Source organism: Micromonospora sp. NPDC005298 (genome assembly GCF_040607375.1).
Classification (GTDB): domain Bacteria; phylum Actinomycetota; class Actinomycetes; order Mycobacteriales; family Micromonosporaceae; genus Micromonospora.
Genome location: NZ_JBEXGP010000003.1, coordinates 58565 through 115847, shown reverse-complemented (window position 1 = coordinate 115847; position 57283 = coordinate 58565). Strand labels below are relative to the sequence as shown.

General features: G+C 71.6%; 48 protein-coding genes and 1 pseudogene (1 of these 49 only partly in view). 27 read left to right on the top strand and 22 right to left on the bottom strand.

All coding sequences use genetic code 11. The features are described from left to right. Nucleotides 1–1004, bottom strand: the 5' portion of a protein-coding gene (locus ABZS77_RS09505) for a lytic murein transglycosylase (protein ID WP_354819868.1). Its footprint begins 316 nt before the window's first position; the window shows 1004 of its 1320 coding nt (coding positions 1–1004); it begins with the start codon at nt 1002–1004; the stop codon falls past the left edge of the window. Between the two features lie 54 nt (nt 1005–1058). Between ABZS77_RS09505 and ABZS77_RS09500 the strand changes: the two genes are divergently transcribed. Further along, nucleotides 1059–1280 (top strand): zinc ribbon domain-containing protein, encoded by a 222-nt coding sequence (locus ABZS77_RS09500; RefSeq protein ID WP_354819865.1) that lies wholly within the window; start codon nt 1059–1061, stop codon nt 1278–1280. Between the two features lie 152 nt (nt 1281–1432). Continuing rightward, nucleotides 1433–4273 carry an NB-ARC domain-containing protein gene (locus tag ABZS77_RS09495; RefSeq protein WP_354819862.1) on the top strand — a complete coding sequence of 947 codons (2841 nt, stop codon included), beginning with the start codon at nt 1433–1435 and terminating at the stop codon, nt 4271–4273. A gap of 115 nt (nt 4274–4388) precedes the next feature. Here the strand turns inward: ABZS77_RS09495 and ABZS77_RS09490 are convergent, their stop codons facing one another. Together ABZS77_RS09490 and ABZS77_RS09485 are read right to left on the bottom strand one after the other, a co-directional pair. Next, complete coding sequence (locus tag ABZS77_RS09490) at nt 4389–4925, bottom strand: phospholipase (protein ID WP_354819859.1); 537 nt, start codon at nt 4923–4925, stop codon at nt 4389–4391. 179 nt (nt 4926–5104) lie between these two features. Then, nucleotides 5105–6754, bottom strand: coding sequence for a family 10 glycosylhydrolase (locus ABZS77_RS09485; protein ID WP_354819856.1), 1650 nt, complete (start codon nt 6752–6754; stop codon nt 5105–5107). 205 nt (nt 6755–6959) lie between these two features. Between ABZS77_RS09485 and ABZS77_RS09480 the strand changes: the two genes are divergently transcribed. After that, a complete protein-coding gene (locus ABZS77_RS09480) occupies nt 6960–8462 on the top strand; it encodes an amino acid permease (protein WP_354819853.1) in 1503 nt (500 codons plus the stop codon). A 61-nt stretch (nt 8463–8523) separates the two neighbouring features. Here the strand turns inward: ABZS77_RS09480 and ABZS77_RS09475 are convergent, their stop codons facing one another. From ABZS77_RS09475 to ABZS77_RS09455, 5 genes are all read right to left on the bottom strand, one after another. After that, on the bottom strand, nt 8524–9552 hold the full coding sequence (locus ABZS77_RS09475) for a glycoside hydrolase family 43 protein (protein ID WP_354819850.1): 1029 nt from the start codon (nt 9550–9552) through the stop codon (nt 8524–8526). Then, nucleotides 9549–10406, bottom strand: coding sequence for a carbohydrate ABC transporter permease (locus ABZS77_RS09470; protein WP_354819847.1), 858 nt, complete (start codon nt 10404–10406; stop codon nt 9549–9551). Before ABZS77_RS09470 ends, ABZS77_RS09475 begins: the two co-directional genes overlap by 4 nt. Nucleotides 10407–10416: 10 nt before the next feature. Continuing rightward, complete coding sequence (locus tag ABZS77_RS09465; RefSeq protein ID WP_354819844.1) at nt 10417–11379, bottom strand: sugar ABC transporter permease; 963 nt, start codon at nt 11377–11379, stop codon at nt 10417–10419. A 6-nt stretch (nt 11380–11385) separates the two neighbouring features. Continuing rightward, the gene (locus tag ABZS77_RS09460; RefSeq protein ID WP_354819841.1) at nt 11386–12717 is read right to left on the bottom strand and encodes an ABC transporter substrate-binding protein; all 1332 of its coding nucleotides are present in this window, start codon (nt 12715–12717) and stop codon (nt 11386–11388) included. Between the two features lie 61 nt (nt 12718–12778). Continuing rightward, nucleotides 12779–14293 (bottom strand): alpha-N-arabinofuranosidase, encoded by a 1515-nt coding sequence (locus ABZS77_RS09455; RefSeq protein WP_354819838.1) that lies wholly within the window; start codon nt 14291–14293, stop codon nt 12779–12781. Between the two features lie 146 nt (nt 14294–14439). Here ABZS77_RS09455 and ABZS77_RS09450 point away from each other — a divergent pair, with 146 nt between their 5' ends. Next, complete coding sequence (locus tag ABZS77_RS09450; protein WP_354819835.1) at nt 14440–15447, top strand: LacI family DNA-binding transcriptional regulator; 1008 nt, start codon at nt 14440–14442, stop codon at nt 15445–15447. Here the strand turns inward: ABZS77_RS09450 and ABZS77_RS09445 are convergent. From ABZS77_RS09445 to ABZS77_RS09435, 3 genes are all read right to left on the bottom strand, one after another. Further along, on the bottom strand, nt 15444–16169 hold the full coding sequence (locus ABZS77_RS09445; protein ID WP_354819832.1) for a methyltransferase domain-containing protein: 726 nt from the start codon (nt 16167–16169) through the stop codon (nt 15444–15446). The genes ABZS77_RS09450 and ABZS77_RS09445 overlap by 4 nt on opposite strands. 218 nt (nt 16170–16387) lie before the next feature. Next, nucleotides 16388–16696, bottom strand: coding sequence for a hypothetical protein (locus ABZS77_RS09440; protein WP_354819830.1), 309 nt, complete (start codon nt 16694–16696; stop codon nt 16388–16390). A gap of 38 nt (nt 16697–16734) precedes the next feature. Continuing rightward, nucleotides 16735–18372: an ABC-F family ATP-binding cassette domain-containing protein gene (locus tag ABZS77_RS09435; protein ID WP_354819827.1), complete on the bottom strand. Its 1638-nt coding sequence runs from the start codon at nt 18370–18372 to the stop codon at nt 16735–16737. A 62-nt stretch (nt 18373–18434) separates the two neighbouring features. Here ABZS77_RS09435 and ABZS77_RS09430 point away from each other — a divergent pair, with 62 nt between their 5' ends. The 3 genes from ABZS77_RS09430 (at nt 18435) to ABZS77_RS09420 (ending at nt 20040) form a co-directional block, all read left to right on the top strand. Then, nucleotides 18435–19205: an ROK family protein gene (locus ABZS77_RS09430; RefSeq protein ID WP_354819824.1), complete on the top strand. Its 771-nt coding sequence runs from the start codon at nt 18435–18437 to the stop codon at nt 19203–19205. Between the two features lie 89 nt (nt 19206–19294). Next, the gene (locus ABZS77_RS09425; protein WP_139587882.1) at nt 19295–19663 is read left to right on the top strand and encodes a tetratricopeptide repeat protein; all 369 of its coding nucleotides are present in this window, start codon (nt 19295–19297) and stop codon (nt 19661–19663) included. A gap of 122 nt (nt 19664–19785) precedes the next feature. Then, entirely contained in the window at nt 19786–20040 is a 255-nt protein-coding gene (locus tag ABZS77_RS09420) for a Smr/MutS family protein (protein WP_088987488.1), read from the top strand. 353 nt (nt 20041–20393) lie between these two features. Here ABZS77_RS09420 and ABZS77_RS09415 read toward each other — a convergent pair whose 3' ends face one another. Together ABZS77_RS09415 and ABZS77_RS09410 are read right to left on the bottom strand one after the other, a co-directional pair. Beyond that, a complete protein-coding gene (locus ABZS77_RS09415) occupies nt 20394–21839 on the bottom strand; it encodes a hypothetical protein (protein ID WP_354819821.1) in 1446 nt (481 codons plus the stop codon). Between the two features lie 1298 nt (nt 21840–23137). Further along, nucleotides 23138–24307 carry a helix-turn-helix domain-containing protein gene (locus ABZS77_RS09410; protein WP_354819818.1) on the bottom strand — a complete coding sequence of 390 codons (1170 nt, stop codon included), beginning with the start codon at nt 24305–24307 and terminating at the stop codon, nt 23138–23140. A gap of 437 nt (nt 24308–24744) precedes the next feature. Here ABZS77_RS09410 and ABZS77_RS09405 point away from each other — a divergent pair, with 437 nt between their 5' ends. Continuing rightward, nucleotides 24745–24885 (top strand): hypothetical protein, encoded by a 141-nt coding sequence (locus ABZS77_RS09405; protein WP_354819815.1) that lies wholly within the window; start codon nt 24745–24747, stop codon nt 24883–24885. 195 nt (nt 24886–25080) lie between these two features. Here ABZS77_RS09405 and ABZS77_RS09400 read toward each other — a convergent pair whose 3' ends face one another. Then, nucleotides 25081–25440, bottom strand: coding sequence for a hypothetical protein (locus ABZS77_RS09400; protein WP_354819812.1), 360 nt, complete (start codon nt 25438–25440; stop codon nt 25081–25083). A gap of 175 nt (nt 25441–25615) precedes the next feature. Here ABZS77_RS09400 and ABZS77_RS09395 point away from each other — a divergent pair, with 175 nt between their 5' ends. Continuing rightward, a complete protein-coding gene (locus tag ABZS77_RS09395; protein ID WP_354820464.1) occupies nt 25616–26635 on the top strand; it encodes a hypothetical protein in 1020 nt (339 codons plus the stop codon). Between the two features lie 41 nt (nt 26636–26676). After that, nucleotides 26677–27618: a threonine/serine dehydratase gene (locus ABZS77_RS09390; protein WP_354819809.1), complete on the top strand. Its 942-nt coding sequence runs from the start codon at nt 26677–26679 to the stop codon at nt 27616–27618. A 45-nt stretch (nt 27619–27663) separates the two neighbouring features. On the opposite strand, the gene ABZS77_RS09385 is transcribed toward ABZS77_RS09390, so the two are convergent. Beyond that, on the bottom strand, nt 27664–30078 hold the full coding sequence (locus ABZS77_RS09385) for a M28 family peptidase (protein WP_354819806.1): 2415 nt from the start codon (nt 30076–30078) through the stop codon (nt 27664–27666). A 280-nt stretch (nt 30079–30358) separates the two neighbouring features. Here ABZS77_RS09385 and ABZS77_RS09380 point away from each other — a divergent pair, with 280 nt between their 5' ends. From ABZS77_RS09380 to ABZS77_RS09350, 7 genes are all read left to right on the top strand, one after another. Continuing rightward, on the top strand, nt 30359–31558 hold the full coding sequence (locus ABZS77_RS09380) for a fused response regulator/phosphatase (RefSeq protein WP_354819803.1): 1200 nt from the start codon (nt 30359–30361) through the stop codon (nt 31556–31558). After that, nucleotides 31555–33276, top strand: a complete 1722-nt coding sequence (locus ABZS77_RS09375) for an ATP-binding protein (protein ID WP_354819800.1) — start codon at nt 31555–31557, stop codon at nt 33274–33276. Before ABZS77_RS09380 ends, ABZS77_RS09375 begins: the two co-directional genes overlap by 4 nt. Further along, nucleotides 33273–33725 (top strand): response regulator, encoded by a 453-nt coding sequence (locus ABZS77_RS09370; RefSeq protein WP_354819797.1) that lies wholly within the window; start codon nt 33273–33275, stop codon nt 33723–33725. Before ABZS77_RS09375 ends, ABZS77_RS09370 begins: the two co-directional genes overlap by 4 nt. Beyond that, nucleotides 33718–34527 (top strand): inositol monophosphatase family protein, encoded by an 810-nt coding sequence (locus ABZS77_RS09365; protein ID WP_354819794.1) that lies wholly within the window; start codon nt 33718–33720, stop codon nt 34525–34527. Before ABZS77_RS09370 ends, ABZS77_RS09365 begins: the two co-directional genes overlap by 8 nt. A 194-nt stretch (nt 34528–34721) precedes the next feature. Then, the gene (locus tag ABZS77_RS09360; protein ID WP_354819791.1) at nt 34722–35738 is read left to right on the top strand and encodes a hypothetical protein; all 1017 of its coding nucleotides are present in this window, start codon (nt 34722–34724) and stop codon (nt 35736–35738) included. A gap of 36 nt (nt 35739–35774) precedes the next feature. Beyond that, the gene (locus ABZS77_RS09355) at nt 35775–37337 is read left to right on the top strand and encodes a fused MFS/spermidine synthase (RefSeq protein ID WP_354819788.1); all 1563 of its coding nucleotides are present in this window, start codon (nt 35775–35777) and stop codon (nt 37335–37337) included. A 71-nt stretch (nt 37338–37408) separates the two neighbouring features. Beyond that, the gene (locus ABZS77_RS09350; protein ID WP_354819785.1) at nt 37409–39025 is read left to right on the top strand and encodes a serine/threonine-protein kinase; all 1617 of its coding nucleotides are present in this window, start codon (nt 37409–37411) and stop codon (nt 39023–39025) included. Nucleotides 39026–39066: 41 nt separating this feature from the next. On the opposite strand, the gene ABZS77_RS09345 is transcribed toward ABZS77_RS09350, so the two are convergent. Together ABZS77_RS09345 and ABZS77_RS09340 are read right to left on the bottom strand one after the other, a co-directional pair. Next, nucleotides 39067–39735 (bottom strand): TrkA family potassium uptake protein, encoded by a 669-nt coding sequence (locus tag ABZS77_RS09345; protein ID WP_354819782.1) that lies wholly within the window; start codon nt 39733–39735, stop codon nt 39067–39069. 16 nt (nt 39736–39751) lie between these two features. After that, complete coding sequence (locus ABZS77_RS09340) at nt 39752–41086, bottom strand: potassium transporter TrkG (protein ID WP_354819779.1); 1335 nt, start codon at nt 41084–41086, stop codon at nt 39752–39754. Nucleotides 41087–41413: 327 nt separating this feature from the next. On the opposite strand from ABZS77_RS09340, the gene ABZS77_RS09335 reads away from it, so the two are divergent. The 8 genes from ABZS77_RS09335 (at nt 41414) to ABZS77_RS09300 (ending at nt 50223) form a co-directional block, all read left to right on the top strand. Beyond that, nucleotides 41414–42613, top strand: coding sequence for a substrate-binding domain-containing protein (locus tag ABZS77_RS09335; RefSeq protein ID WP_354819776.1), 1200 nt, complete (start codon nt 41414–41416; stop codon nt 42611–42613). 2 nt (nt 42614–42615) lie between these two features. Further along, on the top strand, nt 42616–43359 hold the full coding sequence (locus ABZS77_RS09330) for an ABC transporter ATP-binding protein (RefSeq protein WP_354819773.1): 744 nt from the start codon (nt 42616–42618) through the stop codon (nt 43357–43359). Beyond that, nucleotides 43359–44081, top strand: a complete 723-nt coding sequence (locus ABZS77_RS09325; protein ID WP_234582437.1) for an ABC transporter ATP-binding protein — start codon at nt 43359–43361, stop codon at nt 44079–44081. The genes ABZS77_RS09330 and ABZS77_RS09325 overlap by 1 nt, the downstream gene beginning before the upstream one ends. Continuing rightward, complete coding sequence (locus ABZS77_RS09320) at nt 44078–44968, top strand: branched-chain amino acid ABC transporter permease (protein WP_354819770.1); 891 nt, start codon at nt 44078–44080, stop codon at nt 44966–44968. Before ABZS77_RS09325 ends, ABZS77_RS09320 begins: the two co-directional genes overlap by 4 nt. Then, nucleotides 44965–46068, top strand: coding sequence for a branched-chain amino acid ABC transporter permease (locus ABZS77_RS09315; protein ID WP_354819767.1), 1104 nt, complete (start codon nt 44965–44967; stop codon nt 46066–46068). The genes ABZS77_RS09320 and ABZS77_RS09315 overlap by 4 nt, the downstream gene beginning before the upstream one ends. 98 nt (nt 46069–46166) lie before the next feature. Further along, nucleotides 46167–46913, top strand: coding sequence for an SDR family NAD(P)-dependent oxidoreductase (locus ABZS77_RS09310; RefSeq protein ID WP_354819764.1), 747 nt, complete (start codon nt 46167–46169; stop codon nt 46911–46913). Nucleotides 46914–46948: 35 nt separating this feature from the next. Next, nucleotides 46949–49144 carry a DEAD/DEAH box helicase gene (locus ABZS77_RS09305; protein WP_354819761.1) on the top strand — a complete coding sequence of 732 codons (2196 nt, stop codon included), beginning with the start codon at nt 46949–46951 and terminating at the stop codon, nt 49142–49144. 149 nt (nt 49145–49293) lie between these two features. Then, the gene (locus ABZS77_RS09300) at nt 49294–50223 is read left to right on the top strand and encodes a hypothetical protein (RefSeq protein WP_354819758.1); all 930 of its coding nucleotides are present in this window, start codon (nt 49294–49296) and stop codon (nt 50221–50223) included. Nucleotides 50224–50233: 10 nt separating this feature from the next. Here ABZS77_RS09300 and ABZS77_RS09295 read toward each other — a convergent pair whose 3' ends face one another. Continuing rightward, nucleotides 50234–50650 (bottom strand): helix-turn-helix domain-containing protein, encoded by a 417-nt coding sequence (locus tag ABZS77_RS09295; RefSeq protein WP_354819755.1) that lies wholly within the window; start codon nt 50648–50650, stop codon nt 50234–50236. 248 nt (nt 50651–50898) lie between these two features. On the opposite strand from ABZS77_RS09295, the gene ABZS77_RS09290 reads away from it, so the two are divergent. Next, nucleotides 50899–51333, top strand: a complete 435-nt coding sequence (locus tag ABZS77_RS09290) for a hypothetical protein (protein ID WP_354819752.1) — start codon at nt 50899–50901, stop codon at nt 51331–51333. Here ABZS77_RS09290 and ABZS77_RS09285 read toward each other — a convergent pair. From ABZS77_RS09285 to ABZS77_RS09270, 4 genes are all read right to left on the bottom strand, one after another. Then, entirely contained in the window at nt 51330–52487 is a 1158-nt protein-coding gene (locus ABZS77_RS09285; RefSeq protein WP_354819749.1) for an SAM-dependent methyltransferase, read from the bottom strand. The two genes, ABZS77_RS09290 and ABZS77_RS09285, sit on opposite strands and share 4 nt — an antisense overlap. An 87-nt stretch (nt 52488–52574) precedes the next feature. After that, nucleotides 52575–54272 carry a DEAD/DEAH box helicase gene (locus tag ABZS77_RS09280; protein WP_354819746.1) on the bottom strand — a complete coding sequence of 566 codons (1698 nt, stop codon included), beginning with the start codon at nt 54270–54272 and terminating at the stop codon, nt 52575–52577. A gap of 531 nt (nt 54273–54803) precedes the next feature. After that, nucleotides 54804–55031: a DUF3107 domain-containing protein gene (locus ABZS77_RS09275; protein WP_030329796.1), complete on the bottom strand. Its 228-nt coding sequence runs from the start codon at nt 55029–55031 to the stop codon at nt 54804–54806. Between the two features lie 64 nt (nt 55032–55095). Further along, nucleotides 55096–55734, bottom strand: coding sequence for a TetR/AcrR family transcriptional regulator (locus ABZS77_RS09270; RefSeq protein ID WP_354819743.1), 639 nt, complete (start codon nt 55732–55734; stop codon nt 55096–55098). Between the two features lie 149 nt (nt 55735–55883). Here ABZS77_RS09270 and ABZS77_RS09265 point away from each other — a divergent pair. Beyond that, nucleotides 55884–57283, top strand: a pseudogene (locus tag ABZS77_RS09265) (hypothetical protein); the annotation flags it as partial.

Genomic DNA, 57283 nt, shown 5'->3' with positions numbered 1-57283 from the left:
CCGCCGTTGCCGTCCAGCGGCTCACCGATGATCTCCGGCAGTGCCCTGCCGTCCTGTCCCAGCCGGGCGTCGTTTGCCGAGCCGTGCCCCGACTCGACCTGACCGATCGCGGCAAGCGTGGTCCAGCTCAACGCGCAACTGCGGTTGGTCTGGGCGAGCACCAGCTCGGCGTAGCCGTACGCCTGCATGGCGACCGGCGGGACACCGACCCTGGCGCCGACCTGCTGGGCCCAGCTGGCCAGAGCGTCCGAGGGGCGTCCGCCGACCACCGGCGGAACGACCGGGCCGGTCGGGAATCCGCCGGTGGGGAACCCACCCGTCGGCCCGCCGGTGGGTACGCCGCCACTGGGCAGGGCGGTGGGCAGCCCGCCGGAGGGCAGGCCGAGCGGCGGAGGGGCGGCGGTGGGCGTCTCGGACGAGTCGGCCGCGACCGGTCGGGGGGCGCGGACGGTGGCCGGCACGAGCAGCGCGCCCGCCGCGGCGGTCGCCGCCACCAGGGCCAGCAGGAACACGCCGGGCAGGGTGAGCCGGCCACTGGGCCGGCGGGCCCAGGCCCGGGTCGCCCGGGCGGCGGTCGTCGCGGCCTGGCGCGGCGGCGGCAGTCGTACGGCGTGCGCGAATGGCACCCGGCGACGCCGCCCGGGATCGGTGACCGCCGGGACGGGTGTGGTGTCCACAGTGGTCACCGTCAGGTCCGTCGCCGGGGCGGTTACCGCGGTCTCGCTCGTCGACGTCCCCGCCGCGGCGGCGTCGGGTCCGGTGGTCGCCCTCGTCGGCTCCGGCTCGCCGCTCGGCTTGACGGGCTCCGGCTCACCGCTCGGCGCGTCGGCCGTCGGGGAGGTGGAGGGGCTGGTGGTGGAGCCGCCGCTCAGCCAGGGACGGCGGGGGCGGGGCACCGCTCTCGGCGCCGGGTCGGGCGCGGCCCCCGAGCCTTCCAGCGGGCCGTCCAGCGGCGCGGACGGTCGCAGCGGTCGTACTCGCATTTTGTCCTCGCCGTCCACCACCCGTCGAGTATTACCCATGCCCCGCCAGGCGTCAGGTCCACGTACCCTGATGGCATGCCCCGGTACGAGTTCCGATGCCGCGCCTGCGGCGACACCTTCGAGGTCAACCGTCCAATGGCGGCAGCCGGCGAGCCGGCGACCTGCCCGCAGGGGCACGCCGACACGGTCAAGCTTCTCTCCGCGGTCGCGGTCACCGGCCGGGGCGCGGGCGGTTCGTCCGGTGGCGCCGCGGCCCCGGGCGGGGGCGGTTGTTGCGGCGGCTCCTGCGGTTGCTGATCCGGCCGATTCGCCGCCGTCTGGTGGGCTGCCCTTGCCGGGAACGGGTTCGAGTGGCACTTTGAGGCGGCACCGGGCCGGCCGTTCTCACGATGCGTGACCGCTCGGACTCAGGCAGCATGAACCCGACGTCACGGGCGGAGGTTCCACGCATGTCGCCACGGATCCAGCTCCCGAGCGGTTGGGTGACCTTCGTGTTCACCGACATCGAGGGCTCGACCCGGCTGGCCCAGCTGCTCGGCCCGGACTACCGCCCGGTGCTCGCCGAGCACCGCCGGCTGCTGCGCCGGACGCTCGCCTGCACCGGCGGCGCGGAGCTGCTGACCGAGGGCGACTCGTTCTTCCTGGCCTTCGACGACGCGACGGCGGCTCTGACCGCCTGCCTGACCGCGCAGCGGGCGTTGGCGAGCCACGACTGGCCCACACCGGACGCCGCGCCCCGGGTGCGGATGGGCCTGCACACCGGCTACGCGGAGCCGCGCGACGGGGAGTACGCGAGCCCCGAGGTGCACCGCGCGGCCCGGGTGGCCGCCGCGGCGCACGGCGGGCAGGTGCTGTGTTCGGCGTCGACCGCTCGCCGCGCCGACCCGCTGCCCGCCGGTGCCACCCTGCTCGACCTGGGCCTGCACCGGCTGCGCGGGTTCGACGACCGGGAGCGGCTGTTCCAGCTTGTCGCGCCGGGCCTGGAGCGGCAGTTCCCCCGACCTCGCACCGCCGACGCGGTGGCGCACAACCTGCCGACGCAGGTGACCTCCTTCGTGGGCCGGCAGGCCGAGCGCGTCGAGCTGGGCCTGCTTGTGGAGCGGCACCGCCTGGTCACCGTGCTGGGTGCCGGCGGCGCGGGCAAGACCCGGCTCGCGGTGGAGCTGGCCAGCGGTGTGGTCGAGGCGTACCCGGACGGGGTGTGGTTCGTCGACATCGCCTCGGTGACCGACCCGGGGTTGGTGGCTTTCGCCATCGCCGCCGTGCTCGGGCTGCGACCGGAGCCGGGCCGCCCGATGCTGGACACCCTCGTCGAGTACGCGGCCGGCCGCCGGATGCTTGTCGTGCTGGACACCTGCGACACGCAGCCGGCGGCGTGCGCGGAGGTCATCGCGCGGCTGCTCTCCGGTGGGGGAGGCGTACGGGTTCTGGCGACCAGCCGCGAGTCGTTCAGCCTGCCCGGCGAGGTGGTGTGGCGGATTCCGCCGCTCTCGGTGGACCCGCGCGCCGACGGCGCGGAGAGCGACGCGGTGGCGCTGCTGCTGGACCGTACGGCGGCGGCGCGGGGTGGTCGGCAGCCGGAAGCCGCCGAGTCGGCCGACCTGCGCCGGGTGGTGCAGCGGCTCGACGGGCTGCCTCTCGCCATCGAGTTGGCGGCGGCTCGGCTGCGGGTGCTGTCCGTCGGTCAGCTCGCCGAGCGGCTGGACGACGTGCTCGGCACGTTGGACGCCGGCCGGGAGGATCCGGACCCGCCGCCGGTCGAGCGGGGTTGGTCGGGCAACCAGCAGGACACCGTGGACCTGGTGGCGGCGGCGGCCGGGGCGTCACCGCCGACGCCGGCGAGCAGGGCGGTGCAGCGCTCGGCCACCGAACGGCACCTGACCATGCAGGCCACCGTCACCTGGTCGTACCGCACGTTGGGGCCTCGGGCGGCCCGGCTGCTGCGCTGGCTGGCGGTCTTCGCCGGCCCGGTGGACCTGGCGACCGTGGAGTGGCTGCTGGGCGACGACCCGTTGGATCCCCTGTCGGTGCTTGTGGACAAGTCGATGGTGTTGGCCGAGCCGCGGGCTGCCGGCAGTACGTACCGGATGCTCGACCCGATCCGGGCGTACGCGGCGCGGCGGCTGGCCGAGGCGGGCGAGGAGCAGGCCGCCCGGGACCGGCACGTGGCCTGGTCGGCGCACGCGTTGGAGCGGGCGCACCTCGGCCCGGACGGCCGCCCCGTGACGCTGTCGCTGTACACCCTGGACCCGCTGGCCGGGGAGTTGCGGGCGGCGTTGCGGTGGTCCGCCACCGGTGGCAGCGCCCGAGCGGGTCTCGGTCTGGCCGGTGGACTGGACCACTGGTGGCGTGAGCGGGGCCTGGCCCGGGAGGGTCGGTTGTGGCTGTTCCGGTTGTACGGGCGGATCGCGGAGACCGGTGAGCGGATTCCGGAGGCTGAGCTGGCGGCGGCGTACCACATGCACTCGCTGCACGCCGGCGCGGACGGCGAGTTCGCCGAGGAGTTGCGCTTCTCCCAGCGGGCGGAGGCGGCGGCCCGGCAGGCCGGCGACGCCGGGCTGCTGGCGCGGGTGCTCGCCGGTCGTGCGGCGCCGCTTGTCGACATGAGTCAGTTCGCCGAGGCGGAGCGGGTGTGCCGGGAGGTCATCGACTGGGCGCACGGGCAGGACGTGGTCGGCGAGGCGTTGTTCGCGGTGTTCAGCCTGGCCGAGCTGCTGTGGCGAAGGGGTGCGCTGGCGGAGGCCGCGGACCTGCTGGGGGCGGTGCGTCCGGTGGAGGCGGCCCGGCCGGTGGAGCGGGGTCGACGTTCGGTGGACATGCTGCTCGGGATGGTCGCGTTGGCCCGGGGCGACGTGATCGCCGCGCACGAGCATCTGCTTGTGGCCTTGCGGTCCCGGATGGGGCACGGCTATCACGGCGGTGCGTGCGACACGTTGAACGCGATCGCGGTGCGTTGCGCGGCCGGCGGGGACCGGCTGACCGCGGCCCGGCTGTTCGGGGCGGCGCAGGCCACCCGGGCGAGCATGCGGGCGACGCCGGGAATCTACGGCGGCTACTGGGCCGAGCAGCAGGCGGAGCTGCGCGCCGCGTTGGGCGACGCGGCGTTCGACGACGCGTACGGCGAGGGCGCCGAGTTGGGGTTGGACGAGGCGGCCGCGCTGGCGCTCGACGTGGAACATCCGGATCTGGCCGCGGATTCGACCCGCTTCAGTACCGGCCTGTCCCAGCCGACCCCCCGTCGTCCCGCCGACCCGGACCGCCATCCGGCAACCCGAACCGAACGCGCCTAACCCCTCCCTGCCCCGCCCCCGCCTCTGTTGATCAAGAGGTTTGCGTCAGGAAACGGGCTTCCGATGACGCAAACCTCTTGATCAACGGCGGGGTCAATGGGGGGAGGGGAGGGGGTCAGGCGCGGGCGGCTTTGGCTTCGGCTTCGGCCTTCATGCGGGCGGCGCGGTCGATGTCGGCCTGCTGCACTGCGGCTACCGAACCGAAGATGCTGACCGCCTGGTAGTAGGTCCAGGCCAGGCTGTAGCAGGCCGGCCGGACGACCGAGTTGTACGTGGTGCAGACCCGCTTCAGGTCCGCGTAGAAGGCGCTGTCGAGGCGTGACTTGTTGGCCGGGAACTGGCCGACGGCCTTGTAGTTGCGGTAGCCGAAGTCGTGCCGGTAGCAGCCCAGGTTGAAGGTGAACCCGAGCGGGTTGTCCGGGCTGGACGAGCAGTAGTCGGTGGACCAGTTGAAGTTGTACTCGGCCCACGGTGCCCGGTTGACCCGGGCGTTGTTCCAGGAGTTGTAGCTGGACGCGCTGGTCTGGGTCCAGCTGGACAGCACCGACAGCTTCTCGGCGGGGGTCACGGCGGCGGCGGGGGAGGCGATGGCGAGTGTGGCGAGCAGCGCGAGCGCGCCCGAGGTGAGCAGGGTGGCGAGACGTCGGGGCACGGGTTACCTCCGCGGGGTGAGCGGCTGGGACGGAAGTTACCGGCGGGTCACCGGGATGTCGATCAGTGTCGATCAACTGATCAACCAGGTGGTACGTGTCTCGCCAACTATTGGTGACATGGGTTGAAACAGACGAATGCCCCGGACGCGTGGGGCGCCCGGGGCATTCGGAGAGAGCGTCAGCGCAGGCTGAACGCCGGCGGGCTGGGGCGGCTCTCGTTGGCCGACCGGTCAAGCGCGGTCACCAGGTAGGTGTAGCGCTGGCCGGGCTGGGCCGAGGTGTCCACCCACGACTGTGCCGCGCCGGGCACGGCCCGGACGGTGTCGACCAGGTGCGTGGCGTCGGCGGTGGCGCACCGACCGGGGATCGAGGTGCCGTCGAACCGGTAGATCGCGTACGAGGTGGCCGTACCGAACGGTCCGACGCCGTCGGCGGGCTGACGCCAGGTGAGGCGTACCCCGTCGGCCTGCCGGGTGGCCTTGGTGACCACCGGGAAGAGCAGCGGCCGGGCCGGAAGGTGCGGCATGGCCGGCACCAGCGCGGGGCGCGAGTAGTGCTCGGCGGCGTAGATGTCGGTGGCGCCGAGCCGGTTGGCCCGCACCTGCACGGCGGAGAAGTGCACGTTGCCCTGCACCTCCGGGTACGACCGGTTGAGCGTCAGGTGGTCGGACAGCTCACGCGGGTTCTGCCAGAACGGCCCGTACGCCGGGTCGCCGCTCTTGTAGTCGGCCTGGCCGATGTAGAGCTGCACGCGGGTGCCGCGCACCGTCTCGGCCCACCACGGCACGAGCCGCGCGTAGTCGGCCGCCGGGTACTGGCCGATGTACCAGTAGAGCTGCGGCACCACGTAGTCGATCCACTCCTGCTTGACCCACTTGCGGGTGTCGGCGGAGATGATGTCGTACGACTGGCTGCCGGTGGTGTCCGAGCCGAGCGGGTCGGCGGTCTTGTTGCGCCAGATGCCGAACGGGCTGACGCCGAACTTCACCCACGGCTTCGCCGCCTTGATCTTGCCGTTCATCTCCTGGATCAGCAGGTTGATGTTGTCCCGCCGCCAGTCCGCCCGGTCGGTGAAGCCCCGGTTGTACGCGGCGAAGGTGGCGTCGTCGGGCACCTGGTAGGTGCCGCTCGGGTAGGGGTAGAAGTAGTCGTCGAAGTGCACGCCGTCGATGTCGTACCGCTTGACGGCGTCCATCATCGCGGTCTGCACGAACTCGCGTACCTCGGGAATGCCGGGGTTGTAGTAGAGCCGGCTGCCGGCGACGCCCGCCGGCGGGTAGGCGAAGGTCCAGTCCGGGTGCTGCCGGGCCGGGTGGTCGGGGGCGAGCTGGGTGAGGTCCGCTCCCGCGCCGCCGGGGGCCGGCATGGAGACGCGGTACGGGTTGAACCAGGCGTGGAACTCCAGGTTGCGCTTGTGCGACTCGGCGACCAGGAAGGCCAGCGGGTCCCAGCCGGGGTCCTGGCCCCGGACGCCGGTCAGGTACTCGGACCACGGCTCGTACGGCGACGGCCAGAGCGCGTCGGCGGTCGGCCGGACCTGCACCACGACGGCGTTGTGGTTCAGCCGCTCGGCGAGGTCGAGCAGTTCGCGGTACTCGGCCTGCTGGGCGGCGATCCGGTCGGGGCTGGTCTGGGACGCCTTGCTGGGCCAGTCGATGTTCACCACCGACGAGATCCACATGGCCCGGAACTGCCGCTTCGGCGTGGCCGGGTCGGTGACGCAGTTGGTGGTGGTGGTGGAAGGTGCGGCGCTCGCGGGGGCGGCGGCCGCGAGCGTGGCGAGCAGGGCTGTGGCCAGCCCGGCGGCCGCGAGGCGAGTTGCCTTCATGCGGTGTGTCCCTTCGTTGGGGCTCCCGTGTGATCAGCGCGGCACGTTCGGCAAGATTCGCCGACAGCTATCTACCGCTGGTAGGAAATTTTCACACTCGGCCGGTAACCGCAAGGGGTCGTGGTTGACCATTCCCGCCACTGGGTAGCAACGTCGGTCACCGGCCGCCACAGGGTGGTCGCACGGTGGTGGGAGGGGTGAGCGCATGTCCGTGCTGCGCACAAAACCGATCAAGGACGTGATAGCTCAGGGCGAGGCGGACGGCAGCGACGGCCAACTGGGACTGAAGCGACGGCTCGGTGCGGTAGACCTGACCGGCTTCGGCATCGGCATCGTGATCGGTACCGGCATCTTCACCCTCACCGGTATCGAGGCCCGCGACAGCGCCGGCCCGGGCGTCGTGATCTCCTTCGCCATCGCCGGCGTGGTCGCCCTGCTCGCCGCCCTCTGCTACGCCGAACTGGCGTCGAGCGTGCCGACCGCCGGCAGCGCCTACACCTACGCGTACGCGACGATGGGCGAGATCGTCGCCTGGATCATCGGCTGGGACCTGCTGCTGGAGTTCGCGCTCGGCGCCGCCGTGGTGGCCCGAGGCTGGTCCGGCTACCTCGCCGAACTGCTCGACCTGCCGACCCGCTGGTTCGGTGAGGAGGGCAGCACCGTCAACATCGGCGCCATCGCCATCGTGCTGATCCTCGGCATCGTCGCGATCGTCGGCATCCGTGAGTCCGCCCGGATCACCAACCTGCTGGTGCTGGTCAAGGTGGCCATCTGCGTGTTCGTGGTGGTCGCCGGCCTCTTCTTCGTCAAGGCCGCCAATCTCACCCCGTTCATCCCGCCCGCCGAGCCCGCCGGCAGCGGCGACGACGGCATCAAGCAGCCCGTCACCCAGGCGCTGTTCGGGCTGGAGCCGTCGGTCTTCGGCTTCGTCGGGGTGCTCAGCGCCGCAGCCGTGGTCTTCTTCGCGTACACCGGCTTCGAGGCCGTGGCCAACCTGGGCGAGGAGACCCGCAAGCCCAAGCGCGACCTCACCCTGGGCCTGCTCGGCACCCTGCTGATCTCCACAGTGCTCTACATCGGCGTCTCGCTCGTGGTGGTCGGCATGGTGCCGTACACCGAGATCGACCGGGGTGCCCCGATCGCGTCGGCCTTCGAGTCGGTCGGCGCGGGCTGGGCCGCCGTGCTGGTCTCCATCGCCGCGGTAGCCGGCCTGACCAGCGTCATCCTGGTCGACCTGGTGGCGATGGGCCGGATCGGGTTCGCCATCGCCCGAGACGGGCTGATCCCGCCCTCGATCGCGAAGGTGCACCCGCGCTGGGGCACCCCGTACCGGATCTCGGCGATCATGACGGTGGCGGTCGCGCTGCTGGCCGGCTTCCTGCCGCTCTCCGCCCTCGCCGACCTGGTCAGCATCGGCGCGCTCTGCGCGTTCGTGCTCGTCTCGATCGCGGTGCCGATCCTGCGTCGCAAGCGCCCCGACCTGGAGCGCCCGTTCCGGGTGCCGTTCTCCCCGGTGCTGCCGATCGTCTCCGCGCTTGCCTGCTTCTACCTGATGCTGAACCTGTCGGTGGAGACCTGGCTGCGGTTCCTGGCCTGGATGCTGCTCGGCGCGGTCATCTACTTCGGCTACGGCCACCGCCGCAACCGGCTGGCCCAGCACGAACCGGCGGTCGCCCCGCCGCCGCGCGAGCCGACCGCCGACAGCTGACGTGTAAGGAAGGGCCCCTTGCAATCGCGTAGCGATTGCAAGGGGCCCTTCCTTACACGCATCACGGACGCCGCTGAGATCCGGCGGTCGGACCCTTGACCACCGGCCTGCCGTCGACCCAGGTCACCTCGTCCAGCCACACCTGGCGGCCGGGGTCGGTGCTGCCCTCCTGGCCGGGAGGCCAGGCGTGGTACAGCAGCCAGGTGCGGCCGTCCTTGACCACCATCGACGCGTGGCCGGGGCCGGAGGCGGCCTCGTTGCTCCTCAGGATCGGGTTCTCGGTGGCCTTCACACACGGGCCGGTCGGGCCCTCGCAGACCGCGTAACCCTCGGCGTACTCCGCCCGGTCGTACGCGTTGGCGGCGAAGAAGAGCAGCAGCCGGCCGTCCTGACGGTGGAAGAACGGCCCCTCGATCAGGGTGCCCTCCCACGGCTCGGTCTGCTTCAGCAGCTTCGTCGGCTCGCCCACAAGGGTCAGGCCGTCGTCGGCGAGGCGCTGCGACCAGAGCCAGGTGTCCACCCCGATCGCGTTGCCGTCGTTCTTCCACAACAGCCACAGACTGCCGTCGGTGTCCCGGAAGGGGCTGGCGTCGATCGCCCCGCCCAGCTCGGCCTGGCAGATCAGCGGACCGTCCGCGTCGTCGGAGTACGGCCCCTGTGGCGCGCTCGCCACCGCCCGCCCGACGCACTGCCGCCCGGACTCCCGGCCGGCGACCGTGTAGTAGAGCAGGAACCTGTCCGGCGCGAGCTCGATGGCCTCGGGCGCCCAGGTCTTTCCGGCGTCCGCCCACGCCGGCAGCGTCGGCAGGGCATCCCCGGCCTCGGTCCAGTCGACCAGGTCGGTCGAGGTGAGCACCGGGACGTTGCGGCCCTGCGAGTTGGTGTGGAACAGGTACCAGGTGTCGCCCACCCGGATCGCCTGCGGATCCGGGGCGTCGGTGCGTACGACCGGGTTGGTGAACATGCTGGAGTCGCTCCCGCCGCTCGTGGTGGCTGTGGGTCGGGCGTCGTCGGCGCAGCCCGACGCGAGCAGCGCGGCGGCGATGATGATCGCCGCCGCGCCGCCGCGCCAGGTCCTCGTGCGGGTCACCCCTTCAGACCGCTGCGGGAGACGCCCTGGATGATGTGCCGCTGCGCCAGGACGAAGAGGATCAGCACCGGCAGGCTGGCCAGCACCGCACCCGCCATGATCACCGGATAGTCGGTGACGTACGAGCCCTGGAGCAGGCCCAGGCCGGGCGGCAGGGTGAGCTTCTCCGGGCTGAACAGCACGAAGATCGGCCAGAGGAAGTCGTTCCAGTTGGTGAGGAACGACAGCACGGCCAGGGTGGCGAGCGCCGGCTTGGACAGCGGCAGCACCACCTTGTAGAAGATCTGCCACTGGTTGGCGCCGTCGAGGGTGGCGGCCTCCTCCAGTTCGTTCGGCAGGGAGAGGAAGAACTGCCGCAGGAAGAACACCCCGAACGCACTGGCCGCGCCGGGCACCACGACCACGGCGAGGGTGTCGATCCAGTTGAGCTGGTCGACGATCAGGAAGTTCGGGATGATCAGCGACGTCGGCGGGATGAACAGCGTCCCGACGATCAAGGCGAAGGTCACCCCGCGCCCGCGGAACCGCAGCCGGGCCAGGGAGTACGCGGCCATCGAGGCGGTCACCAGCACCAGCAGCGAGTGCAGCGTGGCGGCCACCATGCTGTTGAGGAACCAGCGCAGCACCGGGTTCGCCGAGTTGTTCATGATCTGCTCGTAGCCGTAACCGGAGAGCGGGTTCGGCAGCCAGCTCGGCGGGATCTCCTGCGCTGCCGTGTAGGTCTTCAGCGAGGTGATGACCATCCACACCAGCGGGGTCAGGAAGACCAGGGTCAGCGCGACCAGGATCGCGTAGAACACGACCCGGCGCGCCCCCCGGGCGGAGCCGTCGGTGGTCGGCGTGGGCGTCGTCATGGCGGTCCCCTCAGTCTTCCCGGTAGCGGAAGAGGCGGAAGTTGGCGATGCTCACGACCGCCAGGAGCAGGGCGAACACGATGCTCATCGCGGCGGCGCGACCCGCGTCGTTGTCCCGCAGACCCTCCTCGACGATGAACCACACCACCGTGCGGGTCTCCGTGCCGGGCGCACCCTGGGTGATCAGGAACGACTGGCCGAACATGTTCGCCGAGGCGAGCACGGTCGTGGTGATCACGAAGAGCAGGACCGGGCGCAGACCGGGCAGGGTGACGTTGCGGAACCGCTGCCACGCGCTGGCCCCGTCCATCCGGGCCGCCTCGTACAGCTCCGGGGAGATGTCCTGGAGGCCGGCCAGGTAGATCACCGCGTTGAACCCGGAGGTCCACCAGACGGTCACCCCGACCAGGGAGATCCACGCCCACGGCATGTTCGTCACCCACGGGGTGTCCGCCGGCAGCCCGACCACCCCGAGGAGCCGGTTGACCAGGCCCAGGTTGGCGTCGAGCAGGAACCGCCAGAGCAGGCCGATCACGGCCACACCCAGCACGTACGGCGCGAAGTAGATCGCCCGGAAGAACGTCCGCCCCGGGAACGAGCGGTTCAGCAGCAGCGCCAACCCCAGCGGTACGACCACCAGCAGCGGCACCGACAGCACCGTGAAGATCGCGGTGGCCCGTACGCTCCGCCACCAGTCGCCGTAGATGGCGGAGTCGCTGGAGAACAGCTCCTTGTAGTTGTCCAGCCCGACGAACGGCCGGTTGGGTAGCTGGAAGTCCCACTGGTGCACGCTCAGCCAGAGGCCGAGAACGATCGGCAGCAGCCCGAAGACCCCGAACAGGACCAGGTACGGGGCGAGGAACAGGTATGGCGTCGCCCGTCCGGTCCGGCCCGCCGAGGCCCGGCGGGCTGCGTTGGCCGCCGGGGGCGGCGCGTCAGCGCGCGCCGCCCCGACCTCGATCACGTCCGCCACGGGTTATCAGCTCCCGTACTTCTTGCGGTTGTCCTCGAGCTGCTTGTTGGCCTTGGCGACACCGTCGTCGAGGGCCTGCTTGGGCGACTTCTTGCCGAGCGCGGCCTCGTTGAACGAGTCGTAGAAGGTCGTGATGACCTCGCCCAGCCCGGGTGCCGCCGGCGGGAAGGCCGCGTACTCCAGCTCGGGGGCGAGCGACGAGATCTCCGGCAGCGCCTTGAACTCGGCGCCCTCGCGGACGTCCTTGCGGGCCGGGATCTGACCGCCCTTGGCCCAGTCCAGCGAGTGCTGGCTCAGCCAGTTGATGAAGACCTTCGCGCCGGAGACCTTGTTGGCGTTGTTGGCCCGCTGCTTCACGATCGTGAAGTTGTGCGAGTTGGCCCAGGCCGCCGGCTTGCTGCCGATCTGCGGCAGGGGAGCGACGCCCCACTGCACCTCGGGGCTCTTCTTCAGGTCGTTGATCTGCCAGATGCCGTTCCAGGTGAACGCGTTCTTGCCGCTCTTGAACGACAGGTAGTCGGCGTCCTGGCCGACGTTCGCCGGCGAGTGACCCTGCTTGATCATGTCGACCAGCCAGGTGCACGCCTCGACCGCCGGGTCGGAGTTGAACGTCGCCTTGGCCACCTCGGCGTCGAACAGGGTGCCACCCCACTGGTTGAGCAGGGAGTAGAAGGTCATGCCGCCGGTGAACTGGAACGGGCTGACCCAGAAGCCCTGCACGCCCGACTTCTTCAGCTCGACCAGGGCCGCCATGTAGTCGTCCCGGGTGGCCGGCGGCTTGTTCGGGTCGAGGCCGGCCTTCTGCATGACGGCCTTGTTGTAGTAGAAGCCGAGCGGGTGCATGTCCAGCGGGATGCCGTACCGCTTGTTGTTGTAGAGGCCGCCCTTCCACACGGTGGGGGCGAAGTCCGACTCGGAGAGCTCCAGGTTCTTGGCCACGTCGTCCAGCTCGGTGATCACGCCACGGGCGGCGAAGGTCGCGAGCTGGTCCATGTGCATGACCGCGATGTCCGGGCCGTTGCCGCTGGAGGCCGCGCCGGGGAGCTTGGCGTAGTAGTCCTCCCACTGGTACGTGGCCACCGACACGGCGATGTTCTGGTGTTCGGTGTTGAACTGGTTCACCAGCGTCTTGAAGATGTCGCCGTCGCCGCCGGTGAAGCCGTTCCACAGCTTCAGGTCGACCTTGGGACCGGTGTACTCCTTGCCACCGTTGCCGGCGGCCGGCCCGGAGGCGTCGTCGTCGCCTCCGCCGCAGCCGGCGAGGGTCAGGGTGGCCGCGGCACCAAGTCCGAGACCGAGGCCGAGCAGGCGCCGCCGGCTCATGTCGTTCTGGATCATGCTGGTATCTCTCCTTGGAGGGGGACGGAATGAATTGTGCCTGCTCAAGCCCGGTACGACCTCAGGCGCTGGTCGGGCCGAACCGCAGCACGCTCCAGGACACGGCGGGCAGGCGCACGGTGCACCGGCCGCCGTCGGGGGTGGGGGTGGGCAGTTCCCGGGGCGTCACCCGGTCGGGCTCGGCCTCGGTGTTGGTCGCCGCCGGGTCGGACCCGGCGGCGATGCTCTGGAAGGAGTAACCGGATAGTCCTGGCAGGCCGCGCAGGTCGATGTCCAATGCGAGGTCCGTCTGGTCCCGGTTGACCGCGAAGACCGTCAGCTCGCCGGTCTCCTCGTCGTGCACGGCTACGGTGTCGAGCACCGGCACGTCCCCGTACTTCTTCGTCTCGTAGCGCGGCGACACCGGCTCGGTGCGCAGCACGGTGCCGCGGGCGTACCTGGCGGTCAGCGCGAACGGGTGGAAGATGCTCTGCCGCCAGGCCGGGCCGCCGTTGCGGGTGCGGATCGGCGCGATCACGTTGGCCAGCTGGGCCTGGGCGGCGACCCCGACCCGGTCGGCGTGCCGCAGCAGGGTGATCAGCAGGTCGCCGACGACCACCGCGTCGACAGCCGTGAAGTCGTCCTCGATGAGGGCCGGTGCCTCGACCCAGCCGCGCCGGTCCAGGTCGGCCTGGAGGCGGGACTCGTACCAGACGTTCCACTCGTCGAAGGAGATCTTCAGCTTGCGCTTCTGCCGCTGCCGGGCGGCCACGTGGTCGGCTGTCGCGACGACCTCGGTGATGAAGTTGTCCATGTCGACGGCGGAGGCCAGGATGCTTGCCTGGTCACCGTCGGACGGGTCGTAGTAGGTGTGCGCCGAGATGTAGTCGACGTGCTCGTAGGTGTGCTCCAGCACGGTCGCCTCCCATGCGGCGAACGTGGGCATCCGTCGGTTGGAGCTGCCGCAGGCGACCAGGCTGATCGACGGGTCGATCATCTTCATCGCGCGGGCGGCCTCGGCGGCGAGCCGGCCGTACTCGTCGGCGGTCTTGTGGCCGACCTGCCACGGCCCGTCCATCTCGTTGCCCAGGCACCACAGCCGCACCCCGTACGGGTCCTCGGCGCCGTGCTTGCGCCGGAGGTCGGACAGCTCGCTGCCGCCCGGGTGGTTGGCGTACTCCAGCAGGTCCAGGGCCTCCTGCACGCCGCGGGTGCCGAGGTTGACCGCCATCATGGGTTCCACGCCGGCCGCGGCGGCCCAGGTCATGAACTCGTCCAGCCCGAACGCGTTCGTCTCGATCGTCTTCCAGGCCAGGTCGAGTCGGCGCGGCCGGTCGCCGACCGGGCCGACCCCGTCCTCCCAGCGGTAGCCGGAGACGAAGTTGCCGCCCGGGTAGCGGACCACTGAGACGCCCAGCTCGCGGGTCAGCTCCAGCACGTCGCGGCGCAGGCCGCGGGAGTCGGCGTCGGGGTGGCCGGGCTCGTAGATGCCGCCGTAGACGCATCGACCCATGTGCTCGACGAAGGAGCCGAAGAGGCGTCGGTCGGCCGGCCCGATCGAGAAGGCCGGGTCGATCGTCAGTTGCGCGGTCCGCAAGGGGTGCCACCTTTCCTCAGTGCCGGTGCCTGGTGACCGCAGTCACCGCCCACCTGGTGTCCACCGTTTGTACAACGTTGTAGGCAACGTTGTAAAGAGCTGTTCACGAGGTATGGTGCGCTGGGTTACATCGGGGAGGGTGCGACGTGCGGCACAGGCTCAAGGACGTGGCCGAACGGGCCGGCGTGTCGGTCAAGACCGTTTCGAACGTGGTGAACGGCTATGTCCACGTCCGGCCGGACACCCGCGCCCGGGTCGAGGAGGCCATCGCCGAACTCAACTACCGGCCCAACCTCTCCGCCCGGCACCTGCGCAAGGGGCGCACCGGCGTGATCGCCCTGGCCGTACCGGAACTGGACATCCCGTACTTCGCCGAACTCGCCCGCCACGTGGTGACCGCCGCCGCCGACTACGGCTGGACCGTGCTGATCGACCAGACCGGCGGCGGGCGGGAGCAGGAACGGGTGGTCGCCTCCGGCATCACCGACCACCTGATCGACGGGCTGATCTTCAGCCCGCTCGCCCTCACCGCGGAGGACCTGGCCAGCCTGGACGGCACACCCATGGTGCTGCTCGGCGAGCGGGTCGACCACGGCCCCGCCGACCGCGTGGTGATCGACAACGTCGGCGCGGCCCGGGAGATCACCAGCCACCTCGTCAGCCTCGGTCGCCGTCGGATCGCGGCCGTCGGCTCCCAGCGCACCGACGAGGGCGCCAGCGCCCGACTGCGGCTGGCCGGCTACGCAGACGCGCTGCGCGCCGCCGGGCTGGATTACGACGAAACCCTCGTGGCGCCCGCGCCGGCCTGGCACCGCGCCGACGGCGCGGCCGCGATGCGCGGCCTGCTCGCCTCCGGGGTACGCCCCGACGCCGTCTTCTGCTTCAACGACACCCTCGCCCTCGGTGCCCTGCGGGCGCTGCACGAAGCCGGCCTGCGGGTGCCCGAGGACGTGGCGGTGGTCGGCTTCGACGACATCGAGGACGGCCGCTTCTCGATCCCGACCCTGAGCACCGTCGCCCCGGACAAGGCGCAGATCGCCCGGTTGGCAGTCGAGCTGCTGGCCAACCGCCTGGACGGCGACCGCACCGCCCCGGCGAGAGAACTCTCCGCCCCCTACCGCCTGGAGTTCCGGGAATCCACCCGGACCCCCTAGTCGAAGAAGCGGGCCAGGTGGGAGTTCGGAGCCGGGTCGGCGTCGGCGGGCAGCGGAGTCAGGTCCGCGAAGATCGAGGCGCCGTCGCAGCCGGCGTGCAGCGGATACCAGCGCGGGGTGCCCGGCGGCCGGAGCTGACAGATCCCCTTGAACGTCTGCACGTCCATCAGCCGGACGTGGGTCGGGTCCGCGACCGCGTTCACGTGCCCCCACCACGGGCTCATCACGTGCAGCACGCCACCCGGGCGCAGCACCCGGTGGCACTCGTCGACCAGCGGCAGGAAGTCGATCAGGTGCTCCAGGATGTGCACCGCGAACAGGACGTCCACCGAGTTGTCGGCAAGCGGCAGTGAGCCGGACAGGTCCGCCACCGCGTTCACCCCCGGCGCCGGGTAGATGTCCAGCCCCAGGTTGCTCGACCACTGCTTGGTCGGCCCGCAACCCAGGTCCACCACCACCGGCTCCCGGCCGCCGACGCCGACCCGGCACCAGACGCCGTAGACCCCGGCCAGCCGCCCCACCAGGTCGCGGACCAGCCGCAGGTCGGCCGGCTCGGCCACCTCGCCGCTGAGATGGGCGACGCCCCGGTCGAACCGTACGTCCACGGTCAGATCGCGCAGCCTGTCGTCGTGCCGGACCTGGTCCGCCCACGCCTGCGCGAGGAACTCGTCGATCGCCCGCAGCCGGTCGGCCGAGGGCGGAGTCTGTGCCAAAGCGACCATTCGGGCCACCTCCCGCCGCGCGTTACCCGCATTCGCGCCCGGTATGCCCAGCTCGTCCACCCGGCGGGGTCGGCGCGTCGCCGGCTGACGCACCCGAACCCCGCGCGGGGCGGTTTCCTCGACGAGCCGTATACCTGTGCGTCATAGATATGACTCCCAGGTATACGCACCTACGGCACCACTGGCCCCGCGGACGGCCCTGTCGGCCCCGCGCCGGCTCAGCCGGACAGGGTGCGACGGCTGCCGCGCATCCGCTGGCGCGGTTGCGGGGCTGCGGACTTCGGCCGCTTCAGGTGGTAGCGGTGCAACTCGTTGTTGCCGGGCAGGGACGGGTCCTCGCTCATCGCGACCAACTCCCAGCCCTGGTCACCGGCCCGGTTCAGGTGGGCCAGTGAGGTGTCGCCGTACGGCGTCACGTCGACCATCGAGCCGTCCGGGCCGTACCAGACGAAGACGACCTCCCAGCCGAGGTCGTTGGTCGCGGCCTGGCGCCGGCGGACCAGCAGGGCGTACTCCCACTTGAGCATGGCGTCATTCTCACCCCGCGCCGGCCCGCCGGCACGGATCAATCCTCGGCGATCCGCCCGCCGTCGACCCGCAGCCGCCGGTTCGTCTCGATGGCGGCCAGCATCCGCCGGTCGTGCGTGACCAGCAGCAGCGTGCCGGGGTAGCTGGCCAGCGCCGACTCGAGCTGCTCGATGGCCGGCAGGTCCAGGTGGTTGGTGGGCTCGTCGAGCACCAGCAGGTTGACGCCGCGCCCCTGGAGCAGGGCCAACGCCGCCCGGGTCCGCTCACCGGGGGAGAGGGTCGCCGCAGGTCGGGGCACGTGCGCCGCCCGCAGCCCGAACTTGGCCAGCAGGGTCCGCGCGTCCGCCGGCGACAGGTGGGGTACGGCCGCCTGGAACGCGTCGATCAGCGGGGCGTCGCCGAGGAACAACCCCCGGGCCTGGTCCACCTCGCCCACCACCACGCCCGGCCCGAGCGAGGCGGTGCCCTCGTCCAACGGCAGCCGTCCCAGCAGCGCGGCCAGCAGCGTGGACTTGCCCGAGCCGTTCGCCCCGGTCACCGCCACCCGGTCCGCCCAGTCGATCTGGAGGTCCACCGGGCCGAGAGTGAACCCGCCACGGCGTACCACCGCACCTCGAAGCGTGGCCACGACGGCGCCGGCGCGGGGTGCGGCGGCGATCTCCATCCGCAGCTCCCACTCCTTGCGGGGCTCCTCGACCGTGTCCAGCCGTTCGATCAGCCGTTCGGTCTGCTTGGCCTTGGCGGCCTGCTTCTCGCTCGCCTCGCTCCGGAACTTGCGGCCGATCTTGTCGTTGTCGGTGGCCTTGCGGCGGGCGTTCCTCACGCCCTTCTCCATCCAGCCCCGCTGGGTGCGCGCCCGCGCCTCCAGGCCGGCCTTCGTGTCGGCGTACTCCTCGAAGTCCGCGCGGGCGTGCCGCCGCGCCACCTCGCGCTCCTCCAGGTACGCCGCGTAGCCGCCGCCGTAGTGGTTGACCTGCTGCTGCGGCAGGTCCAGCTCCACCACCCGGGTCACCGTGCGGGTCAGGAACTCCCGGTCGTGACTGACCAGCACCGTGCCGGCCCGCAGCCCCGTCACGAACTCCTCCAGGCGCTCCAACCCGGCCAGGTCCAGGTCGTTCGTCGGCTCGTCGAGCAGGAACACGTCGTACCGGCTGAGCAGCAACGACGCCAACCCCGCCCGCGCCGCCTGACCACCGGAGAGCCCGGTCGTCGGGTGGTCCAGGTCCACCGCGAGCCCCAGGTCGGCGCTCACCTGCTCGGCGCGTTCGTCCAGGTCCGCCCCGCCGAGGGCCAGCCAGCGCTCGAGCGCGTCCGCGTACGCGTCGTCCGCGCCCGCCGCCCCGGCGGTCAGCGCCTCGGTCGCCGCGTCCAGGGCCGCCTGCGCGGCGCTCACCCCGGTCCGGCGGGCCAGGAAGTCGCGTACCGTCTCGCCCGGCCGCCGCTCCGGCTCCTGCGGCAGGTGCCCCACGGTCGCCGTGGGCGGGCTGAGTCGCACGGTGCCGGCCTCGACCGGCAGCAGACCGGCGAGAGTACGCAGCAGCGTCGACTTGCCGGCCCCGTTCGGCCCGACCAGGCCGACCACGTCGCCGGGGGCGACCACCAGGTCCAGCCCGGCGAAGAGTGAACGGTCGCCGTGCCCGGCGGCCAGGTCCTTGACGATCATCGTGGCGCTCATCAGGACGGCAGCCTATCCGGCTGCCCGCATACGAACCGACGGCAGCGGGCAGACTCAACGACGTGGTGACCACACTGGCGATCGACTGCGGTGGCGGGGGCATCAAGGCGTCCGTGCTCGACGAGGCCGGCACGATGCGCGCCCGCCCGCTGCGGGTGCCGACGCCGTACCCGCTGCCGCCTGAGCTCTTCGTCCGGACCCTGCTCGATCTGGGCGGACGCCTGCCAACGGCGGACCGGCTGACCGTCGGCGTACCCGGGATGATCCGACACGGCGTGGTGGTCGCCACCCCGCACTACGTGACCCGCAGCGGCCCCCGCAGCCGGGTCGACCCGGACCTGCTCGCCGAGTGGTCCGGCTGGGACGCGCGCGGCGCCCTCGCCGACGCGTTCGGGGTGCCGGCGCTGGTGCTCAACGACGCCGAGGTGCACGGGGCGGGTGTGGTCGCCGGCACCGGCTGCGAGCTGGTGCTGACCCTGGGGACCGGGCTGGGCAGCGCCCTCTTCGACGGTGGGATCCTCGCGCCACACCTGGAGCTGTCGCACGCGCCGGTGCGCTGGGGCACCACCTACGACACGTACGTCGGGGAACCCGAGCGCCGCCGGCTCGGCGACGCATTCTGGTCACGCCGCATCCGGCAGGTGGTCGACGGGCTCCGCCCGGTGTTCCGCTGGGACCGGCTCTACCTGGGCGGGGGCAACTCGCGGCTGATCCGGCCCGAGCAACTCGCCCGGATGGGCGACGACGTGGTGGTGGTGCCCAACACGGCGGGGATCGTCGGTGGCGTCCGCGCCTGGGAGCTGGCCGCCGGCCGCCGGGAGGCCCGAACCTGACGCGATCTCGACCCCGGGAACAGTCGCCAAACGCCAGGTGTTGTGCCAGCGTCGGAACAGGTGACGGTACGACCCGAGGAGGTGGGCAGATGGATCTTCTGGCGGACTACCGGCGGGCGACCATGTTCTTCGAGACCGGTGACCCGAGCGGGGCGGCCCGCCTGCTGGAGCCGATCGTCGACGCCGAACCCGGCAACGCGGCGGTCCGGCAGCTGCTGGCCCGGGCGTACTTCCAGTCGGCCCAGCTCAACCGGGCCGAGGAGCACCTGCGGGAACTCGTCGACCGGGACCCGAGCGACCACTACGCGCACCACGTGCTCGGTCGGACGCTGGAGCGGCTGAACCGGCCCACCGACGCGCTGCGGCACCTGCGGATCGCCGCCGCCATGTACGCGGCGAACGACGACTACCGGGTGGCGCTGGAGCGGGTCGAGGCCCGCGTCGGCGGCACCCGCTGAACGCGAAACCGGTGACGGACGAGGGGCGGTCCTGCGGGGCCGCCCCTTCGTCGTCCGGCGGGCGACCCGACGGGGGTGCCTAGGATGGCGGGCATGGGACCTGACCGGCCGGGGGCTGCGGCATGAAGCTCAAGCTGGACCTGCACGACATCTTCAACAAGGGCCAGGACATCGACCGCGCGCTGCGCGGGATCATGGACGAGGCGGTGGCGAAGAAGGCCACCCTCGTGGAGATCATCCCCGGTAAGGGGTCGGGTCAGCTCAAGAAGCGGGTGCTGCGGTTCCTCGACCAGAAGGACGTCAAGCAGCTCTACCACCGGGTGGAGAAGGACTCGAAGAACTTCGGCCGCCTCTTCGTCCACTTCCGCTGGAAGTAGCGACGGCAGGGCATCTGACCTGCGCAGCAGACCCCTTCTAGGGCCGCTGATTCATGATCATGATGTGCCAGGCTGTCAAGGCGGCCCGCTTCGCAAGCCGCTCGCGCCGTCGAACCAGGGCCGGGCCGTTGGCCCGCCGCCGCGCCTCTGGCCTTCGGCCGCTAGCGCGCCGGTGTGAGCCCGCCGGCGGCGCGATATACGACAAAGCCCCGGGCCGTCGCTGATGGCAGCTTCGGGGCTGTTCGATGAATAGGCTGGTGATGGTCAGTACCGACGCGTCCGGCAGGGCCTTGGCCCCGTTTTCTGGAGGAGCTAGCCACCCATTGCCTGCCCTACAGGGGGACGTGCGGTGGCTAAATGTAGTAATTAAGGTCTCCGGTGTGGCGGACTAAACCACTCGGCAGGGAGCTGCTAGGCACCCACTCCGCAATTACGCCGTCGAGTGCGAATCCAACCATCATGCTCGGCATGACGAGCGCTTGCACAGCTCGCTGATATGAGGCTAGCTCCAAATGCTTCCGGATTTCTTTTTCGACGTTCTCCAAACCTTCGATCATTGTCGGCGGTTTCGTGCGCGTGCGGCCGGATGAGTCGCCTGCCAAATCACCGAACACTCGCTTTGCATCAGCTGACACCTTGTCAGTTGTGATGACGAATGCCTCATCGGCTCCGTACCTAACCCTTCGATAGTTGAAGGGGTGAGCGTCGCCTGGGCCGAACTCGCGATCCTTAAGCTCGAAAATCCACAGCTTGCTCATCAATTCAATGATGATGTCTACTTCTTCACTCGACTCCTCTAGGTTCCAAACAATGGAAGTGAGCGGTATGCCGAGGTTCACAAGACGCTTGGTCACCCAGACAGTCATCCAGTGGGATCCCTGCGCTAGCGAGCGCCCCAGCTTGGAGACGCTGTAGCCTTCGCTTAATAGCTCCTGAGAATAAGTTCGGGTACATTTGCCGCACCTTACAGCCGCGATCGGTCCGGTCTGGGTTTCTTCAGCTGTAGGGAAACGCGCCAAGGGCGCGGACGTAGCCCTGCACGCGAGCAGGAATTCGGCGTGGGTCAAGCCGGCAGCAGCAAGGTCGGCGAGAGCCGCCTGGACCTCTTCTCTCTTTTCACCTCGCCGAGACAGGATATCCGCCTCTCGGCCAAAACCGGCTTCGCTCAACTCCCTCAGCAACTCTCGGTTGGGTTGCACGCTGAGAACGTCCGCGCCTTCCACCGTCTCGTCGCTCAAGTCTGGATTGGAAAATCGGGTTGCGGCACCTTCCGGGGTCAACTTCTCGAGGAGCTTAACCAGCCGAGGCGACTCGAGCCCGATCGGCTCCCACTTGAGGGGAGTCTCGCTCTTGGTGTGCGTCGCTACCTGCTCTTCGAACGCCTCCAGGAAGTCATTCAGTATCTCTTCTGCATCTACGTCTTCTTTTGATACTATGCCAATCAAAATGCTCTGCCGAAGCGTTGCAAGCCGAGCCGCCGGCGAATACTCCATGATTTCGTAGCTGTAACGGTCTTCAGGGCGCTTTGGCTCACGAACGTTAGTTATCGAAACTATCACGCCGGATCGAAAGAATACATCACCGGCGCCTCTCGCCGGCATCCCAATCGTTCCGCGATAGCGTCTGGACGAAAATTGAAGAGGTTTCTCGCTTGGCAGTCCTGCCATTTGGGCAAAGGAGCGCTCTGCGGTAAGTGCGGCAGGCCGCCATTTGTCGTGTTCAAGCATCCCCTCTAAATACAGGCGGAACTTTTCCTGAGTGACGTCATGGTGCGCGTGCACATAACGTACGTTAAGCATTGGCCCTCCTGTGGTGCGGGACTCACCACTATAATTTGCGCTCGATCTGGCCGCAATGAGCGGACTGGGTCGACCTAGCCGACTTCCAGCTCTACTGCTGTTCGGGAGACTTTGTGGCAACGGTTTTGTCTGACACCCGACAGGTTGGCAGTCGGTCCTGGCGCGGCTGGTCATCCTTTGGTGGTCAGGTGGGCTCGCCGGTGTGCTGGTTGCCCTCCTGGCGGTCGCTCAGGCCGACGCGAAAAGGAAGCAGATCCGCTCCGAGAGAACGCGCCCCGGCGGGGCCTCGGGCACTCCGGATGGCTAGAGGGCATGGCCGAGGAGAGGCGAGCCCAAGATCATTGGGTGCAGATCCGGCACAAGTGCGACCGGCAAGCTGCGTCAAACGTCGGAAGGGCTTGGCGGCCGTCGCGCAGGTCGCGCCGCAGAAGTGCCTGCCTCGTGTTGATCTCTTCCTCCAGGCGGTGTAAGGGGGTCAGATCCCCGACAGGATCTCTTCCTTGGATCGTCATCCGCGCCGCCGCTAGCGTCGGCTCTGTGATGCGGGAGATCGAGCCGAAGGTGCAGCGCCTGCGGGACCAAGCGCTGACGAGCGTTGGTCGGTCCTCTGGTCGAACGCCAATCCGGTCCGCGCTCTACCACCTGACGCGAGGTCGGGTGGACAGGCGCCCGCGCTATACCCTCGGCCAGCTTCCGACACTGGGAACACCTTGGCAGGACACCGTCTCTGGTCGGTACTTTGGTTGGCGCTGTAGGGAGGCGAACTTGAACGGCCAGTTCGCCTTCGCGGTTGAGTACATCGTGTGCCAGTACTGCCGAGCGGCATGGGTTGACAAGCCGTATACCGCTGAGGAGTACCAGCGGCAGGGAATTGCCTCAGCCGCCTTGAGGGCTCTTCGGGAGGAGAACCCGGGGATGAGCTGGTTCACGGGTAGCGGACACATGAGAGACGCGCGCGCCTTTTGGATGGCTGTCGGCGCGGGTGTTCCTGGTGGATACAAGCAACGCGAGTTGTGCGAGCACATCGACAGGCACGGGGGATTAAAGCCGCGCTGGCTGCTCCGACGGCAGCGGCGACAACGCGCGTGATCGCCGGCCGCGTGACTGATCAGCCGAACCTCTGGGTGGTCTGGTAGCAGGGATTGCTGCACCAAGATCATGCCGTTACCAGGCCGTTGAAGGTGGACCAGTAGCGACAGAGGCTGACCAACGTTGACTGTCTTCGTCCCAGGTCGGGAGGCGTAAAGCCTGCTTTGATCGTCCCCGCCGACCATCGAGATCAATACCGCTGGAAGTAGCTACCGAACCGCGTTCAGCGCGTCGCGGAAGTCGGCGGTGGCTTGCTCGTGGGGGTAGCGACGGTGGAGTTCAACGTCCACCTCGCCGGCGACGAGCAGCAGCGAGGGCAGCGATCGGCGAGTTGCGGCGAAGGCTGCCACGCCCTGCTCCACGGCTCGGTCCAGTTCGCCAGCGCGCAGGGCTGTGGCGGCGAGAGTAAGTCTGGCTTCGGCCATCCGCATGGGTGACCGTTCGACGCCGTCCGCACCAGTGCCGAGACGTAGGACCTCGTTGGCGTAGTGCTCGGCGAGAGCGTCGTGTTCGGCGAGTCGGTAGGCGTCCATCGCGTAGAACAGCCATTTGCCAGGATCGACTTCGAAGTGATTATCGGGCCGTTCGGGTGCGCCCAGGTCCTCGAGGAGTCGCGCACCTCGGTCGAGCGCCGTCCGCGCATCCTGGAGGTCGCCGAGCCGTGCGAGTGCCTTGGCTTCCTGTGCGACCAGTTGCACGGCCACCCTCTGCCGCCCAGCGACCTCCTGCCCAGCGCGGGCCGCGGTCAGTGCCGCCTCGTGCCGGGACTGGGTGAGCGCGAACCAGGCAGTCATCTCCCATGCCCAGCCGGTGATGCCGGCATGGCCGGCTTCGTCGCCGAGTTGGCGGGCGGCAGTGCGGGTGGCCTCGGCGCTGGCGCGCATGCCGAGGTCGTATTCAATGCAACCGATCAGCAATGCCAGCCAGCCCGCGCACACCAGCAATTCGCGATGCTGTCGTAGGCCGGTCGGTCGCTGTAGTAGCCGGGCGACTTCAAGCAGCCAACCCTGGCCTTCGGCGCGGAGTTCCCGGGCGTTGCGCCAGCCGTATTGGCAGCACAACTCAGTCACTGTCGCCTGCAACGTCTCGATGGTGGCGGGGGCGGTGTCGCTGGCCTGCATGCGATGTAGCAACTCGACGGTCTCGGATGGCCTGGTGTCGGTAGCGGCGGCGACATCCAGGGCGGCGCAGGCGATCAACTCGCCGCGAGCGGCGAGGACGTCGTCGATCCGACGGGCCAGATCCTCGCCAGGTCGGCGACGGCCGTTCTCAAGCCGGGACAGGTATCCCTTGTCGGCGGGCAACAACTCGGCGAGAGCGGCCAGGCTGAGCCCGCGTGCTTCCCGCGCCGTCCGCATTCGAGCGCCGAATGTTGGCATGTCTCGCGCCTCCCGCCTGGGTTGCCGGGTTGCCGGTGCGGGTTGGCAACGCGCAACCCGTCGACCGCCGTGAGCGTACCGCCGCAGGGTGTACCGGACGAGCACGCGCTGTGATCAGTGGGAGGTGTGGTGGCATTTTGGGAGCGGTTCAGGCGCTGGTGGCGCGGGCGGAGCCCGATCCACTTGGACGAGACCGGAGCAGCTACCTGCTACCCACAGCGGTCCGGCGCGCATCGGATCGCGATGCGGGACAACCGCGACGGCGGGGAAGCGGCTCGGTGATGGCCGAAGTGCGGGAGACGGCACGAACTGGTCAGGCTGACCGGTCGTTGTCAGCGCTGGCCAGCAGGATGGACGGGGAACATCTGCCGCGCCGGCCGCAGTGGCACTGTCAGATGTGTGCGGCTGACACACCCTGGCCGTGCCATCCCGCGCGGGTGCGCCTGGCCGAGGCGTACGGGCGTGACCGCGTCGGCCTCTCCATGTATGTCAGCTCCCTGCTGTTCATCGCCGTCGCAGAGTTGTCCGACGTGGCACCGGCCGAGCTGTACGAGCGGTTCGTGGCATGGACGCGTTGATGGGCAGCATCCATCGGGGCGATGAGGGCATGCACTACTCCGACTGGTCGCACCGATGGTGCGGCGGGCCGATCGACGAGGCCGGGAGTAAGGCCTGGCAGGCAGCGTTACGGAAGCACTTGGAGGCGCATCGGCGAGGGGAGGACATGAGGCGCCGAGCACATCGCTCGCCGACCGGGGTTGAACCTCCAGGGGTCAGAGGCTCGCGGTGAGAAGGGCGCAGACGGCGAGCGGCACCACCGCGCACAGCGTCCCCACGAGCGCCGCCGAACGGATCCGGGTACGCGAGACGAGCGCCGCGAGTGTCGCCAGGCTAACCAGCAGCGCGAGGAACATCGCCGGCAGGGCCACGTAGAGCCCGAAGAGCAGCATCCGGGACCGTTCCGAGTCGCACCCCTCGTCGCAGCCCGCCGGGACCGACCCGGAGAGCGTGCCGAGAAACAGGCCGAACGCCACCATGACTGCCGCGTACCAGCCGATCAGCACCAGGAAGGAGACGCGGGGGTCGGCCCTGCTCGTCCCGACGAGGGCAGGGCGTGTCGCCGACAGCGTCATGGACGAAGTATCCGGCATCGGGCGAGCGGCGTCAGCCCGTGGCGTACCACTGGACGGGCTTGCGTCGCCGGGTCGACCGGACCACGTCCGCGCGGAGTGGGTGGCTACTAGGTTTCGGAACATGTCATCTGGACCTTCGCGCTACCGTCCCGGAATTGGTTGGCTGGTCCGCCGGCTGCCGACCCGGGCGGTCCAGGCGGCGTCCCACCTCCAGGCGTTCGTGCTCTCCGGCGTGGTCACCGTGCTGGCCCTGCGGGCGTACCTGGAGGCCACCGACTATCCGCAGATCGGCGGCGGCGGGCTGCACATCGCGCATGTGCTCTGGGGCGGCCTGCTGCTCGCGGTCGGCCTGGGGATCCCGCTGATCTTCCTGGGCGAGGGGGCACGCACCGCCGGGGCGATCGTCGGCGGCGTCGGCTTCGGCCTGTTCATCGACGAGGTGGGCAAGTTCGTCACCACCGGCACCGACTACTTCTACGCCCCGGCCGCCGCCATCATCTACGTCGCGTTCGCCCTGCTCGTCCTGCTCACCCAGGCGGTACGTGGGCGTACCGGTCGATCACAGTTGACAGCGGCCGAGCGTACGGCCAACGCGCTGGACGTGGTGCTCAGCGCTCAGCCCGCCGGGCTGACGGACCGGCGCCGGGCGGACGTTCGGCGTCTCGTACGGGGTGCCGGGCCTGCCACCGCGGCTGCCATGGAGCAGTTGCTGGACACGTTGCCCCGACGTGAGCCGCCGCCGGTCCGGTTCTGGCAGCGGGCGGCCGACCGGGCCCGGCGTCTCGCCACCTGGGCGACCCGGCAGCGCTGGCTGGTCTGGCTGGTGGTGGTCTACCTGGTGGTGGAGCCGGTGCTGGTCGTGGTGGCGGTGCTGCTGGACGGTGTGACCGGAGAACTGGACCAGGAGCGCGAGTGGGGCGCGGTGGTCGGTGTCACCGCCACCGCGCTGGTCACGGCGGTGCTCAGTCTGCGGGCGGCGTGGCTGCTGCGCTCGAACCGGCTCGAGGCGTTCCGGTTCTTCAAGCTCGCGCTGCTGGTGAACCTGCTGTTCGGGCAGATCTTCAACTTCACGGTCAACCAGTTCAACGCGGTAGCCGTGGTCGCGATCGACCTGGCCCTGCTGGGGGTGGTGACCGCCGAGCACCGCCGGTTGCGGCGCGCAGCCGACAGGGGTGACCCCGTCGACGCTCCATAGGATGGCTCACCGACCACGGTCCCAGTGAGAGGGCGTTTCCCATGGTGAACAGAAGCGACGTCGAGGCCGCTGCCGCGCTGGTCTCCGGGCGGGTCCGGGAAACTCCGGTCATCGCTGTCGACGGCGCTGACCTGGGCGTGCCCGGCCAGCTCAGTCTCAAGCTGGAGCTGCACCAGCACACCGGCTCGTTCAAGCCGCGCGGCGCGTTCAACCGGATGCTCCAGGGGCCGCTGCCGCCGGCGGGAGTTATCGCCGCCTCCGGTGGCAACCACGGTCTGGCGGTGGCGTACGCGGCCCGGTCGCTGGGAGTGACTGCGGAGGTGTTCGTGCCGGTGACCTCCTCACCGGTGAAGGTGCAGCGGCTGGCCGGGCTGGGTGCCCAGGTGCGGCAGGTGGGTCAGCACTACGCCGAGGCCCTGGCGGCGAGCACCGAGCGGGCGCGGGAGACCGGCGCCCTTGTCGTGCACGCGTACGACCAGCCGGAGGTGGTGGCCGGTCAGGGCACCGTGGGCCGGGAGTTGGAGGCGCAGCTCGACGGGATCGACACGGTGCTGGTGGCGGTCGGCGGTGGTGGGCTGGTGTCCGGCGTCGCGAGTTGGTTCGACGGGTCGGTACGGGTCGTGGCAGTCGAGCCCGAGCAGATCCCCACCCTGCACTCCGCGCTCAAGGCGGGCGGGCCTGTCGACATCGAGGTGGGCGGCATCGCCACGGACTCGCTGGGCGCCCGCCGGATCGGCGAGATCGCGTACGACACCGCCCGCCGGACGGGTGTGGTCTCCGTGCTGGTCAGCGACGACGATCTGGTGCGGGCGCGCCGGCTGCTCTGGTCGGAGCTGCGGGTGGCCGCCGAGTTCGGCGGTGCCACCGCGCTTGCCGCTCTGGTCGGCGGGGCGTACGTGCCGCAGGCGGGGGAGCGGGTGGCGGTGATCGTCTGCGGCGGCAACACCGACCCGAGCGACCTGGGCCCGGCCGCGCCGCACTGACCCGGCCCGGCGGGGGCGAACCCCCGCCGGACCATGACCCGTCCGTCAGAGGGGATAGGTGCGCGCGACCGCCAGCATCTCGGAGCTGTGCGACCCGACGACTCCGACGTCCGGCGGCCGGGGGCGGAAACCGGGCAGCGCGTCGAGGCCGTCACTGGCGTCCATCGCCCGCAGCGACACCTGCGCGGCGGTGGGCCGCAGCGTCAACGTCACGTCGATCCCCTCGGCCGGAGGGGCGTGGAAGACCAGCCCGAATCCCCACTTCCCCTCGCGGGCCTCCACCGGCACCGGCCGGCCGGCGACCTCGGCGCGCAGCACCGTGGCCGTCGACGCGTCGACGTGCAGCGTGGCGAGCCGTACCGTCCGCTGCGGGGTGAGCCGCAGCCGCAGCGTGCGTTCGTCGCCGGAGGTGCTGTCGGCCACCACGTCGACCTTCGGCGCCGGCAGGTTCGCCGCCTGCGCCGGGCCGGCGCGCAGCTCAGCGTCGCCGAGCCCGGGGAAGTCGTCGCCGACATCGGTCACCCCGTCCACGTAGCCGTCCGTCCACGGCTGCGGGTCGGTTTCGCGGCTCAGCCAGCGGGCCTGGCCGGTGCCGGCGTCCAGGGCGTACATCAGGTGGGTGGGCGCGGGATGGTCGGCGTCGAAGCGGTCGACGGCCAGCCCGACCCCGGCGAGCACCACCGCCGCGACGGCGGCGGCACCGGCCGGCAGCACCGCGAGCCGCCGGGCCCGCAGCGCGACCAGCCCGCGCTGCCCGCCGGCCTGCGGGTGCAGCAGGTCGACCACCGGCAGGGCGGTCAGGCCGAGCAGCACCGCGACCAGCGCGGCCACCCCACCCATTCCCATCCCCAGCGCGGGGAAGAGCAGCACCACCGTGGGCAGCAGGATGGCCACCCCGACCGCGGCGGCGGCGGTCACCGCCACCACCGGCCACGGCCCGGTCTGCCGGGTCCGCAGCGCGACGAGCCCACCAAGAGCACCGGCCAGGGCCGGCAGGGTCGTGAGGTACGCCCCGCCGGGCACCGCCACGGCGAGCAGCACACCGAGCAGCGCCAGCCAGGCCAGCCCGCCCACGGCCAGCGCGGCCGGGCCGATCCGGCGGCGCAGCAGCGCGTACCAGGTGAACACGATCGCGGCGGCGAGCGCCAGCACGGCCAGCCGGTACCAGATCGGGCGGTACGGGTCGAGGAGCTCCACGTACCCCGGGCGGATCGCGGTGATCGCCAGCCAGAGCAGTTGGGCGGCGACCGGCGCGACCACGATCGGCACCAGGGCCAGCCCGAAGCCGGCGGCCAACCGGCCGGCGCCGGCGCGTCCGCTGCGCAGGGTCAGCCAGGCCAACGCGGCCACGGCGGCCACGGCGAGCAGGGCGAGCGGCAGGATGAGCCAGCCGGGGTAGCGGACCAGCCCGCCGGGGACGGGGAAGTAGGTGGCGTCGTGCCCGGACCGCAGGTCGGTCAGGTCGGTGCGACCGAACTCCCGGGCCAGGCCCAGCGCGTTGTCCCCATGCTGCTGGAGGCTGCCCCGGTCCATCGCCGCAGGGGTGTCCAGCGGTGTGTGGTAGATGGCGCCGCCGTCGATGTACGCCGAGTTCAGCCCGACGAACTTCTGGTCCAGGAACGCGGTGAAGTCGGTGTCGTTGGGCAGCGCCCGGTAGATCTCCACCGCGAACGAGGTGCCGACCGGATGCGGGGCGGCCCGGCCGAAGACGTCCACCAGCCGGGAGTTGTTCTTCGACGTCTCGAACATGATCACCGGCCCGGTGGAGCCACGCGCCTCCAGGTTGAGCACCACCCCGCCGTCGGCGGCCAACGGGTGGCTGGCCGCGAACGCGGACGCGCCGCACAGGCACGCCTCCTCCGCGTCGGTCAGCACGAAGACGATGTCGTTGCGGGGCTTCGGGCCGACCGTCAGCGCCCGCGCCACCTCCAGGATCGCCGAGGTACCCGCCGCGTCGTCGTTGCCGCCCGGCCCGGTCTGCACCGAGTCGTAGTGGGCGACCAGGAACACCCGGCCGGTCGGATCGGTGCCGGGAAGCCGGGCCACCACGTTGCGGACCCGGGCCAGGGTCGACCCGCCCGCCGCCCCGCTGAGCTGACCGGCCTCCGTGGCCACGGTGTCCTGCACCTCGGTCTCCAGGCCCAGCCCGCGCAGCCGCTGCTCGATGTGCGCGCGTACCTGGTCGTTGGCCGGGCTGCCGGCGACGTGCGGCCGGGCGGCGATGACCTTGACGTCCGCGTACGCCCGGCCGGCGCTGAACTCGTCGGCCGGCGCGCTCGCCGGCGTCGGCGTCGGCGTACGCAGATCGAGCAGGCTGGCGGTGCCCACGGCGGCCAGCGCCGCAAGGGCTGCCGCGGCGGCCAGGAGTCGCCGGCGCGGTCGGGCCAGCGCACGGTCGGCGGGGGGTACGCCGGGGCGGGCCGGACGGCCCGTCGCGGCCTGGGTGGGGGGTGCGCCCACGGGGACTCCTCGAAGGTGGTGGGGCCTGGGGTGGCACTATCCTGCCGTCCAGCGGCTGCGAGCGGGACGGCCGGTCGGCCACCGATCCGCCCGGACGGCCATCGGGGGCAGTGACGCGGCCCATCCCCGCCCGCGCCGCGGCCGCCGTGTTGTGTGCGACCGTTGTCTAATACAGGATCAGCAGGGCACTCGGAAGGAGCCCGACATCACCAGCGAACTCCCGCGTCTCGCGGCGGTGACCCGGCCGCACCGGGGACCCGGCCTGGCCGGTTCCCCAGTCGTGCCGTACCCGCACGGTGGCCTGGCGCGGCACGCCAACCTGCCGCCGGGCGAGCGGTTGCGGGTGCTGCTGGTGGAGGACGACGAGGGCGACGCGTTCCTCGTCGGTGAGCTGCTCGCCGAGACCAACTCGATGATCGAGCTGCTGGTCGCCACCAGCCTCAGCGAGGCGCGGCAGCGGATCACCGGCGTCGACTGCGTCCTGCTCGACCTGGGCCTGCCCGACGCGCAGGGGCTGGACGGGCTGCGTCAGGTGCTGGAGATGTCGAGCGGCGCGGCGGTGTGCGTGCTGACCGGCCGCTCGGACGAGCACCTGGGCATCGTGGCGGTCGCCGAGGGCGCACAGGACTACCTGGTCAAGGGCCAGGTGGACGGGGTGCTGCTGACCCGGGCGCTGCGCTACGCGGTGGAGCGCAAGCGGGCCGACGAGAACGCCCGCCGGCTGCGCGAGGTCGAGCTGCGTCAGGCCGAGTCGGCCCGCCTCGAACGCGGCCTGCTGCCCCAGCCACTGATGACGACGGACCAGGTGGCGGTGCACACCTTCTACCGGCCCGGCCGGCACGCGGCGCTGATCGGCGGGGACTTCTTCGACGTGGTGCAGACCCGTCCGGACCGTCTCTACCTGATCGTCGGGGACGTCTGCGGCCACGGCGTGGACGAGGCCGCTCTCGGCGTCGAGCTGCGGGTGGCCTGGCGGGCGCTGGTGCTCGCCGGGGTGCCCGACGACGAGGTGCTGCCCGCGCTGGAGCAGGTGCTGATGAGTGAGCGCCGACTCCAGGAGATCTTCGCGACGGTGGCGACCACCCGACTTGACCTGGACGCCAACCGGGCCACCGTCCGCCTCGCCGGACATCCGCCGCCGCTGCTGCTCTCCGGCGGCCGGGTCGTCCCGGTGCCCGCGCCCGGCGGCCTGCTGCTGGGCGTACGACCCCGCCGGCCGATCGCCTACGACCTGGAGTTCGACACCGATGACTGGTCCCTGCTGATGTACACCGACGGCCTCATCGAGGGGCGGGTGGGCGCGGGCAACGAACGCCTCGACGTGCCCGGTCTGAGCGGGCTGCTCGACGAGCCGGCCAACCGTGAGGTGTCCCTGCCCGAGCTGCCGGCCTGGCTGGTCGGCCGGGCCGAGCAGATCAACGGTGGCCCGCTCGCCGACGACGTGGCCATGCTGCTGGTCAGCCGCGGTGGTGGCCGGTGAAGCCGGTGAGCGGCGGGTGGAGTCTGCGCCGCCGGGTCATCAGCCTGCTCACCGTCGTGGGTGTGCTGCTGATCGGCCTGGCTGTCGCGGAGGCGGCGATGGCCGCCCGCAACCGCACACAGATCGACGCCGTCCTGAACCAGACCGGCCCGCTGCGGGTGCAGTCGCAGGAGCTGCTCAACGCGCTGCTCGACCAGGAGACGGCGGTCCGCGGGTACGCGGTCAGCGGCAAGCCGGCCGACCTGGCTCCGTACCGGGAGGGTCTGGAGCAGGAGAAGGCCGTCATGGCCTCGATGCGGACACTGATCGGGGACTATCCGCAGATCGGCCGGGAACTCCAGATCGTCCAGGAGCGCGTCGAGCAGTGGCGGCGGTCCGTTGCGGAGCCGGTGATCACCACGACCGAGCGCAGTGGCACCCGCGCCGGCCAGGCGTTGGTCACCGACCGGGCGCGCCAGCAGTTCGACGAGGTCCGCACGTCGGTGTCCAGCCTCCAGGACGAGATCCTGGACGCCCGCCAGCAGTCCGCCGCAGCCGTCCGCAGCAGCAGCAACGTGCTGGTCGTCCTGTTGATCGTGGCGGCGCTGGTGGTGGTCGTGGCCGGCACGGTCCTGCTGCTCTCGCTGGACCGGATGGTGATCCGGCCCCTGACCGGGCTGGCGACCCAGGTCCGCGAGGTCGCCGAGGGCGACTACCAGCACCGCATCGCCACCGTCGGCCCGCCGGAGTTCATCCGGCTCGGCGACGACGTGGACGCGATGCGCCAGAAGATCGCCTCCGACCTGGCCGAGGTGCGCCAGGCCCGCGAACGCATCGAGTGGGTCAACAGCCAGCTCCAGAAGCAGGCCGAGGAGTTGACCCGATCCAACCGTGACCTGGAGCAGTTCGCGTACGTGGCCTCGCACGACCTCCAGGAGCCGCTGCGTAAGGTGGCCAGCTTCTGCCAGCTGCTCCAGCGCCGCTACGCCGGGCAGCTCGACGAGCGGGCCGACCAGTACATCGCGTTCGCGGTCGACGGCGCGCAGCGGATGCAGCGCCTGATCAACGACCTGCTGGCGTTCTCCCGCATCGGCCGGCTCACCACCGGCTTCACCGAGGTCGATCTGAACAAGGTGCTCGGTGAGGTGGCCGGTCAGACCGAGGCCGCCCGGCAGTACGCGGACGCGGAGCTGACCTGGACCGACATGCCGGTGATCCGTGGCGAGGAGCCCCTGCTCACCAACCTGCTGGCCAACCTGGTCAGCAACTCGATCAAGTTCCGCCGTGCGGACGTGCCGCCGACGGTGCACGTGTCGGCCCGGCTGGTCGGCGCCGAGTGGGAGATCACCTGCCAGGACAACGGCATCGGGATCGAGCCGGAGTTCGCCGACAAGATCTTCGTGATCTTCCAGCGGCTGCACTCGAAGGACGCGTACCCGGGCACCGGCATCGGGTTGGCCATCGTCAAGAAGATCGTGGAATACCACGGTGGCCGGGTCTGGGTGGACACCGACGTGCCGGAGGGCACCGCGATCCGGTTCACCCTGCCGGCGCTCCCCGAGGACGTCGAGGCCGCCGCCACCGCCGACTCGCCGGAGCAGTCGCAGCCCTCCGGGCCGGACGACGCGACGACCCCGGCCGAGGCGCCGGAGCAGTCCGCCGACCCGGACCGGCCGGACCGGGCCGACGCAGCTCCGGAAAGCGGTAGAACGGGTGACATGAGGGAGACGGTGGGATGACCGCGCCAGCGGACGGCAAGAGCCCGATCGAGGTCCTGCTCGTCGAGGACGATCCGGGTGACGTGTTGATGACCCAGGAGGCGTTCGAGGAGCACAAGCTCCGCAACCGGCTGACCGTCGTGTCCGACGGCACGGAGGCGCTCGCGTACCTGCGGCAGGAGGGCCAGTACGCCGACGTGGTGACGCCCGACCTGATCCTGCTCGACCTCAACCTGCCCCGCCGGGACGGCCGGGAGGTGCTGGAAGAGATCAAGAAGGACGAGCAGCTGCGTCGCATCCCCGTGGTGGTGCTCACCACCTCGCAGGCCGACGAGGACATCCTGCGCAGCTACCAGCTGCACGCCAACGCCTACGTGACCAAGCCGGTGGACTTCGAACGCTTCATCTCGGTGGTCCGCCAGATCGACGAGTTCTTCGTCAGCGTGGTCAAGTTGCCGCCGCGTGGCTGACACCCTGCTCGACGACGTCGGCGACCTGCTCCGCGAGGCCGCCGACCAGGTCGTGCTGCCGCTGTTCCGCAAACTCGACGACGCCGACGTGTCGGAGAAGGCGCCGGGGGAGGTCGTCACCGTCGCCGACCGCCGGGCCGAGGAGCTGATCTCGGCGCGACTGCGGGACCTGCGTCCCGGGTCGATCGTGGTGGGCGAGGAGGGTGTCGCCGACGATCCGGGGCTGCTGCGGCACCTGCGTGACGGCGGGGACGTGTGGCTCGTCGACCCGGTCGACGGCACCGCCAACTTCGCCGCCGGTCGCCGGCCGTTCGCCCTGATGGTGGCGCTGCTGACCGACGGGCGGCCGACCGCCGGCTGGATCCTCGACCCGTTGGCCGAGACGCTGGCCTCGGGCTGGGCCGACGACGGCGCCCTGCTCAACGGCCAGCCGGTGGACAACGAGGGTCAGGTGCCGTCGCTGGGTGAGCTGCGCGGGGCCGCGATGACCCGGTTCCTGCCGCCGGAGGCCCGGGACCGTGTGCGCGCGGGCGGCCGGCGACTCGGCGAGCTGCTGCCCGGGCAGCACTGCGCGGGCCGGGAGTACCTGGACATCCTCACCGGTGAGCAGCAGTTCACCCTCTTCTGGCGCACCCTGCCCTGGGACCACGCCCCGGGGGCGCTGCTCGTGCGTGCCGCCGGTGGGGTCGCCCGCCGGTTCGACGGGGTCGACTACCACCCCGCCGACGAGGGTCGCGGTCTGCTCGTCGCGGCGAACGAGCAGGTCTGGGCCGAGGTGCACGAGGCCCTCCTCAGCGCCTGATCCGCGCACTGCGCGACGGGTTCGGGACACTCCGTCGACATCGGGCCGTCCGAGGGTCGGGGGGATGGTCACCGGCTGGCGTTCCGGTATCGTGACCGGCGGTCTCCGCCAGCAGGCCGCCGACCGGCGCCGGCGGAGACGCCGCCGCACAGTGGTTTCACCCGGGGGCCGGCGGTCGACGGAAGGACGCTTTCGTGCCCAGGACCAGGCTCAGCCAGCGGCGCGTTCGCCGCGCTCTGCTCGCCGCGCTCGCCGCCGTCACGCTGGTGCTCGTCGGCGGCGCCGTTCCCGCGTACGCGGAACCCGACGAGGGCGGCACCAAGAAGCTGCGGGACGCGTTGGAGTTGACCGCCAGGGGCCACATCGAGGCCAAGAACAAACTGGACAACTCCAAGCGTCGGCAGACGGCGCTGACCGGCGAGCTGAAGTCCGTCGAGGGTCGGCTTGTCGGGCTCACCGCCCAGGTCGGTGAGGTGGCCGCGCAGTCGTACCGGGCCGGTCGGCTCACCCCGGCGTCGATGCTGCTGAACACCGCCACGCCGCAGGCCTTCCTGCAACGGGCCGCCGACCTCGACCTGATGGCACAGCGGGACAGCAAGCGGCTGCGCAATCTCGTCGACGCCCAGGCGGAGGCCCAGCAGGCCAAGCTCGCCATCGACGCCGAGGTACGCGAGCAGCAGAAGCAACTGGCCGTGATGGCGAAGAAGAAGAAGGAAGCCGAGGCGGCCCTCGCCGAGGTCAGCTCGGGCACCAGCGGCGGTTTCAGCGGCGGCAGTTCCGCCTCCGCGAAGCCGGCGCCGCGTAACTCCGACGGGTCGTGGCCGTCCGAGTCCTGCTCGGTGAAGGACCCGACCACCTCCGGCTGCATCACCCCGCGCACCCTCAACGCCCTCAAGCAGACCCAGGCGGCCGGCTACAAGCGGCACGTCTCCTGCAAGCGTGAGGGCGGCGGCGGCGAACACCCGAAGGGGCGGGCCTGCGACTTCTCCGCCGCCACCAACGGCTTCGAGGACCGCAACGCGACAGGCGGTGACAAGGCGTACGGCGACAGCCTGGCCGCCTGGCACGTCCGCAACGCCGACCGGCTCGGTGTGCTCTACGTGATCTGGTACCGGCAGATCTGGCACCCGGGCACGGGTTGGCGCGCGTACAGCGGCAGCGGCAGTCCCGCCGCCAGCCACACGAACCATGTTCATCTCTCGATGTACTGACCCGAAGCACCAGCTTCGCTGCGTACCATCGCGACGATGAGCTCCCCACCGTCCGACGTCGCGGCTCCGCAGGCCTCCCCGGCGGCGCCCGCCCCGGTCACCGGTCGTGCGCTGCCCAACGGCCTGGCCGCGTTCCTGGTCTTCTTCTCCAGCGGCGCGGTGCTGGTGTTGGAGACCGTCGCGCTGCGCCTGGTCGGCCCGTACGTCGGGGTGACACTCCAGGTGACCAGTTCGGTGATCGGCATCGCGTTGGCGGCCATCGCGTACGGCGCGTGGTCCGGCGGCTGGCTGGCCGACCGGCGGGACCCGCGCGGCCTGCTGGCGCCGGCGCTGGTGCTGGCCGGCATCGCCACCGCGATCACCCTGCCCGTCGTCAGGTACGCCGGTGAGGTGCTGCGCGGCGGAGCGGCAAGCGCCATCCTGCTGCTCGTCGCGTTGGCCGTGTTCGTGCCTGCCGCGCTGCTCGCCGCCGTCACCCCGCTTGTCGTGAAACTCCAGCTCGCCGACCTGCGCCGCACCGGCCAGGTCGTCGGCCGGCTGTCCGGCATCGGCACCCTGGGCGGCATCACCGCCACCCTGCTCACCGGCTTCGTGCTGGTCGCCGCGCTGCGCAGCACGGTCATCCTGCTGGCGTTGGCGGTCTCGCTCGGCCTGGTCGGTATCGGTCTCGGCTGGTACCTGCGCCGGCAGGCGCCCACCGACCTGCCCGGGCCGGCCCGCACCCGCGCCGCGCTGGCCGTGCTCGGCCTGGTCGGTGCGGGACTGAGCACCGTCGCCCCGAACCCGTGCGACATCGAGACGGCGTACCACTGTGCCAGCGTGACGACCGACCCCGCCCGGTCCAGCGGCCGGACGCTGCTGCTCAACTCCGCCCAGCACTCGTACGTGGACCTGAACGACCCCAGCCACCTGGAGTACGCGTACACGAAGTGGATCGGCGCGGTCGCCGACGTGGTCGCGCCGGCCGGGCAGCGGTTGGACGCCCTGCACCTGGGCGGCGGCGGTTTCACCGTGCCGCGGTACCTGACCGCGACCCGACCGGGCACCGACAACGTCGTCTTCGAGATCGACGGCGGGCTGATCGAGTTGGGCGAGCGCGAACTGGGCGTACGCCCCGGCCCGGACCTGCGGGCGGTGGTGGGCGACGCCAGGATGCTCGTCGCCGGCGAGTCCACGGACAGCCGTGACCTGGTGGTCGGTGACGCGTTCGGGCACCTGGTGGTGCCGTGGCACCTGTCCACCCGGGAGATGGCCGCCGAGATCCGCCGGGTGACCCGCCCGGGCGGGGTGTACGCGCAGAACGTCATCGACTATCCGCCGCTGCGGTTCATCCGCGCCGAGCTGGCGACGGTGGCCGCCGAGTTCACGCACGTCGCGTTGATCGCCCCACCGGAGGCGCTCGCCGAGGAGCAGGGCTCCAACTTCCTGATCGTCGCCTCCGACGCCCCGCTGCCGCTCGACGCGGTCCGCAACCGGTTGGGCGAGACCGACCCGAAGGTCAGTCTGCTCTCCGGCGCGGACCTCACCGACTTCGTCGGATCGGCGCTGGTGCTGACCGACGACTACGCCCCGGTGGACCAGTTGCTGGCGACCGCCTGATCGGGTGACATCCCTGACCGATTCCGATCGTCGAGGTGTAGGTGCCCTCCGGGCGGGCAAATACGGCCACCATGGGTGGTGGGGACCGGAACGGCGCGCAACTCCTCGATGAGCGGTACCGGCTCGTCGAGCAGCTCGGCGCGGGCGGCATGTCGGTGGTCTGGCGCGGCTACGACGAGGTGCTCGGACGCCAGGTCGCCGTGAAGGTCCTGGCGTCCCGGCTGGCCAGCGACCGGGCGTTCCGGCACCGGATCCGCGTGGAGGCGCAGGCCGCCGCGCGGCTCTGCCACCCCAACATCACCAACGTGTACGACTACGGCGAGTCCGAGCAGGTCGGCCTGACGGTGCCGTACGTCGTGATGGAACTGGTCGACGGCACCTCACTCGCCAACCGGCTGGGCCGCGAGGTGACCCTTCCGTGGCGGGAGGCGGTGACGATCGGCGCCGAGGTCAGCTCCGCGCTGTCCACCGCGCACGCCCGTGGTGTGGTGCACCGCGACGTCACCCCGGGCAACGTCATGCTCACCTCGACCGGCGTCAAGGTCGTCGACTTCGGCATCTCCGCGCTGGTGGGGGAGAGCGAGAAGGGGCCGGACGGCGCGCTGCTCGGCACACCCGCGTACCTCGCCCCGGAGCGGCTGGACAACGGCCAGGTCTCCCCGGCCACCGACGTGTACGCCGTGGGACTGCTGCTCTACCGGATGCTCACCGGCCGGCTGCCGTGGCAGGCCAGCACGACCACGCAGATGCTGCGCGCGCACATGTACAACGACCCGGACCCGATGCCACCGGCGCCCGGCCTGCCGGACGAGGTGACCGACCTGGTGCGGCGGTGCCTGGCGAAGAAGCCCGCCGACCGGCCGACGACCGCCGAGCTGGCCCGGACCCTCGCCGAGGCGGCCGGGATGCTGGCGGCCGTTCCGGTGTCACCGGCCGCCGGGCCACTGGACCCGGCCGTGCTGGCCAGCGCGGGCACCACCATCCTGCCCTGGTCGGCGGCGACCGACGCGTTGCCGCTGTCCCGTACCCGTAACCGCACCCGCCGGGAGCACCGGCGTCGGCGGCGGGTGGAGGCCGGGGTGGCCGCCGTCGGCCTCATCGCCGTCACCGGCGCGATGTGGGGGTTCACCTCGCGCAGCCCGGCCAGCGGCGAGGACCGGCCGACCACCGAGGCCCGGATGGGCCTGCCGAAGACGGTGCCCTGCGAGGTGGCGTACGCGCTGCGGACCGACTCGGGCAAGGACTTCGCCGCCGAGCTGACCCTGACCAACAAGGGCGACCAGGAGTTGCGGGACTGGACGATGAGCTTCACCTTCCCCGGCCAGCAGGCGGTGACCAGGGCGGAACCGACGTCGGTGCAGCAGCAGGGGAACACCGTGCTGGTCCGACCGGCCGCCCAGCGCACCACTCTCGCGCCTGGCGCGGCCGAGAAGGTCACCCTGACCGGGACGTACAGCGGGGCGAACCCGCTCCCGGTGGAGTTCCGGGTCGGCGACAGCACCTGCGGGGTACGAGTCTCCGGGGTGGCCGGCAGCGCGCCGTCCACCGCGCCGGCGACCAAGGCGGCCACCGCGAAGACCCCACCGAAGACCACCACGAAGGCCGGGCCGAAGGCTCCCACTCCACCGAAGGCGGCGAAGGGCCCGAAGAAGCCGGGCAAGGGGCCCGGTGGTCCGGGAAAAGGGTGAAGGCCCCTGAGGGGCACGGTGGTGGCCCTCGGCGGTGACGTTCAGCGTCGTCCCGCGAACCGCTGTACCTGGTCGATCCCACCCTCCACCACCAGCACCCCACCCCGCGCCAGCGCGGTGTCGTCCGAGGCGTACCGGAAGCGCTCACCCGGCGCCTTCGCGCCGATCACCCGGACCCCGTAACGCTCGTCCGGGCTCAGGTCGAGCAGGGTCCGACCGACCAGCGACTCCGGCACCCGGATGGTGGCGATGGCGAAGTCGTCGTCGAACTCGATGAAGTCGAGCAGCCGACTGACGATCAGGTGTGCGACCCGGTCGCCCGTCTCCGCCTCCGGGAAGATCACGTGGTGGGCGCCCACCGACGACAGGATCTTGGCGTGCTTCTGCGACGTGGCGCGGGCCCAGATCTGCGGCAGACCCAGCTCGGTCAACGCCAGTACGGTCAGCACGCTCGCCTCCACCGAAGCCCCGATGGCCACCACCGCCCGTTCGAAGCTGGCCACGCCGAGTTGGCGCAGCGCCCCGTCCTCCGTCGAGTCGGCCTGGACGACCCGTTCGAGCTGGGTCGAGAAGCGCTGCACCTGATCCGGGTTGCGGTCGACGGCCAGCACCTCGCGGCCCATCCGGGTGAGTGACCCGGCCAGGTGGCAGCCGAACCGACCCAACCCGATCACCACGACGCCGCCGCCGTCCGATCGTCTCGCCGACACCCCGACCTCCTCGCGACTAGCCGACAATTGGTTGTTCCTGCGGATAGCGGTAGAGCCTGCGCCTGGTGTTCAGGGCGATCGCCGACCCGAGGGTGAGCGGCCCGACCCGGCCGATGAACATCAGCACGGTCAGCACCAGTTGGCCGCTGGCCGGCAGCTCGCCGGCCAGACCGACGGTCAGCCCGGTGGTGCTGAACGCGGACGTGACCTCGAACAGGGCCGCGACGAAGCGCACGCCCTCGGTGAGCAGCAGCAGGAGCATCGTCCCGGCGGTGACCAGCGCGACGCTGAGCAGGGCCACGGTGAGGGCCTGCCGCTGGCTGGCGGTGGCCACCCGACGGTGTCCGACCGTCACGTCGGGCTCGCCGCGCAGCTCGGCCCAGATGGTGAACGCCAGCAGGAAGAACGTGGAAACCTTGATGCCGCCGGCCGTGCTGGCGCTGCCGCCGCCGATGAACATCAGCACGATCAGCAGCGGGTAGCTCTCCTCCTGGAGGTCGGCGATGTTCAGCACGCTGAAGCCACCGGTACGGCTCAACGCGATCTGGGTGAACGACGCGAGCGCCTTGCCCCCGGTGCCGTACGACCCGATGGTGCCGACGTTGGTCCACTCGGCGGCGAGCAGGCCGAGGAAGCCGAGCAGCAGCAGGGCCGCGCTGCCCCAGATGGTCAGCTTGGTGGCCACCGCCCATCCGGCCGGCTTGCGCCACTCCCGGACGGCCTCGAACAGGGCGGGGAACCCGAGCCCGCCGACGATGGCACCGAACGCCAGCGGCAGCGACACCCACGGATCGCGGTCGAAGGCCAGCAGACCGTCGCTGTAGAGCGCGAAGCCGCCGTTGTTGAACGCCTGGACGGCGTGGAAGACCCCCGACCAGAGCGCCCGCCCCGGCGTGTAGTCGTACGCCCAGTGGAGCCGGCCGGCGACCAGGGCTGTCATCACCGCCTCGCAGGCGAAGACGGTCACCGCGATCCGGCGCAGCAGCCGGGCCACGTCACCGATGCCGAACTCCGCCGTCTCGGCCTGCACCAGCAGCCGGTTGCGCAGGCCGAGTTGACGCGACACCACGAGGATGACGAGCGCTGCGGCAGTGAGGATGCCGAGACCGCCGAGCTGGGTGAGCAGGGTGATCACCAGTAGACCCCAGCCGGACCAGTAGTTCGGGGTGTCGGTGATCGCCATTCCGGTCACCGACACCGCCGACGTGGCGGTGAACAGCGCGGTGACCAGGGGCGGTCGCTGATGCTGGACGGTGGCCCAGCGCGCCATCAGCAGTCCGGTGCCGAGCAGGATCGGCACCAGGAACCCCAGCGGCACCAGCCGCACGGGGTTGCGGAGAAACCGGCGCACCAGACAATCTTCCTTTTCCGTACGGACGTCCGAGCGGGAACGCCCATTCCGGAGGTTCACCCGCCCCGGCCGATCACGGACGGTCTGCTGTAGCGATCTCGATGCCGGGGCGGGCTGACGCCGGATGGCGGGGGGCGACACACCGGTCGAGTGACCCGTGGGGGCGGGGGCCATCGAAGGTGTGGGCTCCCGGGGCGTGACGCGGTCCGTTGTAACCTCCGGCCACCTCGTTCCTGTTACTTGTGTGTTTCTGCCACATAGCCCGTGGGTGACGTCACTTCTAGCGTGATCCGACAACACAGCATCCTGTCCTCACCTGGAGTCGCGATGACGGTCCGGCACACGCGGCGGGCGTTCCTCTCCGCCGCCACGATGATGGCCGCGGCGCTCGCCGCCACGGCCTGTGGTAGCCCGCAGGACACCGCCACCGGCGGCGGCGACAGCGCCGCGCCGGTGAAGGTCGGCCTGGTGTACTCCCAGTCGGGAGCCCTGGCCAGCTACGGAAAGCAGTACATCGAGGGGTTCAAGGCGGGGTTGGACTTCGCCACCAAGGGCACCGGCAAGGTCGGTGACCGGAAGATCGAGCTCACCGAGGTCGACGACGCGGGCGACCCGGCCAAGGCGGTCTCCGCGGCGAAGGACCTGATCGGCAAGGGCACGAAGATCATCGCTGGGTCCACCGCCTCCGGCGTGGCACTCCAGGTCGCGCCGATCGCGGCGCAGAACAAGGTCCTGTTCATCTCCGGGCCCGCCGCCACGGACGCGGTGACCGGTGCGAACAAGTACACGTTCCGTTCCGGTCGGCAGTCGTACCAGGACGTGGTGACCGCCAAGTCGTTCATCGGCGACCCCACCGGCAAGAAGGTCGTGGTCTTCGCCCAGGACGGTGCGTTCGGCGACGCCAACGAGGGCGCCGTCAAGGCCGTCATCGGCAGCGCGGGTGCCACCGTGAGCAGCGTCCGGGCGCCGGCCAGCGCCACCGAGTTCACGCCGTTCGCCAGCCAGATCAAGGCGGCCAAGCCGGACCTGCTCTTCGTGGCGTGGGCGGGCACCACCGCCCCGGCGATGTGGCAGACCCTCGACCAGCAGGGCGTGCTCTCGTCCACCACTGTCGTCACCGGACTGGACATCCGCGCCTCCTGGCCGACCTTCGGCGCGGCCGGCGCGAAGATCTCGTTCCTCTCGCACTACTTCGACGGGGCCAGCGACACCGAGGCCAGCAAGGCGCTCAAGGCGAAGGTCAACACCATCGACCTGTTCCACCCGGACGGCTTCGCCGCCGCCCAGATGGTGGTCCGCGCGGCGCAGGAGGGTGGGGACGACGTCGACAAGATGGTCACCGCCCTGGAGGACTGGAGCTTCGACGGGGTCAAGGGCAAGATGACCATCCGTGCCGCGGACCACGCGCTGCTCCAGCCGATGTTCCAGGCCAAGCTGACCGGCAGCGGCACCGCCTTCACGGCGACCGCGCAGAAGAGCCTCACCGGTGACGAGACCGCGCCGCCGGCCGTGGCCATGAAGGGCTGACCATGCTCGCCACCCGCGGTCTGACCTGGCGGATCGGTGAGGTCGCCATCGTCGACAGCGTCTACCTCGACCTGGCGCCCGGGGAGTTCCTGGGCGTGATCGGGCCGAACGGCGCCGGCAAGACCTCACTGTTCAACCTGATCACCGGCCTGCGCCGGGCCACGGAGGGCCGGATCACCCTGGACGGGCAGGACATCGGGGCGCTCCCGCCGCACCGGCGGGCCCGCCTCGGACTGGGCCGTACCTTCCAGGCATCCTCGGTCTTCGGCTCGCTCAGCGTGCGGGAGAACGTCCGGCTCGCCGTGCAGGCGCACCGCGGGGGCTCGATGGCACTGTGGCGGCGGGCGGCGGCCGACCGGGAGGTGGCCGCCGCCGCCGACGCGGCGCTCGACCGGGTCGGCCTCGCCCACCGGGGTACGGCGCTCGCCGGCACCCTGGCGCACGGCGAGAAACGCAAACTGGAGATCGCCCTGCTGCTCGCCGGTGAACCACGCGTGATGCTGCTGGACGAGCCGATGGCCGGTGTCAGCGCCGAGGACGTACCCGAACTGGTCGCCGTCATCAAGTCGCTGACCGGTGACAGCGGCCGGGCGGTGCTGATGGTCGAACACCACATGGACGTCATCCTGGAGCTGGCCGACCGGATCGCCGTCATGCACCACGGCGCGCTGCTGGCCTGCGACACCCCGGAGACGGTGATGGCCAACCCCACGGTGCAAGAGGCCTATCTGGGGGAGCAGCTCTGATGGAACCGATCCTCACTGTGGAGGACCTGTCGGTCCGGATCTCCGGGCTGCACATCCTCCAGGGGGTGTCCTTCACGGTCGCCCCGACCGGCGTGACCGTCCTGCTCGGCCGCAACGGCGTCGGCAAGACCACCACGCTGCGCGCGATCGTCGGCCTCACCCCGCCCGCCGGGGAGGTCCGCGGCACCATCCGGATGGGCGCGCAGAGTCTGCTGGCGCGGCCGACGCACCGGCTGGTCCGTGGCGGGCTCGGCTACGTACCCGAGGACCGGTGTGTGTTCGCCGGCCTCACCGTCGCGGAGAACCTGCGGCTCGCCGAGCGGCGCGGCACCACCCCGGCGTACGACAAGGTCTTCGCGCTCTTTCCGGAGCTGGACCGGCGCGGACGGCAACGGGCGGGTTCGCTCTCCGGTGGGCAGCAGCAGATGCTCGCGATCGGACGGGTGCTGCTCAACGACAACCGGCTGCTGCTGGTCGACGAGCCGACCAAGGGGTTGGCGCCGAAGGTGGTGACCGAGGTGGCCGAGGTGTTGGAACGGGTCGCGGAGTCGGTGCCGGTGCTGCTCGTCGAGCAGAACCTGGCGGTGGTCCGCCGGCTCGCCAGGGACGCGGTGGTGCTCTCCGCCGGCCGGGTCGCCTGGACCGGAAACGCGCAGGACCTGCTGCTGGAGACGGCGCTGACGAAGTCGCTGCTGGGTGTGGGCGCGGAGGTCAGGGCATGAGCACGGTGATCCTGTTGACGCTGACCGGCCTGGGTCTGGCGGCGCTGTACTTCCTGGTCGCGTCCGGCCTGTCCCTGGTCTTCGGCCTGGCCGACGTGCTGAACTTCGCGCACGGGCTGTTCCTCGGCGTCGGCGCGTACGGCACCTGGTGGGCGGCGGGCAACCTGCCGGGTGCCGGCTCGGACGGGTTCGGCTTCGTGGTCGCGGTCGCCTTCGGGGTGGCCGCCGGCACGCTCGTGGCGATCCTGGTGGAGCTGGTGCTGATCCGCCCCCTGTACTCCCGCACCATCGAGCAGGTGCTGGTCACCGTCGGCCTGTCGCTGGCCGGGGTGGCGTTGCTCCAGGCCACCTGGGGTGCGGACGCCCGGCCGTTCCCGCGCCCCGACTGGACCCGGCAGGTGACCGGGATCCTCGGCGCGCAGGTGCCAAACGGCGGCCTGCTGCTGATCATCGCGGCGGTGCTGGTGCTCGGCGCGATCCTGGCGTTCCTGCGCTGGACCCGGTACGGCCTGGTGATCCGCGCCGGGGTGGAGAACCGGGAGATGGTCACCGCGCTCGGCATCGACGTGCGCAAGGCGTTCACCCTGGTCTTCGCGATCGGTGGGGCGGCCGCCGCGCTCGCCGGGGCGCTCGGCGGGGTCTACTTCGGCACCGTCTCGCCCGGTCAGGGCAGCTCACTGCTGATCTTCGCGTTCATCGTGGTGGTGATCGGCGGGATGGGCTCGGTCGTCGGCTCCGCGTACGCGGCGGTCGTGGTCGGGCTGGTGCAACAGTTCGTCAACTACTACGGCACGTCCGGGCTGGGCGACATCTGCGTTGTCGGGCTGCTGGCCGTGGTGCTGCTGCTGCGCCCGCAGGGCATCGCCGGAAAGGTGGCAACGGCATGACGGTGATCGACGCGCCTCCCGCGCAGGTGCCCGACGAGCTGACCCCGCAGCGGGGGCGGTGGCACCGGGTACGCCCCTTCCTGCCGCTCGTCGCGCTGGCCGTGCTGGCGATCCTGCCGTACTCGACGATGTCCCTGCCGGGGATCTTCGAGGGGCCGGTCAACTCACCCGGCACCCTGCAACTGCTCGCCATCTGCCTGATCTTCGGCGGGCTCGCGGCCGGGTACGACCTGCTCTTCGGCCGGACCGGGATGCTCTCCTTCGGGCACGCGCTCTACTTCGCGGCGGGCGTGTACGGCACCGACGTCCTCATCACCCGGGCCGGTCTGCCACTGTGGCAGGCGGCGCTGCTGACGATCACCGGCGGGACGATCCTCGCCGCGCTGCTCGGTGCGGTGGCGCTGCGGACCGTGGGCATCGCGTTCGCCATGGTCACCCTGGCGTTCGCCCAGGTCGGGGCGATCCTGGTGGCTCGGGACTTCGGCGGGCTGACCGGCGGCGAGGAGGGCCTGCCGCTTGACGTGTCCGGGCTGCCCGCCGGGCTGGTGGGGGTGACCAACACGGTCAACCTGTACTGGCTGGCCCTGGCGTACCTGACGCTCGTGGTCTTCGTGGTGCACCGGGTGAGCGGGTCGCCGACCGGTCGTGTGCTCGCCGGGCTGCGCGACGACGAGCGGCGGATCGGGGTGCTGGGGCTGGACCCGTACCGCTACAAGCTTGTGGCGTTCACCCTGGCCGGCGGGTTGGCGTCGGCGGGCGGTGTGGTCTACGTCCTGATCGTCGGTGGCGCGTCGCCGCACATCACCTCGTCCGAGCTGACCCTGTCGCTGCTGGTCATGGTGGTGCTCGGTGGGCCGGGCACCCGGTGGGGGCCGGTGCTCGGCGGCGTCCTCTACATGTACCTGGACCACCGGCTCACCGCGTTCGGCGCCAGCGACGCGGTGGACAACCTGCCGGCCGTCCTCAGCCACCCGCTGAGCCAGCCCCTGTTCGTCCTGGGCACGGTCTTCATCCTGGCCGTCTACTTCTTCCCAGGAGGTCTCACCAGCCTGGCCCCCCGCCTGTCCCACCTGACCCGCTCCCTCCGCCCGCGCCGGTGACGCCGGCCCCGTCGATCATGAAGTTATGCCACGACACGCCGTGGCGGATGGCGTTAACTTCATGATCGACGGGGTTCTGCGTCTGGGGAGGCCGGGAGATGGATTCGCGGGTTGCGGTTGTCAGCGGGGGCGGGACCGGGATCGGGACCGCCGTGGCGGAGGCGCTCGTTCGGGACGGGTACGACGTTCTGATCGTCGGACGGCGGGCGGACGTGCTGTCGGCCGCCGCCGAGCGGATCTCCGCTGAGTGTGGTCGGGACGACCGCGTCTCCGCCGTGGCCGCGGACCTGACCGACCCGGAGCAGCTCGACTCGGTCCTCGCGGCCGTCGGTGACCGGCAGGTCGACGTGGTGGTCAACAACGCCGGCGGCTACCTGGGCGGGGATACCGGCACGCTGGTCGGGACCGCCGCACACTGGCGGGCCAACCTGGACGCCAACGTGCTGACCGCCGTACTGCTGACCGAGGCTCTGCGGCCGGCGCTGCGTCGACCCGGCGGGCGGGTGATCCTGATCAGCTCGATCGCGGCCCAGCGCGGCGGCGGCGGAGCGTACTCGGCGGCGAAGGCGGCCCTGCACGGCTGGGCGTACGACCTGGCAGCGCAGCTCGGCCCGGAGCAGATCACGGTGAACGTGGTGAGCCCCGGTTACGTCGCCGAGACCGAGTTCTTCGGCGACCGGATGACCGCCGAGGGGCACGCGAAGCGGGTGGCGGCGACCCTGGTCGGACGGGCCGGGCTACCAGGCGACATCGCCGAGGCGGTCCGCTATCTCGCCAGCCCGGGTGCCGGTTACGTCACCGGCCAGGTCCTCGGCGTGAACGGAGGCTCCGTCCTCGGCCGCTGACCGGGGATGACGGACGGCGCTGGTAGACATGTCGGGTGGAGACAGCGGAGCGGGCAGGGGTACGGGAGCGGGCCGAGGCGGTGCTGCGCCGGCTGGCGGGTGACCACGCCCGGCTGCGTGAGGACCAGTGGCGGGCCATCGAGGCGCTCGTCGTCGACCGGCGGCGGGTGCTCTGCGTCCAGCGGACCGGTTGGGGCAAGTCGGCGGTCTACTTCGTGGCCACCGCGCTGCTGCGCGACAGCGACCAGGCCGGGCAGGCCGGGCAGACGGGCCAGGCCGGGCAGGCGGGCCAGGCCGGGCAGGTTGGGCAGGGCGGGCAGGCTGGGCCGACGGTCATCGTCTCGCCGCTGCTGGCGTTGATGCGTAACCAGGTCGAGGCGGCGGCCCGGGCCGGCATCCGGGCCCGCACGATCAACTCGGCGAACCTCGACGAGTGGGACGAGATCACCGCCGAGATCCAGACCGGCGCGGTGGACGTCCTGCTGATCAGCCCGGAACGCCTCAACAATCCGGACTTCCGCGACGGTGTCCTGCCGAAGCTCGCCGCGACCACCGGCCTGCTGGTGGTCGACGAGGCGCACTGCGTCTCCGACTGGGGGCACGACTTCCGGCCCGACTACCGGCGGCTGCGCACGTTCCTGGCCGAGCTGCCCGAGCGCACGCCCGTGCTGGCCACCACAGCCACCGCCAACTCCCGGGTCACCCAGGACGTGGCGGAGCAGTTGGGCGACGCCCTCGTCCTGCGCGGCACGCTGGACCGCGAGTCGCTGCGTCTCGGCGTCCTCGACCTGCCCAGCCCGGCGCACCGGCTGGCCTGGCTCGCCGACCACCTGGACCAGCTGCCCGGCTCGGGCATCGTCTACACGCTGACCGTCGCGGCGGCGGGGGAGACGGCCGAGTTCCTGCGCTCCCGGGGCTACCCGGTGGCGTCGTACACCGGGCAGGTCGAGGACGCCGACCGGCGGGCCGCCGAACAGGACCTGCTCGACAACAAGATCAAGGCGTTGGTGGCGACCAGCGCGCTCGGCATGGGTTTCGACAAGCCTGACCTGGGCTTCGTCGTGCACCTCGGCGCGCCGCCGTCGCCGATCGCGTACTACCAGCAGGTCGGTCGCGCGGGCCGCGCCGTCGAGCACGCCGAGGTGCTGCTCCTGCCCGGTGCGGAGGACGCCGCCATCTGGCGCTACTTCGCCTCGCTGGCCTTCCCGCCGCAGGAGCAGGTCCGGGCCGTACTGGCCGCCCTGCACACCGACCGCCCGCTCTCCACCCAGGCCCTCGAACCGCTCGTCGACCTGCGCCGGGCCCGCCTGGAGCTGATGCTCAAGGTGCTCGACGTGGACGGCGCGGTCCGCCGGGTGCGCGGTGGTTGGCTCGCCACCGGCGAGCCCTGGGTCTACGACGAGGCCCGGTTGCGCCGCGTCGCCGAGGCACGCACCGTCGAGCAGCAGGCCATGCGGGAGTACGCGACCACGACCGACTGCCGGATGCGGTATCTACGGGAACGCCTGGACGACACCGGGGCCACCGACTGCGGCAGGTGCGACAGGTGCGCCGATCCGCTCTTCGCCGCCGACGTGTCGACGGCCGCGCTCGCCGCCGCGCAGACCTTCCTGGGCCGCCCCGGCGTGGAGATCGCTCCGAAGAAGCTCTGGCCGACCGGGTTGGACGCGGTGGGCGTACCCCTGAAGGGCCGGATCCCGCCCGCGGAGCAGGCGTTGCCGGGCCGTGCGGTCGGGCGGCTCTCCGACCTGGGCTGGGGTGGCCGGCTGCGTGACCTGGTCGGCCCGGAGGCACCCGACGCGCCGGTGCCCGACGACGTGGCCGCCGCCGTGGTGGAGGTGTTGAAGGCGTGGGCGCACGGCGACGACCCGTGGCCGCGCCGCCCGGCGGCGGTGGTCGCGGTCGGTTCCCGACGGCGGCCCCGACTGGTCGGGTCGCTGGCCGAGCGGATCGCCGCCGTGGGCCGGCTGCCGTTGCTCGGCGAGGTCGTCCCGACCGGTCCGGGCGGCGCCGGCGGGGCGCGCGGCAACAGCGCCCAACGGGTACGCGCGCTGCACGACGCCTTCACCGTGCCGACCGATCTGGCCGACGCGCTGGCCGGGCTGGACGGTCCGGTGCTGCTCGTCGACGACCTGGTCGACTCGGGCTGGACGATGACGATGGTGACCAGGGCTCTGCGCCGGGCCGGCGCACCCGACGTGCTTCCGCTGGCCCTCGCCGTGGCCGGCTGAGGGTGCCGGGTCGGAAAGTTCCCGGACGCGGCGGATTGCGACGGTCGCCACGCCGTCCGGGCGTCGTCCGGGGGCGGCCGGGTGCGGCGGTACCGTGGGCGGCATGACCGATCAGCACCCCGTCAGCGGCCGCACACTGGACGTGGGCGGTGCCTGACCAGGTCTCCGCCGCACCGGACCGCAGCACCCTGCGGCTGGCCCTGGTGGTCGGCGGTCTGGTGCTCGCGGTGCTGCTCGGCTTCGGCCTCGGCCGGATGAACACCGGCACCACCACCGGCGCCGGCGGCCCGTCACTGGCCGCCGAGCACACCGACCCGCCCGGCACCGCCCCGCACAACCACGGTGCCGTCGTGGGCGGCGACCAGGGCGCGGGCGTCGAGCCGGGCGGCCTGTCGGTCAGCGCGGCGGGCTACACGCTGGCCCCGGTGGCCACCGAGTTCCCGTCCGGTCGGGCGGGGGAGTTCCGCTTCCAGGTACGGGACGCGCAGCGGCGGCCGGTGACCCGCTTCGCCGTCGTCCACGACAAGCCGATGCACCTCATCGTCGTACGGCGGGACCTGACCGGATACCAGCACCTGCACCCGAGCATGGCGGCGGACGGCACCTGGTCGGTGCCGCTGACCCTCGCCGGGGCCGGGGTCTGGCGGGCGTACGCCGACTTCACGGTGGTCGCCGACAACGGCGGGCAGACCGCGGTGACCCTCGGCGTGGACCTCGCCGCGCCTGGCGACTACCGGCCCCGTCCGCTGCCTGAGGCGGCCACCTCGACGACAGTTGACGGGTTCACCGTCGGCTACCAGGGCTCGGCGCAGGTCGGTGCCACCGTGCCGCTGACCTTCCGGATCGACGGCGCGGCGGGCGCGGCACCGCTGGAGCGTTACCTCGGGGCGTACGGGCACCTGGTGGCGCTGCGCGAGGGCGACCTCGGCTACCTGCACGTGCACCCGGAGCCGGAGCTGGTGGACGGGCAGGTGCGGTTCTGGCTGACCATCCCGGGCCCCGGCAGCTACCGCCTCTTCCTGGACTTCCAGGTGAACGCCGAGGTCCACACCGCCGAGTTCACGCTGACCGTCCCCTGACCCCGGGGGCTCAGCCGGCGCGGCGGATGGGGCGGCGGGCCAGGTAGCGGAGGAGGTCGCGGATGTGGTGCTTCTCCTCGGCCGGGACACCGGGGTCGGCCAGCCGTTCGAGGATCGCCCGGACGTCGGCCTCGACCGGGCCGTCGTCGCTGCGGCGGCGGGGACTCGGGCCGGCGTCGGGCAGACCGAGCGCCCGGAACGCGGCAGCCACCGGCAGGTCGAGTGCCGCGCAGAAGCCCCGTACTTTGGCCAATTCGGGATAGTCCTGCCAATCTCCGGCCAGCCAGCGGAACACCGTCGAGCGGCCCACGCCCGTGTGCGAGGCAAGATCGGTCACGGTCCACCCGCGTTCGTCGCGGGCGTCGTCGATCGCCCGCCTGACGAAGCGGGCGAACGCCATCTGCGGCGAAACCTCTGCGGAACCCATCCCTGCGGGTCTTCCCTCCCGGCCGGAACAGTGGGCGGTGCGCCTTTCGAGGGTAGTACGCCAGGGGCCGGAAACAATTGACTGACCGCACAATCTGTCCCGTGGACGGGACTGATCCTGCGGCCGTATCGACGAACATGCGGAACCGACGAGCAGGAACCATCGCCGCCCATCAACTAAGCTCTGCTCCCGGCGTAACGTCCGTCCCCGTCCGCCGTGTCCCGCAGCACCGCTGAGGAGCAGCCATCATGGCCGAACCGAGCCGTCCGCGGCCGTACCAGCCCGGTGCGGTGAGCCTCTTCTTCGTCGCCACCACAGGTGTGTTCGCCGCCGGGTTCTGGAGCTGGCTGCTGGTCCTGGTGCTGCGCAGCTATGCGGCGACCGGGGTGGAGGTGCTGGCGGCCACCGGCGCGGTCACCGCCAGCCTGGTCGGGGTGGTGCTCGGCGTACGGCTGGCCCTGCAGCGCAACGCCAGCGTCCGACACGCCGAGATGAAGAGACTGCTCGTCGACATCTCCTGGAACGCCTTCGTGGCCGTCGGCAACGCCGAGGGCGTGGGCAAGGTCGTGCCCTTCCCCACCGGTACGGGGAACAAGGACTGGATCTCCCAGCGGTCCGGCTCGGAGCGGTTGTCGACCCGCGACCGCCTCGGACGGGACCGGGGCGGCGACCGCCTCCGCTAGGGCCGCGCCTCGTCGGCGGACAGTAGGGTCTCCAACCGGGGCGTGACCTGCCACTGGTCGACCAGTTCGCGGTACTCCGCGCGCTGCGCGTCGGTCGGGCCGGTGCCCGTCCGGCGGGCCCGGATCAGCAGGTTGCGTGGCGTGTGCTGCGAGTCGACGAACTCCACCACCTCGGCCCGGTACCCGTGCACCCGCAGCAGACCGGCCCGCAACGCGTCGGTCAACACGTCGGCGAAGCGTTCCCGCAGGATGCCCTGCCGGGTCAGCAGCTCGTACGGGGCCGGGGCCGGGTGGGCGCGGAGCTGCTTCGCCAGGTCGTGGTGGCAGCACGGCGCGGCCAGCACCCAGCGGGCCTCCCAGCGCACCGCGCGGGCCAGCGCCTCGTCCGTGGCGGTGTCACAGGCGTGCAGGGCCAGCACCAGGTCGGGTGCGGGATCGACGACGGCGTCGGCGATCGTGCCGGCCACGAAACTGACCCGCTCGGCCCAGCCCAGGCGCTGCGCCAGCTCGGTGTTACGCCGCCGCTGGTCCTCCCGGACGTCCACGCCGACCAGGTCGACGTCCAGCCCCCGGCCGGTCAGGTAGCGGTAGGCGGCGAAGGTCAGGTACGCGTTGCCGCAGCCCAGGTCGACCACCCGCAGCGGACCGGTCAGGTCGTCGGGCAGGGTCGCGGCGAGGGCCCGCAGGAACGCGTCGACCTGGCGACGCTTGGCCGCCGAGCCGCCGATCTCGGCGAAGATCTCGTCGCCCGGGTCGAGCAGGTACTCCTTCGCCCGGTCGTTCCCGGCCGGCGTCGCCGCCGGTCGGGCCGTCGCGGCGCGGTGCACCTGCGCCTCGCCGGACTTGGTGACCCGCAGTTGGAGCGTCGCGTCGGCCGTCTCCACGTGCCAGTTACCGAACGGCTCGGCCAGCAGCTCGTCGACCGCCACGGCGGCCTCCGGACCGGGGGCGACGTTACGGGTGTACGGGCGCGCGCCGTCGGAGGTGGCGATCTGAATCCGCGGCCCGGCCTTGAGTGTCACCGGCCGCAGCTCGGCCCGGACCACGGTGGGGCGACGCCCCCGGCGACGGCCGGCGGCCACCGCCCGGGTCAGCGCGGGGTCGAGCAGCAGTGCCCGGACTTCGGTCAGGGCGGCGTCCAGTGGTTCCGGCATCGTTCCATCTTCGGCAGGAGGGGCGGGAAGGGAAACATCCCCCGAACCGCGCTCGGCGGTGCGGGGGATGTCGGGTGTCGCTGTGGGTCAGTCCGCGGTCGCCTCGGCCGGCGTACCCGCGCCGGAACCACCACCACGACGGCGCCGGCGGCGACGCGGCTTCGACGGCTCACCGTCGGCGGCTGCGGCGGCCGGCTCGGACGGACCGGCCTCGGCGGAGATCACCGCGGTGGGCTCGCCCACGACCGTCTCGCCGGCCCGGCGGCGACGCCGGCGACGCGGGGTACGGGTGCCCTCCTCGGCGATGCCCTCCTCGGCGGGTGCCTCGGCGGCGACCGGCGCGGCCGCGTCGGAGCGGTCCCGACGGCCGTCGCCCCGGCCACGGCGCTCGCCCCGACCCTCGCCGCCACGGCTGTCACCGCGCCGGGGGCCACGGCCGCCGCTGTCGCCGCGGCGGGAGCGCGTGGTGCCGCCCAGGTCCTCCTCGATCTCGGCGGACAGCCCGGCCCTGGTGCGCTCGGCGGTGGGCAGCGTGCCGCTGACCTCGGAGGAGATGTGCAGGTCGGTGTAGAGGTGCGGGGACGTGTGGTACGTCTCCGGCGGCTCCGGCATCTCCAGACCGAGGGTCTTGTCGATGATGCGCCAGCGCGGCATGTCGTCCCAGTCGACGAAGGTCACCGCGACACCGGTCGCCCCGGCCCGGCCGGTACGACCGATCCGGTGGGTGTACGTGTCCTGGTCTTCCGGGCAGTCGTAGTTGATGACGTGGGTGACGCCCGTGACGTCGAGCCCCCGGGCCGCCACGTCGGTGGCGACCAGGATGTCGATCTTGCCGGCGCGGAACGCCCGCAGCGCCCGCTCCCGGGCGCCCTGGCCCAGGTCGCCGTGCACCGCGGCGACCGCGAACCCACGGAAGTCGAGGTCCTCGGCGACCCGGTCGGCGGCCCGCTTGGTACGGGTGAAGATCATGGTCAGCCCGCGACCCTCCGCCTGGAGGATGCGCGCCACCACCTCGACCTTGTTCATCGAGTGGGTGCGGTAGACCAGCTGCTCGGTCTGCGGCGACGGCCCGGTCTCGGCGGTGTGCCCGGCGTGGATCGTCATCGGCTGGCGCAGGAAACGCCGCGACAGGGTGACGATCGGATCCGGCATGGTGGCCGAGAAGAGCATGGTCTGCCGGTCCTCCGGCAGCATCGCCAGGATCTTCTCGACGTCGTCGAGGAAGCCCAGGTCGAGCATCCGGTCGGCCTCGTCGAGGACCAGCGCGTGGACGCGGTCCAGGCGCAGGTGCTTCTGCTTCTGCAGGTCCATCAGTCGCCCGGGCGTGCCGACCAGGATCTCGACGCCCTTGCGCAGCGCCTCGATCTGCGGCTCGTACGCCACGCCGCCGTAGATCGGCAGCACCCGCACGCCCCGCGTACGGCCGGCGGCGGCGAGGTCCTTGGCGACCTGGATGCCGAGCTCGCGGGTGGGGACGACGACAAGCGCCTGCGGTACGCCGTCGCTGCCCTCGCCGGGCGCGAACACCCGGTCGAGCAGCGGTACGCCGAAGCCGAGGGTCTTGCCGGTGCCGGTGGGCGCCTGGCCGATCAGGTCGACGCCGCGCAGCGCGATCGGGATCGCGTACTCCTGGATCGCGAAGGCGCGGGTGATGCCTGCCGCGGCCAGCGCCTCGACGGTCTCTTCACGGGCGCCGAGCGCGGCGAAGGTGGGGGCCTCCGGTCGAACCGGGGCGGTGGGGGCCAGCTCCTGGCCGTCCATCAGGTCTTGAGTCAGATCGCTCATGTGGATGTGGGGGTGCCCTCTCGTGGGTGCGCCCGTCATGTCCTCAGGGCGCGTTCGGTATGACGCGGGCCACACGGTCGGCGGCAGACTGCCGAGCCGGACCGGGCCGCACGCGCGCCGCGGGCTGAACGTCGATCAGATCGGCGCCCACGGCAACTGCTCCATGCTACCTGAACAGGCAAGCTCACGTCCCGATTCCCGGTCGGCCAGCCGCCACGCGGGGGCGGCAAATGTGTGCTGCGTCACAGATCGTCAACGCCTGGACGGGGCTCGACCGGGGGCTGGTGTTCGACGACTCCCGGAAACCTGGAGATCCGGGGCGGCCACGGTTGCTCTCAACATGGGCCTGCTGGCGCCGCCGGGCGGGCCGCGCTCACCTCGCTGACCGGGCGGGACGACCGGTCGACGTACCTGGGCTGTTTCGGGAGGCTGACCACCGCGCGGATGGACGCGGCCGGCCTCGACAACTGAGTCGCGGCTCCGGCCCGCGGCAGGTACGACAGCGCCGACCTGCCGCGACGGCCGGACCGGTCAGCGGACGGTGAAACCGACCGCGCGCGGCGACGCCTCGGCGATCTCGACGTACGCGACCTTCTCGACCGGCACGATCACCCGCCGGCCCTTCTCGTCGGTCAGGGAGAGCGTGCCGCCGTTGCCGGCGAAGGCGTCGGTCACGATCTGCTCGATCTCGGCCGGCGACTGCGCGCTGTCCAGAACCAGCTCGCGCGGCGCGTACTGCACGCCGATCTTGACCTCCACTGTGCCTCCTCAACTGGGGCGAAAGAACCGCCAGGCGAAGGCTATCCGATCACGGGGTCGGTGGTCAGGCTGACTCACCTTGCAGCGGGAAGCTGGCGATGCCCCGCCAGGACAGCGCCGCCACCAACGCCTCCGCCTCGGCCTTCGGCACCTGACGGCCGCCGGCCAGCCAGAACTGGGCCGCCGTCTCCGCCGCGCCGACCAGCCCGGAGGCGAGCAGCTCCGCGTGCGCCCGGCTCACGCCGGTGTCCGAGATGATCGTGTCGGTGATCGCCGCGATGCAGCCCCGCTCGACCCGCTCGACCCGCTGCCGGACCGCCGGATCGTTGCGCAGGTCCGATTCGAAGACGAGACGGAACGCCTCGCTCTCGTGGTCGACGAAGTCGAAGTACGCCCGCACCGACGCGCCGACACGCTCCTTGTTGTCGATCGTGCCGCGCATCGCGTCCTGCACCTTGGCGACGATGGCGTCACAGTGCGTGTCCAACAGGGCCAGGTAGAGGTCCATCTTCCCGGGAAAGTGTTGGTAGAGGACGGGCTTGGAGACCCCCGCCCGTTCGGCGATGTCGTCCATCGCCGCGGCGTGGTAGCCCTGCGCGACGAACACCTCCTGCGCCGCCGCGAGCAGCTGCTTACGGCGCGCCGACCGGGGCAGACGGGTGGGTCGGCCAGCGGTCTGTGCGCCACTCCCCGCAGCGGTCATGGGATCCTCCGAGTTCTCCGTACGAGCCGGCATTTTCCCCCCAGACCGGGCGAGGCCCGTGACCCTCGATGTGGAAATGGCCCGCCGCTGTAACTTATCGCCACTGTCGCCACACGGTAGCCTCAGCGGGGGCGACCAAGGAGCGCGCGGTGAGTGAAACAGGGCAACCCGGAGCCGCCACCCCGGGAGAGCACGATGACGGAACGGGTCAGCACGACGACCCGAGCCGTTCCGGCGGCGGGTGGGCGCCCCCGTCGGGCGGGTGGTCCCGGGCCGCCGAGCACGCGGACGACCCCGAGCCGCCGGCACGGTGGCAGCCGGACCCGGCTGTCGGGTGGCGTACGTCATCCGCGCGGCACGGCGACCTGCCACCGCCGGTGGTCGGGCTGCCCGACGGACCCGAGGCGCCGGCCCGGGTCAACGGCCAGCACACCAACGGCGTCCGACACGCCGGCGCCGAGACCAACGGCGTCCACCACCCCGGGCTCGACGCGTCGGCGGCCCGTCCCGCGCCGGTCAGCGCGCCGCCCGGCGACGACCGGCCCGCCCCGAGCGGCGACCGGCTGGTCGTGCCCGCCCAACGACCCGCACCCCCGCCGCCGGCCGTCCAGGTGCCACCGGTGGGCACCGCCGCCTCGGGTTTCGAGGTCCCGCCCGGCTTCCACGCGCCGAGCGCCGACCGGCTGACCGCCGACGACCCGTCCGCCGCGCCCCGCGACTGGCGCAACCCGCTCCCGGCGGAGGCGTCCGCCGACACCGGACGCACTCCGGAGCGGCCCACCGACGAAGGCGCCGACCAGCCCCGCACCGCCGAGGGCTCCCGTGCCGTAGACGCGCCCCGGGCCGGGGAGTCGTCGGCGATCGAACCGGACTGGTCCGGGCCGAACTGGAACCGCCCGAGCTGGGGCAGCGGCTGGGCGCCACCGTGGTCCAGACAGGATGACGAGCCCGCCGGCCGCCAGGGCCGGGACGAGTCCACGCCGGGCCGGGTCGCCGAACCGGTCCGCGCCGAGCCGCCCCGCGCGTACGACGTCGACCGGGACGGGCCCGACACCGAGCTGGCACCCGAGCGCCCGTCCTGGGCCGGTGAACGTCCGGCGGTGACCCCGGTCAGCGCGCCGAAGGAGCGTCCGTCCTGGGCCGCTCCGGCCCCGAGCGTCACCCCGCCGGTCGACCGGCTGCCGCGCGCCACCGACTCTGAACCGGTGCCGACCAGTGGGCCGCCCGCGCCCGGGGGGAGCGCGCCTCCGGCCGTCGAGCGGCCGTCCTGGGCCGACGGCGCCACCCCGGTCAGCGCCCCACCGTCCCGTCCGTCGTGGGCCGGTCCGGCCCCGACCAGTGGTGGGCCGTCGCGTCCGTCGTGGGCGGGTGGTGTGGATGCGGCGCCGACCAGTGGTGGGCCGTCACGCCCGTCGTGGGCTGGTGGCGCGGACGTGACTCCGACCAGTGGCGCCCCGTCACGCCCGTCGTGGGCTGGTGGCGCGGACGTGACTCCGACCAGTGGCGCCCCGTCACGCCCGTCGTGGGCTGGTGGCGCGGACGTGACTCC

Bases quoted from the DNA above. Each gene is read 5' to 3' on its own strand.
- ABZS77_RS09315 (WP_354819767.1), top strand. From the start codon at position 44,965: ATGACGGTGATCGACGCGCCTCCCGCGCAGGTGCCCGACGAGCTGACC.
- ABZS77_RS09480 (WP_354819853.1), top strand. From the start codon at position 6,960: ATGTCCGTGCTGCGCACAAAACCGATCAAGGACGTGATAGCTCAGGGC.
- ABZS77_RS09425 (WP_139587882.1), top strand. From the start codon at position 19,295: ATGGATCTTCTGGCGGACTACCGGCGGGCGACCATGTTCTTCGAGACC.
- ABZS77_RS09390 (WP_354819809.1), top strand. From the start codon at position 26,677: ATGGTGAACAGAAGCGACGTCGAGGCCGCTGCCGCGCTGGTCTCCGGG.
- ABZS77_RS09420 (WP_088987488.1), top strand. From the start codon at position 19,786: ATGAAGCTCAAGCTGGACCTGCACGACATCTTCAACAAGGGCCAGGAC.
- ABZS77_RS09295 (WP_354819755.1), bottom strand. From the start codon at position 50,650: ATGGGTTCCGCAGAGGTTTCGCCGCAGATGGCGTTCGCCCGCTTCGTC.
- ABZS77_RS09445 (WP_354819832.1), bottom strand. From the start codon at position 16,169: ATGGTCGCTTTGGCACAGACTCCGCCCTCGGCCGACCGGCTGCGGGCG.
- ABZS77_RS09460 (WP_354819841.1), bottom strand. From the start codon at position 12,717: ATGATCCAGAACGACATGAGCCGGCGGCGCCTGCTCGGCCTCGGTCTC.
- ABZS77_RS09410 (WP_354819818.1), bottom strand. From the start codon at position 24,307: ATGCCAACATTCGGCGCTCGAATGCGGACGGCGCGGGAAGCACGCGGG.
- ABZS77_RS09485 (WP_354819856.1), bottom strand. From the start codon at position 6,754: ATGAAGGCAACTCGCCTCGCGGCCGCCGGGCTGGCCACAGCCCTGCTC.
- ABZS77_RS09335 (WP_354819776.1), top strand. From the start codon at position 41,414: ATGACGGTCCGGCACACGCGGCGGGCGTTCCTCTCCGCCGCCACGATG.
- ABZS77_RS09500 (WP_354819865.1), top strand. From the start codon at position 1,059: ATGCCCCGGTACGAGTTCCGATGCCGCGCCTGCGGCGACACCTTCGAG.
- ABZS77_RS09350 (WP_354819785.1), top strand. From the start codon at position 37,409: ATGGGTGGTGGGGACCGGAACGGCGCGCAACTCCTCGATGAGCGGTAC.
- ABZS77_RS09355 (WP_354819788.1), top strand. From the start codon at position 35,775: ATGAGCTCCCCACCGTCCGACGTCGCGGCTCCGCAGGCCTCCCCGGCG.
- ABZS77_RS09320 (WP_354819770.1), top strand. From the start codon at position 44,078: ATGAGCACGGTGATCCTGTTGACGCTGACCGGCCTGGGTCTGGCGGCG.
- ABZS77_RS09470 (WP_354819847.1), bottom strand. From the start codon at position 10,406: ATGACGACGCCCACGCCGACCACCGACGGCTCCGCCCGGGGGGCGCGC.
- ABZS77_RS09435 (WP_354819827.1), bottom strand. From the start codon at position 18,372: ATGAGCGCCACGATGATCGTCAAGGACCTGGCCGCCGGGCACGGCGAC.
- ABZS77_RS09330 (WP_354819773.1), top strand. From the start codon at position 42,616: ATGCTCGCCACCCGCGGTCTGACCTGGCGGATCGGTGAGGTCGCCATC.
- ABZS77_RS09370 (WP_354819797.1), top strand. From the start codon at position 33,273: ATGACCGCGCCAGCGGACGGCAAGAGCCCGATCGAGGTCCTGCTCGTC.
- ABZS77_RS09400 (WP_354819812.1), bottom strand. From the start codon at position 25,440: ATGACGCTGTCGGCGACACGCCCTGCCCTCGTCGGGACGAGCAGGGCC.
- ABZS77_RS09285 (WP_354819749.1), bottom strand. From the start codon at position 52,487: ATGCCGGAACCACTGGACGCCGCCCTGACCGAAGTCCGGGCACTGCTG.
- ABZS77_RS09270 (WP_354819743.1), bottom strand. From the start codon at position 55,734: ATGACCGCTGCGGGGAGTGGCGCACAGACCGCTGGCCGACCCACCCGT.
- ABZS77_RS09280 (WP_354819746.1), bottom strand. From the start codon at position 54,272: ATGAGCGATCTGACTCAAGACCTGATGGACGGCCAGGAGCTGGCCCCC.
- ABZS77_RS09325 (WP_234582437.1), top strand. From the start codon at position 43,359: ATGGAACCGATCCTCACTGTGGAGGACCTGTCGGTCCGGATCTCCGGG.
- ABZS77_RS09440 (WP_354819830.1), bottom strand. From the start codon at position 16,696: ATGCTCAAGTGGGAGTACGCCCTGCTGGTCCGCCGGCGCCAGGCCGCG.
- ABZS77_RS09415 (WP_354819821.1), bottom strand. From the start codon at position 21,839: ATGCTTAACGTACGTTATGTGCACGCGCACCATGACGTCACTCAGGAA.
- ABZS77_RS09495 (WP_354819862.1), top strand. From the start codon at position 1,433: ATGTCGCCACGGATCCAGCTCCCGAGCGGTTGGGTGACCTTCGTGTTC.
- ABZS77_RS09290 (WP_354819752.1), top strand. From the start codon at position 50,899: ATGGCCGAACCGAGCCGTCCGCGGCCGTACCAGCCCGGTGCGGTGAGC.
- ABZS77_RS09310 (WP_354819764.1), top strand. From the start codon at position 46,167: ATGGATTCGCGGGTTGCGGTTGTCAGCGGGGGCGGGACCGGGATCGGG.